The organism is Pseudomonas sp. NPDC089534 (genome assembly GCF_044749305.1).
GTDB lineage: Bacteria > Pseudomonadota > Gammaproteobacteria > Pseudomonadales > Pseudomonadaceae > Aquipseudomonas > Aquipseudomonas ekonensis.
Map to the genome: position 1 here is coordinate 1 of NZ_JBIVHR010000023.1, position 55,059 is coordinate 55,059.

Sequence of the window (55,059 nt, forward strand, 5' to 3'; positions counted from 1 at the left end):
GCCGGCGAGCCGCAAGGCATGCTGAAGATCCTGTTCCACCGCGAGACGCTGGAAGTGCTGGGCGTTCACTGCTTCGGCTATCAGGCGTCGGAGATCGTGCACATCGGCCAGGCGATCATGAACCAGCCGGGCGAACTGAACACCCTGAAGTACTTCGTCAACACCACGTTCAACTACCCGACCATGGCCGAAGCCTATCGGGTAGCGGCGTACGACGGCCTCAACCGGCTTTTTTGAGCGGCTCCGGCCGGTGGCCTGAGCCGGCCGGGGAGACCGATTTCAGCAATTCTCGAGGGTGGCAGTGGCCAAACCGGGAAAGTCTGTAATCAGGCTGTCAACGCCGAAGTCGGCGAGCCTGCGCATCAGCGCAGGTTCGTTGACGGTCCACACCGATACGTGCAGCCCCTGACGCTGCGCCTTCTGCAGACGCTCCGGCGTGCACAGCGTCCAGTTCAGGGCCAGAATCGCGCAACCGTAGTTCTGCGCGACCTTCAGCGGGTCGAGCCAGGCGTACTCGGCCACCAGGCCGCGGGACACGTCCGGCACCAGGTCCTGCGCCGCCTTCAGCACTTCCCTTGAGCTCGAGGTGATCGTCACCTTGTCGAGCAGGCCATGCCTGACCGCCATTTCGCGGATCGCCAGCACCGTCGTCGCGGCGCGGGTGCGGGATGCGCTCTTGACCTCCAGTTGCCAGTGCTCGAAGTCGCATTTCTCGAACAACTCTTCCAGCGTCGGGATCGGGCAGGGCTTGATCCAGCCCGGACCGCCCTTGCGCGCATCGTAGGTCACCAGTTCGGCGGCGGTGTGCTCGACCACCTTGCCGCGCCGCTCGGTGGTGCGCTTGAGGGTCGGGTCGTGGATGACCATCAGCTCGCCGTCCTTGGACAGGTGCAGGTCCAGTTCGCAGCGGCGCACGCCGTGCTTGAGGCATTCCTGAAAGCTGGTCAGGGTGTTTTCCGGTGCTTCGCCCTTGGCGCCGCGGTGGCCGTAGATGAGGGTCACGGTTTTTCCTTAATTCAAATGCCGGGTTCGTTCTGTTCACGGGCCAGGCGTCGTTCCTGGGCCTGCTTCTGCAGGATGTAGCGGGCGAGCAACTGGCGCTGGGCGTCGGTCAGGTGCTCGAACTCGGTGCCGACGTCGTAGCCGTCGCCCTTGCGGTCGCAATGGGTCACGCGGGCGCGCAGCAGCAGGCCCAGGGCCTGGGGCATCAGCACCAGCTTGACCGACAGGCGCGCGCCGACGGCCACAGGCGTCGGGTGCTGGAAGTCGATGCCGCCTTCGGAAATGATCACCGGCTGCGGCTCGCCGATGTGGCCGAGCACGGTCAGGGCGACCACCTGGCTGAGCAGGTCGATGCGTTTGTTCTGGGTCTTCAGGAACGCGGCGATGGCGCGGTCGCGCTCGCTGATCTGGCGCAGCAGGTGCTGCGACTCGAATTCGCTCAGGTGCAGTTCGCTGAGCAGGTTGAAGAGGGGGGAAGCATCCTGCAACACTTCCTCGCCCGCCGCTTCGGGAGCGGACAGGGGCCTAATTTCCAGTGCGATCATGTCCTCGATACGGTAGTATTCGCGGCGATCTTCTTCATCTAATGTCGACATGGCGAACCCATGGTAGCGGCGGTGGTCTGAGTGTAAAGCTGGTTATCGACCCCCGCCACAAGGACGTTCCTTTTCCCTCCGAACAAGCCCCGACATGTTCAGACCTCTCTTCGTATTCATCGGCACGCGTTACACCCGTGCAAAGCGTCGCAATCATTTTGTGTCATTCATTTCCCTGACTTCGATGATCGGGCTCGCCCTTGGCGTGGTCGTGATGATCGTGGTGCTGTCGGTGATGAACGGCTTCGACCATGAGATGCGCACCCGCGTGCTGGGCATGGTGCCCCACGCGACCGTCGAGTCCGGCGAAGCCATCAGCGACTGGCAGGGCCTGGCCGACAAGGTCAGGCAGAATCCCCAGGTGACGGCCGTCGCGCCGTTCACCCAGATGCAGGGGCTGCTGACCAACAACGGTCAGGTGTCCAAGGTGCTGCTCAACGCCATCGACCCGGCGCTGGAGCGCAACGTGTCGATCATCGACAACTTCATGAAGCAGGGCAAGCTCGACGACCTGACCCCGGGCAGCTTCGGCATCGTCATCGGCGACAAGGCCGCGGCCAAGCTCGGCGTGGGCCTCGGCGACAAGGTCACGTTCGTGGCGCCGGAGGTCAGCGTGACCCCGGCCGGCATGTTCCCGCGCATGAAGCGCTTCACGGTGGTCGGCATCTTCCATGTCGGCGCCGGCGAGATCGACGGCTACCTGGGCGTCACCAACCTGCAGGACCTGGCGAAGCTGCACCGCTGGAAGCCGGATCAGGTGCAGGGCCTGCGCCTGAAGTTCGACGACCTGTTCCAGGCCCCGCGCGAGGCGTGGAACATCGCCCGGCAACTCGGCGAAGACCGTTACTACGCCCGCGACTGGACCCGCACCCACGGCAACCTGTACCAGGCGATCCGCATGGAGAAGGCCATGATCGGCCTGCTGTTGCTGCTGATCGTCGCCGTGGCGGCCTTCAACATCATTTCCACGCTGGTGATGGTGGTCAACGACAAGAAGGGCGACATCGCGATTCTGCGCACCCTGGGCGCCACGCCGGGCACGATCATGCGCATCTTCATGGTGCAGGGCACCGTGATCGGTGTGGTCGGCACCGCCATCGGCGCGGTGGTCGGGATCTTCGCCGCGCTCAACGTCAGCGCTGCCATCTCGGCCCTCGAAGGCCTGATCGGGCACAAGTTCCTCAACGCGGACGTGTACTTCATCGATTACCTGCCGTCGCAGGTGCAGAGCCAGGATGTCGTGATGGTCTGCTCCGCCGCGTTGGTCCTGAGTTTCCTCGCCACCCTGTATCCCGCCTGGCGTGCCGCGCGCACCCAGCCGGCGGAGGCGCTACGTTATGAGTGAGTCGGGCATGAGTCAAAAAGCGATCTTGAGCTGCCGCAGCCTGGGCAAATCCTACGAGGAAGGCCCGGAGTCGGTGGAAGTGTTGGCCAATCTGCAGTTGGAGCTGTTCCCCGGCGAGCGGGTGGCCATCGTCGGTACGTCGGGTTCGGGCAAGAGTACCTTGCTCAACCTGCTGGGCGGCCTCGACACGCCGACCAAGGGCAGCGTCTGGCTCGCCGGCGAAGAGCTCTCGGCGCTGAGCGAAAAGGGCCGCGGCCAGCTGCGCAACCGCGCGCTGGGTTTCGTGTACCAGTTCCACCATCTGCTGCCGGAGTTCACCGCGCTGGAGAACGTCTGCATGCCGCTGCTGATCGGCAAGACGCCGATCCCGGAGGCCCGTCAGCGGGCCACGGCGCTGCTGGAGCGGGTCGGATTGGCCCACCGTCTGGAGCACAAGCCGGCCGAGCTGTCCGGCGGCGAGCGCCAGCGCGTGGCCATTGCCCGTGCGCTGGTGAACAAGCCGGGGCTGGTGATGCTCGACGAGCCGACCGGCAACCTCGACTCGCACACGGCCCAAGGCATTCAGGACCTGATGCTTGAGCTCAGCACCTCGATGCGCACGGCGTTCCTGGTGGTGACCCACGACATGAACCTGGCCCGCCAGATGGACCGCGTCCTGCATCTGCAGGAAGGCTGCCTGACCCCCATCTGACGCCCGCAGCCCGATGCCTGCGAAGGCGTCGGGCCTTTTATTTCCAAACGGTGCCCCAGCGAATGTTCAGACCGTTATCGATCTTCATCGGCGCGCGCTACACCCGCGCCAAGCGCCGAAACCGCTTCGTTTCGTTCATCTCGATGACCTCGATGATCGGGCTCGCCCTCGGCGTGCTGGCGATGATCGTGGTGCTGTCGGTGATGAACGGCTTCCAGCGCGAAATGAGCTCGCGCATCCTCGGCATGGTGCCGCACGCGACCATCGTCGGCGTCAACCCGATCGACGACTGGCAACCGGTGGCCGCCGCCGCGCTGAAGAACCCCGAAGTCACCGCCGCCGTGCCGTTCACCGAAATGGAAGGCATGCTTTCCTACAAGGGGATGATGCAGCCGATCCAGATCAGCGGCGTCGATCCGGCGCAGGAAGGCAAGGTGTCGATCGTCGCGCAGCACATCGTGCAGGGCCGGCTCGATGCCTTGAAGCCGGGCGAGTTCGGCGTGGTGCTCGGTGAGATCACCGCGCGGCGCTTCCGCCTGAACGTCGGCGACAAGATCACCCTGATCGTGCCGGAAGTCAGCACCGCGCCCGGCGGCATCACCCCGCGCATGCAACGCCTGAACGTGGTGGGGGTGTTCAAGGTCGGCGCCGAGCTGGACGGCTCCATGGGCCTGATCCACGTGGCCGACGCCGCGCAGATGCAGCACTGGGAACCGAACCAGGTGCAGAGCGTGCGCCTGGCGGTGAAGGACCTGTACGCCGCGCCGAAGGTCTCCTCCGACATCGCGACGGGCCTGGGCGCCGGCTACAAGGCCGACGACTGGACCCACACCCAGGGCAGCCTGTTCAGCGCGATGAAAATGGAAAAGACCATGATCGGCCTGCTGTTGCTGATGATCGTCGCGGTGGCGGCGTTCAACATCATCGCGACCCTGATCATGGTGGTGAACGACAAGGGCGCGGACATCGCGATCCTGCGCACCATCGGCGCCACGCCCCGGCAGATCATGGCGATCTTCATGGTGCAGGGCACGGTGATCGGCATCGTCGGCACGCTGATCGGCGGCGTGCTCGGCGTGATCGCCGCGCTGAACGTCAGCGAGATGGTGGGCTGGATCGAACGGGTCACCGGGCAGCACATCTTCAGTTCGGACGTGTACTTCGTCAGCAACCTGCCGTCGGAGCTGCAAGGCGGCGACGTGCTGCTGATCTGCTCGGCGGGCTTCATCATGAGCTTCCTGGCCACCGTGTATCCGGCGTGGCGGGCGGCGAAGGTCGAGCCGGCGCAGGCGTTGAGATACTCCTGAGCCTCAGGAATGTGGCTCCCACATTGGATCTGTGTCATCCATTCCCTGTGGGAGCCAGCCTGCTGGCGATGAGGCCATGACGGCCGGCCTCAATCCTCCCTTGGCAACTCGATCACAAACCGCGTCCAGCCCTCGGCCGATTCGCAATGAATCTGCCCGCCATGGGCCCGGACGATGGATTGGGTGATCGCCAACCCCAGCCCGGCGTGTTCGTGGCTGCCTTCCTGGCGGGCCGGATCGGCCCGGTAGAAACGGTCGAACAGGCGCGGCAGCAGCTGCGCCGAAATCCCTTCGCCGGTGTTTTCCACGCTCACCCTCAATGACTTCGGCAACTCGGCGATCCGCAGTCGCACCTGTCCGTCGACCGGGGTGAAGCGCAGCGCGTTGTCCAGCAGGTTCGACAGGGCCCGGCGCAGCATGCCGCGGTCGCCGTCGATGCGGGCGTGGCCTTCGCGGCTGAGCGTCACGCCGGCGTCTTCGGCCAGCGGGGCGAAGAACTCCAGCAGCGTGTCGGTCTCTTCGGCCAGCTCCAGCGGCTCGCGCTTGGGGATCAGCAAACCGTGATCGGCCTTGGCCAGGTACAGCATGTCGTTGACCAACTGCGCCATCCATTGCAGCTCTTCGAGGTTGCTGTGCAGGGCTTCGCGGTAGTCCTCCATGGAACGGGGGCGGGTGAGGGTGACCTGGGTGTGGGTCAGCAGGTTCGACAGCGGCGTGCGCAGTTCATGGGCGATGTCGGCGGAGAACGCCGACAGCCGCTGAAAGGAGTCGTCCAGGCGCCCCAGCATGGCGTTGAAACTCTGGGCCAGTTCCGCCAGCTCCGGCGGCATCTGTTCTTGCGGCAGGCGCGCGTTGAGCGATTGCGCCGAGACGCCGCGCGCCACCGCGCTCATGCGCCGCAAGGGGCGCAGGCCGCTGCGCGCCGCCCAGGCGCCGAGCAGCGCGGTGGCCAGCGCCGACAGGCCGACGGTCAGCCAGATCAGGTGCTGCATGCGTTGCAGGAAGTGCTGGTGATGGGTGATGTCCAGCAGCAGGGTCAACTGCGGCGAATCGGCCTTGTCCGGATAGAGCGCCGCGTTCAGCACCCGGTAATCGGTGCCGTTGTCGCTGACGGTGGCCAGGCCGTTCGCCCGCGGCAGTTCCCCGGGCAGCCGGTCCGAGCTGTCGTACCAGCGCTGGCCGTCGCTGCCGCTGATGCGCAGCGACAGGTCGGCCTGGCGGCTCAGTTCGTCGGCCAAGCGCGCCTGGCGTTGGTGGTCCGGCACGTCTTGCAGGGCCCGGCGCAGGCCGATGAGTTTGCTGTCGAGCAACTGCTGGTCCAGCTCAATGAAATGCGCCTCGCTGGCGCGGCTGAACAGCACACCGGCCACCAGCGACACGGCGGCGGTGCAGGCGGCGAACAGCAAGGCCAGGCGCCCGCTCAAGGAAAGCCTGCGCATCAGTCGGCCCGCTCTTCGAGGACGTAACCCATGCCGCGCACGGTGTGGATCAGTTTGTTGGGGAAATCGTCGTCGATCTTCAGGCGCAGGCGCCGGATCGCCACTTCGATCACATTGGTGTCGCTGTCGAAGTTCATGTCCCAGACCTGCGAGGCGATCAAGGATTTGGGCAGCACCTCGCCCTGACGACGCAGGAGCATTTCCAGCAGGGAGAATTCCTTGGCCGTGAGGTCGATGCGCTGGCCGCTGCGCTCGACCCGGCGGCGGATCAGGTCCAGGCGCAGGTCCGCCAGTTGCAGGCTGGTCTCCTGGGGCGTGGCGCTGCCGCGCCGCAGCAGGCTGCGCACCCGGGCCAGCAGTTCGGAGAAGGCGAAGGGCTTGACCAGGTAGTCGTCGGCGCCCAGCTCCAGGCCGTGCACCCGGTCCTCCACCGCGTCCTTGGCGGTCAGGAACAGCACCGGCGTATCCAGGCCGGCGCCGCGCACCGCCTGCAGGATCTGCCAGCCGTCGCGGCCGGGCAGCATCACGTCGAGGATCAGCAAGGCATAGTCGCCGCTCAGCGCCAGTTGCTGGCCGCTGTTGCCGTCGGCCGCAAGCTCAGTGTTGAACCCCGCTTCGGTCAGGCCCTGGCGCAGGTAATGACCGGTTTTCGGTTGGTCTTCGACGATCAGCAGTTTCATGGGGCGGCTCGGGTGGAAGGTACGGGGCGTTATACCGTGGACGGTCGCCATGCAGGCCAACCTGACAAAGTTGTAATCTGCCTGTCAGGTTCGCGCCAGCGCAGGCGGGCTAGAGTTTCCCACAGGCTGAACCTTTCCTTGTTGGAGTACGACTATGTTTTTGCGCAACCGTCTGGCCGTCGCCGCGTGTCTGCTGGCGCTGAGTTCGCCTTTGTGGGCGGCTGGGGCGCACACTTACGATTTCGGCCAGCCGGCCCCGGCGGCCAAGGCCACCCGCAGCATTGAGGTGGTGATGGGGGACATGTCGTTCGATCCGAAGGCCATCGAGGTCAAGGCCGGTGAGACCGTTCGTTTCGTGCTGGTGAACAAGGGACAGCTGTTGCACGAATTCAACCTGGGCGATGCGGCGATGCACGCCAGCCATCAGCAGGAAATGCTCAAGATGCAGCAAAGCGGCATGCTCACGCCTACTGGCATGAAGGAAATGTCCCACGACATGGCCGGCATGGACCACAGCGCGATGGGCCACGATCCAATGGCGATGGGCGCGATGAAGCAGGGCATGAAGCACGACGACCCCAACAGCGTGTTGGTTGAGCCGGGCAAGACCGCCGAACTGACCTGGACGTTCAGCAAGGCCGTCAATCTCGAGTTCGCCTGCAACATTCCCGGCCACTATCAGGCCGGCATGGTCGGCAAACTGACTGTCAGTCAGTAAGCACTCAAAGGCGGGGGCAAAGGCTGGTAGAATCCGCTGATTCTTCAGTCAGGTTTCCGCCATGCATCCCGCAGCCGAACATTCGCCGCTGGGCAAGTCCAGCGAATACATCGCCACCTACACGCCGTCTCTGCTGTTTCCGATCCCGCGTACCGCCAAATGGGCGGAGCTGGGGCTGACCGCAGACACCCTGCCGTACAAGGGCGTGGACTTCTGGAACTGCTTCGAGCTGTCGTGGCTGCTGCCGTCGGGCAAGCCGGTGGTGGCGATCGGCGAGTTCAGCATCCCGGCGGACTCGCCGAACATCATCGAATCCAAGTCGTTCAAGCTGTACCTGAACTCGCTGAACCAGACGCCGTTCGCCGACACCGCGAGCCTGGAGGCGACGCTGGCCAAGGATCTGTCCGCCGCCGCCGGCAAGCCGGTGGGCGTGCGGATCCGCAGCCTGAAGGACGTCGAGGCCGAGGGCGTCACCGCGCTGCCGGGCGTGTGCATCGACGACCTGGACATCCGTGTCAGCAACTATGAGCATCCGCGCCCGGAACTGCTGCGCTGCGACGCTTCGCGGGTGGTGGAGGAGAGCGTGCACAGCCACCTGCTCAAGTCCAACTGCCCGGTGACCAGCCAGCCGGACTGGGGCAGCGTGGTGGTGGAGTACCGGGGGGCGGCGCTGGATCATGCGAGCCTGCTGGAGTACATCGTCAGCTTCCGCCAGCATTCGGACTTCCACGAGCAATGCGTGGAGCGGATCTTCCTCGACCTGCAACGGTTGCTCAAGCCGGAGAAACTGACCGTCTATGCGCGCTACGTGCGCCGCGGCGGCCTGGACATCAACCCGTACCGCAGCACGGAAAGCGCGCAGTTGCCGAACCTGCGCCTGGTTCGCCAGTAAGAGCTTGCGCGGCGGTCAGTGTCCTCACCGGCCTCATCGCCAGCGGGCTGGCTCCCACAGGGTTTTGGGGTGAATCCAGAATCTGTGTTCACCGCCAAACAGGGTGGGAGCCAGCCTGCTGGCGATGGCGCCCGTGAAGGCCCCGGACATGAAAAAGCCCTGCCGGCGACGGCAGGGCTTTTGCGTTTGCAGGGGCTCAGATGCCCATGCTGACCAGGGAGTTCATGATGTTGCGCAAGGTGCCGGCGATGGCGGGGTGTTCGACCTCGAAGCGTTCCACCGCCAGGTTCACGCCGTCGGCGATGTTGGTGTCCTGGGTGGACTGCTCCAGTTTGAGCTCGGATTCGATCTGCGCCATGAGTTGGTGCAGGTGATCGCGCTCGGCGTCGGACAGCGGCGGATTCTGTTCCAGTTGCTCGCGCAGGGTGTTGAGCTGTTCTTGCAGTTCGCGGGCGGGCATGGCGGTTTCCTTTTGTCGAGAGGCACTGGCATAGACCGCAGCCAGGTGCCAAAGGTCTATGGCTCCCCTTAAGACTAATCCACTCTCGCCCGGCCTGCATGATCCCGGTCAGGGCTTCTCGCCTTTGAGGCGCCGCAGGCTGATGTCGGCCAGGCAGGTGTCGAGTTCGCCCAGATGGTCGATCACCGAATGCACGCCCAGGCCGTACAGCTGCAGCGTCGCCTTGCCGCGCAACTGCTCGCGCTCCTTTTGCTCCAGGGCCTGCCATTGCTCCGGCGACAAGCCGCAGAGCGGGCCACAGGAGGCCAGCCCGATGGTCCAGAGCCCGGCGTTCAGGCCCGATTGCAGCAGGCGCGGTTCGCCGCTGACCAGCACGCAGCCGTCGAGCCGGCCGACGTTCAGGGCCATCAGCGCTTGCCAGCAGGCGCCGGGGGCCGGCCAAGGATTGATTGTTGCCGAATATTGCGAAGGTTTGATCCACGGCGGCAGGGAGACCGCCAGGGGCTGGGCGAGGGCGGGGGGCAGTTCATCGAGCCAGGCACAGGGGATCTGCTGGCGTTGCAGGCTGTGCAGGCTGTCGAGGGCGCCGGGGGTGGCTTCGGCGTGCTCCTGCAGGATCTCGCCGTGACGGGCGCGGGCGCCGAAGTCCACCAGGCAGCCGCTGAGCCCGAACAGCACGGCGGTCAGGCTGGACGCAGAGTGGGGCAAGGTTTCGGCGTGCGGCATGGAAACGTCCCTGAAATAGGGAAAGGCTAGGGGAGGCCGGTGACAGTTGGATGACAGGATCATGAAAGCGGTTGTAGGAGATATCTCACGTTGTCTCGGCGACGGCCTGCCCAAAGCGGCTTTTGCGCTTATACTAGCGCCCATATCGCCGGGGCGGGTTTGCCCTGCGCCAGTACCCATCCAAGGAGTTTCTCTCTATGCGCTGGAGCAATCCTCTCGCTCAGATCTGTGTATGTGCCGGTGTGTTGCTGGCCCCGTTCGCCGCCCAGGCCGCGACGGAAGAAGACCCTTGGGAAAGCGTCAACCGTCCGATCTTCCAGTTCAACGACTTCGTCGACACCTACGCGCTGAAGCCGTTGGCGCAAGGCTATGAATATGTAACGCCGCAATTCCTCGAAGACGGCATCCACAACATGTTCCGCAACGTCGGCGACGTCACCAACTTCGCCAACAACATCCTGCAGGCCAAGCCGGCCGCCGCCGGCGTCGATGCGGCACGCCTGATCTTCAACACCACCTTCGGCCTGCTCGGCTTCTTCGACGTGGGCACCAAGATGGGCCTGCAGCGCAGCGACGAAGACTTCGGCCAGACCCTCGGCTACTGGGGCGTGGGCAGCGGCCCATACGTGATGCTGCCGCTGCTGGGCCCGAGCACCCTGCGCGATGCGCCGTCGAAGTACGTCGACAGCTACACCGGCCCTTACCGCTACATCAACGACGTGCCGGTGCGTAACTCGATCTTCGGCCTGAACATCGTCGACACCCGCGCCAGCCTGCTCTCCAGCGAGAAGCTGATCAGCGGCGACAAGTACACCTTCATCCGCAACGCCTACCTGCAGAACCGCGAGTTCAAGGTCAAGGACGGGCAGGTCGAAGACGACTTCTGATCGTCTGCGGCAACCCACGTGCACGAAAGGCGGCCGCAAGGCCGCCTTTTTTCATGGCGGCGTCCTTACATCGGGTTACGGATTGACGGGTTCTTATAACTCTCTGTGATTTGACAAACAAAGTCGTCAGGTGGCGATCGGCGCATGCTTGAAACGCCCCGCGGATGGGAGTACCGTCTGCGCCTTAGAAGGGCACCTCTGGTGTGATCGCGTTCGGGACCGTTGTCCGAAAGCGGTGCAACAGGGAGGCTAGAAAGCGAATCCAGTAGTCTGCGCCGGGCCTGTCGCCCCGCCTGCTACGCCAACCCAATTCTGGCGCCGTTTGCCCACATGCCAAAAACCAGTGCCACGCTGCTGATAATCGATGATGACGAAGTAGTGCGCGCGAGCCTCGCGGCCTATTTGGAAGACAGTGGTTTCAGCGTCCTGCAGGCCGGCAACGGCCAGCAAGGTCTTCAGGTATTCGAGCAAGACAAGCCCGATCTGGTCATCTGCGATCTACGCATGCCGCAGATGGGCGGTCTCGAACTCATCCGTCAGGTCACCGAGCGCTCGCCGCAGACGCCGGTGATCGTGGTGTCGGGCGCCGGCGTGATGAACGATGCGGTGGAAGCCCTGCGCCTCGGCGCCGCCGATTACCTGATCAAGCCCCTCGAAGACCTGGCCGTGCTCGAGCACTCCGTGCGCCGGGCCCTGGACCGTGCGCGCCTGCTGCTGGAAAACCAGCGCTACCGCGAGAAGCTCGAGAAGGCCAACCGCGAGCTCGAAGCCAGCCTGAACCTGCTTCAGGAGGATCAGAACGCCGGGCGCCAGGTGCAGATGAACATGCTCCCGGTCAGCCCCTGGAGCATCGATGAGTTCCGGTTCGAGCACCAGATCATCCCGTCCCTGTACCTGTCCGGCGACTTCGTCGACTATTTCCGGGTCGATGACCATCGGGTGGCGTTCTATCTGGCGGACGTCTCGGGCCACGGCGCCTCTTCCGCGTTCGTGACCGTGCTGCTGAAGTTCATGACCACGCGTCTGCTGTTCGAGTCCAAGCGCAACGGCACGTTGCCGGCGTTCAAGCCTTCCGAGGTCCTGGGGCATATCAACCGGGGACTGATCAGCTGTAAGCTGGGCAAGCATGTCACGATGGTCGGTGGCGTCATCGACGAGGAGACCGGTTTGTTGACCTATAGCATCGGCGGACACCTGCCGTTGCCTGTGCTGTACACGCCCGACGGCGTGAGTTATCTCGAAGGGCGCGGTCTGCCCGTGGGGCTCTTCAACGAGGCCACCTACGAAGACCACGTGTTGGAGCTGCCGCCGGCGTTCAGCCTGACGCTGATGTCTGATGGCATTCTGGATCTTTTGCCGGAGCCCACACTCAAAGAAAAAGAAGCCGCCTTGCCCCAACGGGTCAAGTCGGCGGGCGGCAGCCTGGATGGTCTGCGCCAGGTGTTTGGATTGGCCACGCTCGGGGAGATGCCGGATGATATCGCCCTGTTGGTGTTGAGCAGGAACCTTCAATGAGTACCGGTAGAATCCAGTTCGCCGAGCAGGACGGCACCTTCGTCCTGAAGTTCGTCGGTGAAGTTCGCCTGACCCTGTGTTCGGCGTTGGATGCGACTATTGAGAAAATCTTCACCGCGTTGAATTTCAACGCGATCGTGATCGATTTGACCGAAACCCGCAGCATCGACAGCACCACACTGGGGCTGTTGGCCAAGCTGTCGATCCTGTCGCGGCAGAAGGTCGGCCTGTTGCCGACCGTCGTCACCACCCACGATGACATCACCCGTCTGCTGCAGTCGATGGGCTTCGAGCAGGTGTTCAACATCGTGAACCACCCTGTGCCGTGTCCGGAGTGTCTCGACGACCTGCCGGACCAGGACCAGTCGGAGGAGGTGGTGCGGGTCAAGGTGCTTGAGGCGCACAAGATCCTCATGGGGCTGAACGAGTCCAACCGTGAGGCCTTCCATGACCTGGTGAACGCGCTCGAACGGCATTGACCGGCCCGGCGGGAGCAAGCTCCCTCGCCACACGAATGAAAAAGGGCGAACCCGCGAGGGTTCGCCCTTTTTGCGTTGGCCGTCAGCCGATCACAGCTTGGCCTTGAGCAGCGCTTCGAGCTTTTCCTGGTCGCGGGCGAACTGACGGATGCCTTCGGCCAGTTTCTCGGTGGCCATCGCGTCTTCGTTGGACAGCCAGCGGAACTGCGCTTCGTTCAGCGGCAGACGGGCTTCGCCGGTGTGGCCCGGCGCCAGTTTGCGCTCCAGCTTGCCGGTGTCCGCCGCCAGCTTGTCGATCAGGTCAGGGCTGATGGTCAGGCGGTCGCAGCCGGCCAGCTGTTCGATCTGGCTCAGGTTGCGGAAGCTGGCGCCCATGACCACGGTCTTGTAGCCGTTGGCCTTGTAGTAGTTGTAGATGCGGGTCACCGACTGCACGCCCGGATCGTCGGCGCCGGTGTACTCGTTGCCGTTGGCCTTCTTGTACCAGTCGTAGATGCGGCCCACGAACGGCGAAATCAGGAACACGCCGGCATCGGCGCAAGCGGCGGCCTGGGCGAAGGAGAACAGCAGGGTCAGGTTGGTCTGGATGCCTTCCTTTTCCAGGATCTCGGCGGCACGGATGCCTTCCCAGGTGGAAGCGATCTTGATCAGCACGCGGTCACGGCCGATGCCGGCCTTGTCGTACAGCTCGATCAGGCGGTGCGCACGCTTGAGCATGGCGTCCTGGTCGAACGACAGGCGCGCATCCACTTCGGTGGAGATGCGTCCCGGAATCACTTTCAGGATTTCCTGGCCCACCGCGACGCCGAAACGGTCGCTGGCCAGGCCCACGTCGCCCTTGCAGTCGCCGACGCTGGCGTTCAGCAGCTCGGCATAGGCCGGGATGGCGGCCGCCTTGAGCAGCAGGGAAGGGTTGGTGGTCGCATCGACCGGCTTGACCCGGGCGATGGCTTCGAAGTCGCCGGTGTCGGCGACGACGGTGGTGAATTGTTTCAGTTGTTCCAGCTTGGAAGTCATGAGCGTGCTCTGTCCTAGGGGTCTGATGACATTACCCGAGCGCTGACGGCCGCTCAAGGGCGTGAACGCGGATCGGCGGCCCCCGGGGCAACAACCTGAAAACGGCTGTTTGAAAGGCGGGGGCGCGGTGTCGAGGGATTCGATGGCGAAACCGGCCGCAGGTTCAAAGCGGCGGATGGGTGGAGGGCGGCTATCGGGCGTTCAGTTGCGTGCGGGCCGTCAGTTGCGCCGGTTTCGGCTGGCCGTCGGACGTCAGCAGGCCGAAGTTGCGTTCCCGGTCGTTGCTGCCCGTATCGCTGTTTTTCCATTCATAGATCGAGGTCAACGGGATGTTGAGCCGTTTGACGTCGGCGATGAAGGCGCCGATCTTGCTGGCCTGGCCTTCCGGCCCGCCGTTGGAGCCGAGCGCCGAGATGCCCCATTCGCTGATGACCCCCGGCAGGCGGTAGTTCTGCTGGATGAACGCCTGGGCATTGCCGATCTGCGCGGCGGTCATGCCGTAGGGGTGATAGGACACCGCGTCCAGGCAGTCGGGGTAGGCATTGACGATGCTGTTCAGCGCGACGGCCGAGGCGGAGCCTGCGTTCGGCGGCCGGGCGAAGCCGAAGCCGATCAGGGGCGTGGATGAGGCTTTGCCTTGCAGCGATTGACACATGGCTTTCATGAACGGCGCGAACGTCGCATCGAAGTTGCCGGTCGGCCAGTACGTGGCCAGGTCCGGTTCATTCCAGATTTCGATCGCGACCAATTGCGTGCGGTAGGCCGCCTCCAGGCCTGTCACCGCGCCGGCGAACGCTTCGCCCGCCGCTGCCGGCCCTGTGCCCAGGGGCCGGGTGGCGCGCACGGTCATCAGCACCGGCAAGCCGGCTGCGCGGGCGACGGCGAAGGCGTCGCTGATCTGCCGCTGATAGGCCGGGTCACTCAGGCTGTCGCTCCAGACGCCCAGGCGCACGAAACTGAAGCCTGCCGCCTTGATCTGTTCGGCGTCGCTGGATGAGAAGTTCTGGATCTTGACCTGCACGCCGATGGTTCTGTCGGCGGCCAGGGCCGGAAACAGTTCGCTGGCGTGAACCTGGCCGGCCGCGCCGAACAGAAGAAGGGCCAGGGCGCCGAGCCGTTTGAGGGGTGCTGAATTCATGCCTGCTCTCCTGATGAGAAATGACAACTAGCAAACTTCCTTGCCTCATCCGTTTCGATGGCCAGAAAGGCGCGAAGTGCACGAATGTTATTTTTTGTCAGGAAATAACTTGTGAAGATCACAGTTATTTTTGGTCCGGCAATTCTGGTTGGGGGACTTTCCGGCGGCGTGGTACTTAATGCACTCAACTAACAGGGCGAATCTATTTCTGATTGCCGCAATGTCTCGTGGGTTCATTAATTTCATGAGCGATGTTGGCAGATTGATATTACACAGGAAAGTAAACTTTGTTCAAAAAGATCCTCGTCGTCTGCGTGGGCAACATCTGCCGAAGTCCGACAGCCGAACTGCTGTTGCGCGATGCGCTGACCCCGTCGGGTGTCGCGGTGGCTTCCGCGGGCCTGGCCGCGCGGGTCGGCGAATCCATGGAGGCGTCCGCGCGCCAGGTGGTGGAAGACCGTGGCCACAGCGCCGAAGGGTTCAGGGCGCGGCAGATCACGTCGGACATCGTCAATGAATCCGATCTGATCCTGGTCATGGAAAAAGAGCATGTAAAACAAGTGTTGAAGATCGCCTCCCACGCCAGGGGCAAAGTGTTTCTGCTCGGCAAGTGGCAGAACGAGCGAGAAATACCGGATCCGTATCGTCAGGGAAAGGCCGCTTTTATTCATGCGCATGCATTGATTGAAGATGCTGTTTGCTCTTGGGCGCAACGCCTCGGGCGTTGATGAATATTCTTCAGTTCAGTGAATGGTAAGAACAGACTTATGCAGTTACCGTCAGTAGTCGGCACCCGGGACAATGATCAAGACAGCATTGATATCCTCGGCATCTTTGGCTCGTTGATCGACCGCAAATGGTTGATCGGCGCCTTCACCGGCGCCTTCATGATGACCGGCGTGGCCTATGCCGTGCTGTCGACGCCGGTGTACCTGGCGAACGCGCTGGTCCAGGTCGAACCGAAAAAGAACGACATGCTCGGGTTCTCCGACCTGAGCAGCATGCTGGGCGGGCAGTCGCCGTCGGTGACCGAGATCGGCATCATCAAGTCGCGGGCGGTGATCGGCCGCACCGTCGATGACCTGCGCCTCGACATCGACGTCACGCCCAACACCTTTCCGGTGATCGGCGGCTTCCTGGCCCGGCGTTATCGGGGCGACAGCGAAGACAGCGTCTCGCGCCCGCGTTTCGGCCTCAACAGCTATGCTTGGGGCGGCGAGCGCCTGGACATCGAGCGCCTCGACCTGCCCAAGGAACTGCTGGGCAAGAAGCTCACCCTGGTCGCGGCGGACCAGCACCGGTTCCAGCTCTTCGACGACAACGACAACCTGCTGGCCGAAGGCGTGGCCGGCAGCGCCTTCGACCAGGACGGCGTCGCCGGGCTGGTCGGACGGCTGCAGGCCAACCCCGGCACCCGCTTCGAGGTGGTGCGCAACCCGCGGATCGTCACGATCCAGAGCTACCAGGATGCGCTGGACATCGCCGAGCAGGGCAAGGAGTCGGGCATCATCCGCCTGGCCCTGGCCAGCAGCGATGCGCCCGAGGCGGTGAGGATCCTCAACAAGATCTCGTCGCTGTACGTGCAGCAGAACGTGCAGCGCACCTCGGCCGAAGCGGCCCAGAGCCTGAATTTCCTCCAGGGCCAACTGCCCCAGGTCAAGCGTGACCTGGCCAAGGCCAGCGAAGCGCTCAACGCCTACCAGACCCGCGGCAAGACCGTGAACATCTCCCTGGAGACCCAGTCGATGCTGGGCCAGGTCGTCGGCCTGGACACCAAGATCTCCGAGCTGAAAATGCAGCAGGCGGAGATGGACCGCAAGTTCACCAAGCAGCACCCGGCCTACCGCGCCCTGATGACCCAGATCGGCGAGCTGACCCAGCAGCAGCGCTCGCTGGAGGGCAAGGTGCAGGACCTGCCGGCCACCCAGCAGGAGTTGCTTAACCTGACCCGCGACGTGGAAGTGGCCTCGCAGATCTACACGCAATTGCTGAACAAGGCCCAGGAGCTGGACATCGTCCGCGCCGGTGCGGTGGGCAACGTGCGGCTGGTGGATCCGGCGGATGTGGACATGACCAGCCCGATCAAGCCGCGCAAGGCCTTGATCGTGCTGATCGCGACGTTCTTCGGCGCCTTTGTCGGCGTGGCGCTGGTGCTGGTGCGCAAATCCATGAGCCGCGGTCTGGAAGGCCCGGAGGCCATCGAGCAGCTCGGCCTGCCGGTGTACGCGTCGATTCCCTACAGCGCCCTGCAGAAGGAAGAAGACAGCAAGAAGGTCCGGGCCAAGGCGGCCGAGACCCAGCCGGCCTACCTGCTGGCCCTGCGCAACCCGACGGACCTGTCCATCGAGTCGATCCGCAGCCTGCGCACCTGCCTGCACTTCGCCGGGCTGGACTCGACCAACAACCGGATCATGATTTCCGGCCCCAGCCCGCAGGTCGGCAAGACGTTCGTGTCTTCGAACCTGGCGGCGGTCATGGCGCAAAGCGGCCAGCGGGTGGTGCTGATCGACGCGGACATGCGCAAGGGGCATTTGCACAAGACGCTCAACACGCCCATCGCCAACGGCCTGTCGGACCTCTTGGTCAAGCGCTGCAGCCTCGAACAGGCGATCCACAAGATCGAGGTCGACAACCTGCACTTCATCAGCCGCGGCCAGGTGCCGCCCAATCCGTCGGAACTGCTGATGCACGCCAACTTCCGCGATCTGCTGGCCGAGCTCAGCGAGCGCTACGACGTGGTGATCATCGATACGCCGCCGTTGCTGGCGGTGACGGACGCGGCCATCGTCGGCCGCGAAGCGGGGATCAGCCTGATCGTCACCCGGTTCGCGGTGAACCCGGCCAAGGAGATCGAATTGACGATCCGCCGGTTCGCCCAGAACGGCATCGAACTCAAAGGCGCGGTGTTCAACGGCGTCGAGAAGCGCGCGGCCAGTTACTACGGCAACGGCGGTTACGGTTACTACAGCTACGAATACGCGTCCGACAAGTCCTGAGTCGAGCGACGGTTCCAATTGGCAAGGAAGTGGGTGGGTTGTGAAAAAAATTCTGCACGTGGCTGAAACGATAAAAGGCGGCGTCGCGACGGTGATCCGCACGATATCGGCGTCGCCCGACGACGAAACCTCGAACTACGAACTGATCTATCTGGTGCCCAAGGACCAGAAGCAGGAACTGCACGGCATCGACGGGGGGCAGATCCGCACCTTCGAAAGGAGCGGGCGCAATGCGCTGTCGATGCTGCGCTTCGCCTGGCAGCTGATCCGGGTGATGCTCAAGGAAAAGCCCGATGTGGTGCACCTGCACAGCACCTTTTCCGGGGTGATCGGCCGTTGCGTGTGCCTGGTCCTGCGGCCTTGGCGGTCGCCGAAGATCATCTATTGCCCCCATGCCTTTTCGTTCCTGATGGAAGGCTCGCCGGCCAAGCGCAAGCTCTATTCGCTGATCGAGCGGCTGCTGCAGAACGTCACGGACGTGATCATCTGCGTCAGCCGCTACGAGCTGGACAAGGCCGCCGCGTTCGGCATCGACCGCAAGCGCATGACCCTGATCTACAACGGCATTCCGACCAAGGATGAGGCCCGCAAGGCTGAGGGGACGGAGCCGATCCAGCTGCTGTTCGTCGGCCGTCTCGACTATCAGAAAGGCTTCGACGTGCTGCTCAAGGCCTTTGCCGAAGTGCGGCGCACCGACCTCAAGCTCACGGTGGTGGGCAGCGCGGTCAACGAAGACGCGGTCGCGCCTGCGCCGATGGACGGGGTCGAGTACCTGCCGTGGGTGACTCCGGCCGAGGTCAACGCGCTGTACCGCCAGGCCGATGCGCTGATCGTCCCCAGCCGCTGGGAAGGGTTTGCGATGGTGCCGCTTGAGGGCATGGCCATGGGCCTGCCGGTGATCGCCAGCGACTGCACGTCCTTGCCGGAACTGGTCACCCACGGGGTGTCCGGCTACATCTTTCCCGCCGGCGACCATCAGGCGCTGGCCGACCGCCTGATGCGGATCCACAAGCCGGGGCTGACCGCCCTGGGCCTTGAAAGCCGCCGGATCGTGCGCGAGCGCTTCAGCGCCGCCCTGATGATCCGCCAGACCTATGACGTGTATTGCGCCCCCACTTGTTAAGTAGAAATCAGCTTATGAACGTAACGATCTTGCATGGCTACAGTGCGTCCAACTCCGGTGACGGCCTCTTGGTGGACCTGGCCATCGCCCTGGTGCAGCGAAACTTCGGTGCCGACACGTCGATCAATGTCGTGGCGTCCGACCCGCAGTCCTTCAGCTACCTGCCGCACAAGCGCTTCGACGCGCCGGTGATGGCGGCCAAGGGTTTGGGGCGGGTCAAGCAGGCGGTGTTCCTCAACCGCTCCTACGCCGCCCTGGCGGATCTTTTGAAGAAGACGGATCTGATCGTCGGCGTCGGCGGCGGCTACATGCGTTCCAAGAGTGCCTTCGAACACATCAAGCTGAAGCTGGGGCACGCCAAGCAACTGGAGACGGCGATCCTCAGCAAGGTGCCGTCGGTGTACCTGCCGCAGAGCATCGGGCCGTTCCACGGCGAAAGCCGCAAGATCGTCGAGCACTACGCCAGCGCCGACGCGGTGTTTGTGCGCGACAACCGCTCCTCGGCGATGTTCGAGGCCTGCGAGAACGTCTACCGGGCGCCGGACCTGGCGGTGCAGGCCCTGGCCGGCAAGATCCTCATGCAGCCCAAGTTCACCCGTTGCGCGTCGACGCCGGCCACGGTGTGCGTGGTGCTGCGCAAGCCGCCGGCGTGGAGCCAGGAGAAGAAAGTCGCCTACGTCGCCAACCTCAAGGTGCTGCTGCAGCGCCTGAAGGAAAGGAGCAAGGTGGTCTGCGCGGTGCAGAGCGCCGTGCGCGGCAACGACGACGGCGCGTTCTACCGCGAGCTGGGCATCACCGAAGACCTGCTGCCGCTGAAGGCGACCCTGGCCAAGCACCAGCCGGACCTGGTGATTTCCGTGCGCCTGCACGGCGCCATCGAGTCGCTGCTGTCGGGCGTGCCGGCCTACCACATCAGCTATGAGCGCAAGGGCTTCGGCGCCTACCAGGACATGGGCGTGGAGGACTGGGTGATCAACGGCGGCGACATCGATGTCGACACCGTCATCGACACGGTCTACGCGCCGGACGCCCTGAGCCGCTTCGGCAAGCGCCTGACCGACACCTGCCGCGAGATCGAAGCCAAGACCGTGATGATGGACGAGATCATCAAGGGCGTCGTTCGATGATCTTCAGGCTCCTGCTGCGGGGCGGTGCGCTGGGCGCCAAGTTCCTGCTGGTGCTGGCCGTCACCCATTACCTGGGCTACGAGGCGCTGGGCTTCTACGGGGTGGTGGTCGCGGCTTCGCTGATCGCGTCGAAGTTCTACAGTGTCGGCTTCAGTTCCGAGATCAACCGTTTGATCAGCGTCGGCGGCAGCTCGCGCCGGGTCGTCGACAAGGTGCTGTGGCTGTACCTGGCCGTGGGCCTGGCGCTGTCGCTGGCGACGGTGGGGGTCTACTCGCTGTTCCAGTCGGTGCCGGCGACGCCCGCGCTGATCGCCTGCGTGACCCTGGTGCTGCTCACCGAGCACCTGTCCTTCGAGATCAACTCCTTTGTGTTTTCCGCCCAGAAAGCCACCTTGGGCGCGCTGCTGTTCTTCATCAAGACCGGCCTCTGGGCGCTGCTGGCGGTGGCCGGGCTGATGCTCGGCCAGGTCGCGGACATCGCGAGCGTCCTGTGGCTGTGGGTGGTGGCCAACGTCGTGGTGATCGTCGCCGGGTACGCCATCGTGGCCAAGGTGCACCGCGGGCGGGCGGAAGGGACGCTGGCGGCCGCGACCGTGTGGAAGGCCGGTTTGCCGTTCTACCTGGGCACCGGGCTGATCGCGTTGAGTCAGTACGCCGAGCGCTTTCTGATCGCCGACCTTGAGCCCTACGCCAACCTGGGCGTCTACGTGTACGCCTGGTCGGCGGCCAACACCTTGCAGGCGCTGTCCTACGCGGTGGTGGCGGTGGTGGGCATTCCGGTGCTGGCCAAGCGGTTTCAGGCCGAGGGGCAGCCGTTCACGGTCGGGCAACTGTTCGTGAACAAATGGGTGATGCGTTCGCTGGCGGTGTCGGCCGCGGTGGCGGTGCTGATCTACCTGTTCTTCAACGTCGTGCTCGACTACGTCGGCGCGCCGGTGCCGCGCCCGGACAACGGGATCCTCGGCGTGCTGATCGTGTCCTTTGCCTTGCGCGGGGTCGGCGACATCGTCTGGGGCGGCTTGATCGCCTCGAAGAACAGCCGGGTATCGCTGGCCAGCGCGGCCCTTTGCCTGCTGGTGTCGGTGCCGGTCAGCTACGTGCTGATCCGGCACTATTCGATCGAGGGCGCCGCCTGGGGCAACGTCTTCGCGATTGTCGTGCAGCTCGGCGCGATTGCGCTGCTGACCCGCACGACACAGGCGAAAAGGGCACTGGCATGGGGCTGAAGCTGCCGCGCATCGAGTTTCGCGGGGTGAAGCTCGATTCGTCGCTGTCGTTCCTGATCCTGTTCAGCGGCCTGTTCCTGTCGGTGGCCATGCCGCTGCTGGTGCCCCGGGCGCCGGGGCCGGACGCCATGACGCTGTGGATGTCCTACGCCCGCGCCGACAACTGCAACTTCTGGAACCCGTTCTCGCCGGACCGTTCGTCCTACGAGTGCTCGGCGTTCCTGCTGCGGCCCACCGGCATCGACCTGACCAATGCCTGGGCCTACGGGATGTTCTGCAATTTCTTCCTGACGGCGATCCCGGTGGTCGTCTTCCGGCGCATGCCGCTGGCGATCTTCGGCACCCTGTGCCTGTGGGGCATCGTCCGTTCGTTTTTCCTGGAGAACCTGACCAAGGAAATCATTGTGTCGGTGGCGGTGCTGAGCATTCTCCTGAGCTCGCTGACGCGCAAATACCGCGGCGGATTCTTTCTGTCGGCGGTGATCTACGGCGTGCTGATCCGGCCCTACTGGATTCTGTTTTCGCTGTCGTGGATCGGCGTCTGCGTGATGAAGAAGTACGTGTCGCGCGTCACGTTCTTCCTGATGCTGTTCTTGTTCTACCTGGCGGTCGCCATGGCGATCCAGGTGGCGCTCGGTTTTCCGGTGTCGTCGATCCGCGCCAGCAACAACGAGCTGCGCACGGCGGGGGAGGAGGGCTCCAAGTCGCTGATCGTGTCGTGGCTCAGCGGCAGCGACTTCGTTTCCCAGGCGCTGGACTCGATGATCATTTTCTTCCGGCTGTCGTTCCCCGCGGAGCTGATCCTGCTGTCCGGGCCGGGCCAGGTGATCTTCGTGGCGTTGATGATCATGACCGCGCTGCTGCTGTTCAAGGTCATCACGTCGACGGACTACAAAGGCATCCCCATCCAGACCAAGGCCAAGGAACTGATCGCGATCCCCCTCGCGTTCCTGCTGGTGCAAGGGCTGTTCGAGCCGGACTTCGGCTCCTTCGCCCGGCATTTCTCCATGGTGGTGCCGGTGCTGTTCGTGGGGCTGGGCCTGATGCTGCAGGGCAAGAAGCCCGTGCAGGTCGAATCAACCAATCGCGAGATGAGGCGGGTGCCGTAATGTCGAGCAAGAAAAAGTCCCTGGAGATCGAGACCCTGCGCGGTCTGGCCTGCCTGCTGCTGGTGCTGTATCACGTCATCGGCCCGCTGGGCGGTGGCCTGAAGATCGACGTGGGTTCGCCGTTCCGGATCCTCGCCGACTCCATGGTGTATGTGCGCATGCCGCTGTTCACCTTCATTTCGGGCTACATCTATTCGCTCTACAAGATCCGCGGGAATGACTTCGGGGCGTTCTTCAGCGGCAAGGTTCGGCGCCTGATCGTGCCGCTGTTCTGCGTGGGCGTGCCGTTTTCCGTGCTGCAGGCGGTGGGCCCCGGCGTGAACAAGGACGTGGGCGTGATCGATGCGCTGCTGTCGTTCTACATTCCGGTGAACCACTTCTGGTTCCTGCAGGCGGTGTTCATCATTTTCATGTTCGTCGGCCTGCTGGAATGGCGTGGCCTGCTGCGCACGGCGCCGCGCCTGTACCTGCTGTTTGCGTTCGCGGCGGCGGTGTTTCTGCTGCCGACCTTCAAGGTCGATGCGTTCGGCATCAACGGCGCGACCTATCTGCTGCCGTTCTTCGTGGCGGGGATGATCGGCCAGGAAAAGGTCGGGATCATCCGGCACGTGTTCAAGGTGATCGGGCCGTGGCTGTTCGTGATGATTTCGCTGGCGCTGCTGTACGTGGCCGCGATGGACCGCGACCTGATCATCGACCGCCGCAGCCTGATCGGGCTGACGGTGGGCTGCGTGTCGTGCTTCGCGCTGCTGTCGAGCGAGATGCGTTCGAAGTGGCTGACCTGGCTGGGCGGCTATTCCTACGCGATCTTCCTGTTCCATGTGCTGTTCGCCGCCACGTCGCGGGCGCTGCTGGGGCGCTTGGGCGTGAAGGACGAAAGCGTTCTGGTGCTCTGCGGCCTGACCCTCGGCCTGCTTGGGCCGGTGCTGCTGTCGACGGTGTTCAGCCGCTTCAACTTCACCTCCGTGCTGTTCCTGGGGGAGCGGGCCAAGGTCAAGAAGCCTGTCGGGCAGGTGGCCTCGGTGCCGCAGGCCTGATGGTGTCGCTCAAGGAGGTGCGCCATGTTCGCGGCCGATGATGTCGCCCCGGTCGCGGCCTCGGTGGTTCAGGCCGGCGATGCCCGCGAGCGTTTCGGCCAGTGGCGCGAGGGGAAGGCGGGGCCGGTGCTGTCCATCTCGGTGATCGGCGACAGCTACAGCGCCGGGCAGGATTTCTACCTCAACCGCTTGGTGCAGCGTCTGGCCGCCGAGGCCGGGTTCGCAGGCCCCGGCTACATCGGCTTCAACCACGGCGCGGCCCTCGGCGGCACGCATTTCAAGTACACCCGCAGCAGCGAAAAACACTTCGGCGGCTGGCAGGTGTCCGGCCTCGGCCAGGCCAGCCCCGACAGCCGCACCGTCACCGGACGCCCGGGCGCATGGCTGGAGATCGATGCCCATCCCTCGGCGGCCATCGATACGACGGTCACCGAGGCGAAACTGCTTTACCTCGGCAACGGAGAGCCCAGCGACGTGCGCTACCGCTGGGCACCTTCACTGGCCTGGCGCCCGCTGAGGCTCGACGGCGAAGGTGTCCGGGAAACGCCGTTGGCGGATCCGCCGGCGGCGCCGGACTGGGCGTTGCGGCTGGAGGTGGCGAGCGGCTCGCCGACGCTGTTCGGTGTGTGGATGAGCAATGGCCGGGGCGGCGTGCGGGTGTCGAAACTGGCGGCGTCCGGCGCGGCCTCGGCGGACTTCTACCACGCCGATGCCGGCTGGCAGGCGCAATGGAAAGCGGCGGTGGCGAAGATCCCGGCGGACATCTACCTGATCATGCTCGGCGGCAACGATCAGGGCTTCGGGGTCAAGCCCGAGCAATACCTGAAGAACCTCCAAGGCCTGGTGGGGATGCTGCGCGAGATCCAGCCGGCGGCGAGCATCAACCTGATCCTGCGCCAGGACACATCACGTTCTAGCGCCTACCCGATGTCGGCCTACGCGCAGGTGCTGGAGCCTTGGGCCCGTGAGGCCCGCCTGGGCTACGCCAACATGCAGTGCGCGTTCGGCGCCGACGTCAGGCGCTATGCCGCCGGCGGGCCGATGCCGATGATCGGGCCGGACAGGATTCATCCGGATCCGGCCACGGGAGGGAAGGTGATCGCCGGGTTTTTCCATCGCCTGATGGTCGGCGGCCGTGAGGCGGTGTCGCCGCAGGACAGCTGCGGCGACACCCGGCGCTAGGCGTTCAGCCAGGGGCGCGCTCGAAGGCGTCCAGATGGCCGAGCAGTTCGGCGGTCCTGCGCGGCATCCCGTGCGTGTCGCAACGGGTTTCCACCGTGACGATGACCGCCGGCTCGTTGCAGCACAGGCGCACCCGGAACCGCCAGTCGCTGAAGATCACCTTCAGGCCGTCGCGGTCGTCGATCTCCAGCGCCTGTTCGGCATACAGCCGCTTCAGGTGGGCGAGCAGGGGATAGGGATCGGCCAGCGGCCGGCGGATGTCGCCGGACGAGGGAAACATGCCGATGCGTTCCACCAGCAGGATCGTGCCGAGCCAAGACTCGTTGGCGCTGGGCAGCGGCTGATGGCGGGACAGCCAACTCATCACGCCGAGGTTGTCCACCGACCGTTCAAGGTCCGCCGCGTGTTGTGCAATGTTCATAGGGGTTTGCCTGAATGAGGGATGGACGTTACGGGTGCGCCGGCGCGGGGCTCAGCGGCCCTTCAGGTAGACGTTCTCGTAGCAGAAGTTGGTCGCCTGGAGATAACCCTCGGCGTCGCCGCAGTCGAAGCGCAGGCCCTTGAACTTGTAGGCCAGCACGCAGCCGTTCTGCGCCTGCTTCATCAGCGCGTCGGTGATCTGGATTTCCCCGCCCTTGCCCGGCTGGGTGTCGGCGATCAGGTCGAAAATGTCGGGGGTCAGGATGTAGCGGCCGATGATCGCAAGGTTGGACGGGGCGTCCTGCGGGGCGGGTTTCTCCACCATGTTGTCGACCCGGTAGAGGCCGTCGCTGATCGGCTCGCCGGCGATCACGCCGTACTTGTGGGTCTGGTCGCGGGGCACTTCCTGGATGGCCACGATGGAGCAGCGGAAGCGCTTGTACAGCTGGATCATCTGCGCCAGCACGCCGTCGCCTTCCAGGTTCAGGCACAAGTCGTCGGCCAGCACCACGGCGAAAGGCTCGTCGCCGATCAGCGGACGGCCGCTGAGGATCGCGTGGCCCAGGCCCTTCATCTCCACCTGGCGGGTGTAGGAGAAGGTGCAGGTGTCGATCAGCTCGCGGGTGCCGGCCAGGAACTTCTCCTTGTCGGTGCCGCGGATCTGGTGTTCGAGCTCGTAGCTGATGTCGAAATGGTCTTCCAGCGCGCGCTTGCCCCGTCCGGTGACGATCGCCATGTGTTGCAGGCCGGCGTCACGGGCTTCTTCGACGGCGTATTCGATCAACGGTTTGTTGACGATCGGCAGCATTTCCTTGGGCATGGCTTTGGTGGCCGGCAAGAAACGCGTGCCATAGCCGGCCGCGGGGAACAAGCATTTACGAATCATAGAAATATCCTGGGCATTCATGGCGCACAGCCAATCGGCGTGCAATAACGAAAGGTTGCAAGTTTCAATGTTGATTGAACGCTTACTTTAATACCTGAGTCAGGTAATTGATGGCAAATGGCAATGTGTGCGGAAGTCGATAATGTTATTAGATGTCGACTTTATTGTTGTTGGTTATTTTTAGTCGGTATCTGCCGATAGTGGCAAGAGTGCGGTGATGTTAATAAGTAGCAGGCAATACAGTTTGGGTTGGAAAAATATTTTTCGCCAGTCGTTGAACTTGTTTTGTTTAAGGTTGTTGTCGGCCTAGTTTGTGTGAATTGCGACACATATTCAACAGGCCAGGCTTGACGCGCTACTGGGAAGTTTCCCGACTAAGGACCGCGCTATGAAGATTCTGGTAACCGGTGGCGCCGGCTATATCGGCTCGCACACCACACTTGCGCTGCTTGAGGCAGGCTATGAAGTTGTTGTCCTGGACAATCTCTGCAACAGCAGCGATGCGGCCTTGCAGGCGGTGGAGGCCATCTGCGGAAGACGTGCGCAGATGATCCGCGGGGACGTGTGCGACAGGCCTCTGCTGGATCGGATCTTCCGGGAACACGCGATTGATGCGGTGCTGCACTTCGCCGGGCTCAAGGCCGTGGGCGAGAGCGTGCGCAAGCCGCTGGAATACTACGAGAACAACGTCGGCGGCAGTGTGACGCTGTGCCAGGCGATGGCGGCGGCCGGGGTGTTCCGCCTGGTGTTCAGCTCGTCGGCCACGGTGTACGGCGCGCCGGAGCGGATGCCGATCCGCGAGGACTTCCCCACCGGTCAGCCCACCAGCCCCTACGGCCAGTCCAAGCTGATCGTGGAGAACGTGCTGCGCGACCTGTGCCAGGCCGAGCCGCGCTGGAGCATCGCCCTGCTGCGCTACTTCAACCCGATCGGCGCGCACCACAGCGGCCGGATGGGCGAAGACCCCAACGGCATCCCCAACAACCTGGTGCCGTACATCAGCCAGGTGGCGGTCGGCAGCCTGCAGGAACTGTCGATCTTCGGCAACGACTACCCCACGGCCGACGGCACGGGCGTGCGCGACTACATCCACGTCGTCGACCTGGCGGACGGGCACCTGAAGGCCCTGGAGACCATCACCGGCCGAACCGGCATCCACACCTGGAACCTGGGCACCGGCGACGGCTACAGCGTGATGCAGGTGCTTCAGGCGTTCGAGCAGGCCTGCGGGCAGCCGGTGCCGTACAAGGTGATGCCGCGCCGTTCCGGGGACGTGGCCGAGAGCTGGGCCGACCCCTCCAAGGCCGCCGCGGAGCTGGGCTGGAAAGCCACGCGCAGCCTGCAGGACATGGTGACCGACACCTGGCGCTGGCAATCGAGCCACCCGCAGGGTTACCGCGGATGATGTCAATTTGGACCGATGTTAGTTTCGGTCAGACTGTTAGATAACGTCGGGAAATTACGCTGGAATTGCCCGGTTCAAGTCCGTAGATATAAACGTGCCGTTCGACATTTATAAGTCAGGATTGATTGTGAATGAACGACGGCTCATGTTCGCGCAGTTTGCGACGTGATCCCTAACATCCAGCGGACGGCCTGATGTTATTAAAGTCGAATGCCGGAAAGGAGTGGGTATGAAAAAAGTGATGGCGATCGCCTTGTTGTCGTTGTTCGGCAACTTGGCCATTGCAGCCGAAGCGCCGCTCACGGCGGTGACCAATGTGTCGGGCAACGTGGCGGCTTCTCAAGCGCCCGCCGCCAGTACCGCAATGGTTGCCAGTGCCGTAGCGGCATCCAACAGCGGTGGAAGTGCGAACGGCGGTACAACCGGTACCACAGGTACAACGGGTACTACCGGCACGCACAACTAACGGTAACAACTGTTGGTGCAGTACAAGGTCGCCCGACGCAAGTCGGGTGACTTTGTTTTTGGATTCGCCCTTGAATAGCGTAGTGCCATTATGACTCGTAGTGTTTATCTTTTAATGTTGGCAAGTCTCGCTCTGCAAGGTTGCATGTTTTCCCCCGGCCAGCACCTGAACACCTTCGGCATCACACGCCAGGGCGCCAGCGAAAGCAGCCGGGTCGAACTGATCCCGATCACCCCCAAGCTGATCTCCATGAACCGGGCGACCCAGAAGCGCGAAACGCTGCCGCCCGAGTTGCTGGAGGCGCCGGCCGAGTACCGCATCGGCCGCAACGACGTGCTCTACATCACCGTCTGGGACCACCCCGAATTGACGGCCCCGTCCGGCGCGCAGCAACAGATCGACGCCAACGGCCGACTGGTGCGCTCCGACGGCACGCTCTATTACCCGTTCATCAAGGAAGTGCAGGCGGCCGGCCGCACCATCCAGCAACTGCGCTCGGACATCGAGCAGCGGCTGTCGGCCTTCATCGCCGAGCCCCAGGTGGATGTCGCCGTGCTGCGTTTCGCCAGCCAGAAGGTCGTGGTGTCCGGCGCCGTCGCCAAGGCCGGCCCGCAGGCCATTTCCACCAACCCGCTGAGCGTGGTCGAAGCGCTGGGCTCGGCCGGCATCGACACCAACAACGCGGACCTGTCCGGCCTGCTGCTGACGCGCAACGGGCGGGCGTACCCGCTGAACCTCGACACCCTCAACCAGCAGGACTCCGAGCTGCAGAACGTCTACCTCCGGGGCGGCGACCAGCTGTACCTGCCGTACAACGACAACAAGCGCATCTACGTCATGGGCGAGGTCAACCAGCCCCGTGCGCTGAGCTTCAAGACCGCCACCATGAACCTCTCCGACGTGCTCGGCTCGGTCGGCGGGCTGAGCCAGACCACCGCCAACGGCAACGCCGTGTATGTCATCCGCGGGGTCGAGAACCTCGATGTCGAGCCGGCGAAGATCTATCAGCTCGAAGCCGAATCGCCCACCGCCATGGTGCTGGCCACGCACTTCGAGGTGCGTCCCCAGGACGTCGTCTATGTCGGGCCTGCCAACGTGACTCGCTGGAACCGCCTCATCAGTCAATTGGTGCCGTCGGCGTCGATTGTCGGTACGGGCGCTTCCGCTGCGAAGAACTGGAGCGAATTCAGTAACAACAGCAAATAAGGCCGGGCCCGACAGTGAAAACGTTGAAGACAGGCATCGGCCTGAGCGCGGTCCTGTGGCTGTGCGGCTGCAACCCGTTGATGGTCGCCTCCCTGACCAACCTCAAGTCGGCGGCCGTCGGCCCGGATGAGCTGGAGGTGACGGCGGCCCAGGTGGCCGAGGTGCGCTATCCGCAACTCAAGCTGACCACGCCTTCCGGCTCCGGTGTGCTGGCGCTGGTGCGCGAGCGCGGGGACCTGCAGTTCTGGGTCGCCTCCGGCAAGCAGGTGCTGCTGATGCGCGACGGCCTGGCGGTGCGCAGCATCGGCCTGGGCCTGGAAGGGGATCTGGACGGCACGCGGCTGTCCGACGCCGCGCCCTTTAAACAAGGCCTTCAGCACGTCGCCGACGGCTACACCAGCCAACGCTGGATCGACCTCTACAAGGGCCAGGAGGTCGGGTTGCAGGTCAACAGCCGCTTCACGCGCAAATCCATGGAAACCCTCGACATCCTCGACAAGGAATACGCCGTGCTGCGCATCGACGAGCGGATCGACGTCCCGGCCATCGGCCTGCGGGCGACCAACCGCTACTGGGTCGATCCGAAGGACGGTTTCATCGTGCAGAGCGAGCAGCAACTGACCTCTCAACTGCGGGTGAAGATCGTGCACCTGACCCCTGACCGCAGGCATGTGCCATGAAGCGGCTGAGGATGTGGTCGGCGGGCCTGCTGCTGGTGGCCGGGGCAGGGCAGGCGGCGGTGGTCGTGTCCGGCGATGTGGCCAATCCGGGCCCGGTGGAGTTGCCGGCGGGCGGGCGTTTGACCGACGTGATCAGCGTCGCGGTGCCCAACGCCGAAGGCTACTGGCTGGCGGGGGTGCTGCTGCGCCAGTCCTTGCTGGAGCAGCAGACCCGGCTCAAGGCCGGGGTGCTGTTCGACCTGGACGTGCTGCGGCGCGTGGCCGTGCTGTTCGACCGTCCGAGCCGCGAAACCCTCGCGGTGCGCACGGCCGAGGAGGTGCGGCAGATGCCGGTCACCGGGCGTCAGGTCGCGAACCTGGATCCGGTGGCGCTGGAGGTCGGCTTCGCCCGCAACATTCGCCTGGACGACGGCGACCGGCTGATCTACCCGGCGCGCGTCGATGAGGTCGAGGTGCTGGGCGCCGTCGCCGAGCCGTGCCGCTTGCCCTATCAGCCGTTGCAGGAGGCCCGCGACTACCTGCAAGGCTGCGCGCTGCTCGAGGACGACGCAGACGCCGATTACCTGTGGCTGATCCAGCCGGACGGCGCGGTCCGGCGGATCGGCATCGCGCACTGGAACCGCGAGAGCGGGCACTTGCCGGTCGCGGGCAGCCGGATCCTGGTGCCGTTGAAGAACGACGACCTGGATCCGCCCATTCCTGAACTGAATCAGCAGTTGGCCGAGTTCATTGCCACGCAGTTGGCTGAGGTGGTTCGTTGAAGTTACGTTTTGCAGCCGTGTTGCTATTGCCGTGCGGGTTGGCCCATGCCGAGCCGCGCATCACCCAGAACGATTTCGGCGGTGCGGGCCTGTTGCAGACCCCGACCGCGCGGATGTCGCCCGCCGGCGAGTTGAGCGTGAACGCCAACCGCACCAGCCCCTACAGCCGCTACAGCGTTTCATTGCAGCCGCTGGACTGGCTGGAAGGTTCGTTCCGCTACACCGCCATCACTAACCGGCCCTACGGCCCGTCGTCGATGAGCGGTGACCAGAGTTACAAGGACAAGGCGGTCGACGTGAAGGCCCGCCTGTGGGAGGAGACCCACTGGGCGCCCGAAGTGGCCCTGGGCTTCCGGGACATCGGCGGTACGGGCCTGTTCGCCAGTGAATTCGTGGTGGCCAACAAGCGTTTCGACAACCTGGATTTCAGCGCCGGCCTCGCCTGGGGCTACATCGGCAACCGCGGCGACATCGACAACCCGTTCAGCGTGCTCGGCGACCGGTTCAAGACCCGGCCGGCCATGGAAGGCACCGGCGACGTCAACGCCGGCTCGTACTTTCGCGGCAGCCCTTCGTTCTTCGGCGGCGTCAGCTACCAGACGCCCTGGGACCGGCTGAGCCTGAAGCTCGAATACGAAGGCAACGACTACAAGCACGAACCCAAGGACAACGTGATCAAGCAGGACTCGCCGATCAACCTCGGCGCGGTGTTCAAGGTCACGGACTCGGTCGATGTCAGCGCCGCGTGGGAGCGGGGCAACACGGCGATGTTCGGCATCACCTTCCACACCAACTTCGTCAGCCGCAAGGCGCCGGCCAAGACTTTCGACCCGCCGGCCGAGCCGCTGCCGGCCAAGGCGCCGGTCAAGCCGATGGATGAGGTCGACTGGGCCGACGTGTCGCAGCGCCTGCAACAGAACGCCGGCTACAAGGTCGAGCGCATCAGCCAGCGCGGTTCCGAACTGCTGGTGTACGGCGAGCAGCAGCGCTACTTCCATTCGGCCAAGGCGGTCGGGCGGGCGAGCCGGATCCTGGACAACAGCGTCAATGACGACATCGACTGGTTCACCGTGGTCAACAAGCGCTACGACCTGGCGCTGGAAGAGACCAGCGTGCCCCGGCAGACCTTCCGCGAAGTGATCAACAACGAAGAGCCGCTGCAGTCGCTGCACCGCACCACCGAGGTCAACCCGGCGATGCCGCACAACGAGAAGACCCTCTACACCCAGCCGCTGCAGCGGTTCAGCTACGGCATGGGCCTGGGATTCAAGCAGAACGTCGGCGGCCCGGACGGCTTGCTCTACCAGTTCAGCGCGGACGCGGACGCGGAGTTCCGCTTCACCCGCAACACCTGGTGGAGCGGCATGCTCAGCGAAAACCTGGTGAACAACTTCGACAAGTTCACCTACGACGCGCCCAGCGGCCTGCCGCGGGTGCGCACGGACCTGCGCCAGTACCTGACCACCTCCGACACCACCATGCCGCTGTTCCAGCTCAGCCACGCCGAGCAGTTGGACAAGGATCTGTACGGCATGGTCTACGGCGGCTACCTGGAATCGATGTTCGCCGGGGTCGGGGCCGAGGTGCTGTTCCGGCCGACCGGCGAGCGCTGGTCGGTCGGCGCGGACCTGAACTACGTGCGTCAGCGCGAATTCGACCAGGGCTTCGACCTGCGCGACTACTCGGTGCTGACCGGCCACATCACCGGCTACACCGACTTGCCCTACGAAACCCTCGCCGCCATCAGCGTCGGCCGCTACCTGGCCGGCGACTGGGGCGTGACCTTCGACATCTCGCGGGAATTCTCCAACGGCGTGCGCTTCGGCGGCTGGGCGACGATGACCACCGCCAGCGGGGCGGAGTACGGCGAGGGTAGCTTCGACAAGGGCATCTACCTGTCCATCCCGTTCGACGAGATGATGAGCATGTCGACGATGCGCCGCGCCAACCTCGTCTGGGCGCCCCTGACCCGCGACGGCGGCGCGCGGCTCAACCGCAGCTTCCAGCTGCACTCGATGACCGACAGCCGCGACGACGACATGTTCTACCGCAACTTCGAGAAGATCACCGAGTGACCTGAAACCTTGTGGGAGCGGGCTTGCCCGCGATGGAGCCACCACAGGCGACATCTTGGTTGGCTGACCGGCCGCTATCGCTGGCAAGTCGAATCGTCGCGCCGCAGTTCCCACAGGTATCCCAGATGTTCATAAGGCTCATGTGCACCATCAAAAACTGTGGGAGCTGGCTTGCCAGCGATGAGGCCGGCACAGCCGACATCTCTATTGCCTGACCCGCAGCCATCGCCAGCAGGCTGGCTCCCACAGTTATTGCGGTGCACATGAATCCTGCGGACACCCAAGATTCCTTGTGGGAGCCAGCCTGCTGGCGATGGCTGCGGATCAGGCACCGCAGCTCAAAGCAGCCTCCACACAAAAACACCACCCACAAAAAAGGGGACTTTCGTCCCCTTGCGCTGCCTGTTGCCTTGCCCTCAATAGATATCCTTCGACAACAACGTGAACGGCGTCTTCACCAGGATCTTCACATCCAGCCACAACGACCAGTTGTTGATGTACTGAAGATCGATCTCCACGCGCTTCTGCATCTTGTCGAGGGTGTCGGTCTCGCCCCGGCAGCCGCTGATCTGCGCAAGGCCGGTGATGCCCGGTTTGATTCGGTGACGCGCCATGTACGCGAGAATCTTGCCCGAGTAGTAGTTGTTGTGCGCCACCGCATGCGGACGCGGGCCCACCAGCGCCATGTGCCCTTGCAGCACGTTGAAGAGCTGCGGCAGCTCATCCAGCGAGGTGCGGCGGATGAAGCGGCCGACCGCCGTGATGCGCGAATCGTTGCGGCTGGCCTGCTTGACCTCGCGGTCGTCGTGCACGCGCATCGAACGGAATTTCCACACCTGGATCACCTTGCCGTTCCAGCCGTGGCGGTCCTGCTTGAAGAACACCGGGCCCGGCGAGCTGAGCTTCACGGCCAGCGCGATCAGCAGCAGCACCGGGCTCAGCAGGAGGATGGCCACTAGCGCCACGGCCTTCTCCACCAGGCTTTTGCTCAGCGCGGCGGTCGGTCGGCTGGTCAGCGGGCTTTCGTTCAGGTAGATCGCCGGCAGGCCGTCCACGACTTTCACCGAGTGGTTGAGCAGCGTCAGGCTGTTCAGGTCCGGCACCCACACCACGTCGACGTTGGCGTCCAGCAGATCGACATACATGGCTTCGATCTTCGCCGCTTCGCTCAGGGGCAGGGTGATGTAGAGGCGACGGATGCCGTGGCGGCGGATCAGCTCCAGCAGCTCCTCCTGGGCGCCGACGACGCGCGGTGCGCCCGCCTCCAGTGCGGGAACGGTGCCGTTGCTGACCAGCCCGACCAGCGGCAGGTTTTCGCTCTGGTTCAGCTTCTTCGCCAGGCCCAGGGCCAGTTCGCCGGTGCCGACGATCAGGGTCTTGTGCTCGCTTTTGCGGGTGCGCTGGTAGTACTTGGAAAACGCGTGCAGCGGCGCGTACAGCAGCGCCTGGCCGAGGAAGCCGTACACGGCCCAGTCGAGGATCACCGGCGGCGAAAACAGCTCATCAGCCTTGCAGACGAACGCGATGAACGCCAGGGCGCCCATGGTCATGGACCAGCCCGCCAGCAGGCGACCGAGCCCGGTCAGGTAATTGTCCCGCTTTCGGTATGCGCCGCTGAACGTATAGGCCGGAACCGAGGCCAGCACCGCCAGCATGGTGCACATCCGATAATAGAACTCCACCTTGCCGGTGTGCTGCTCGGCCAATATGAACAGCAGTGAAACAATAAAGCACTGCGCCAATGCCCATTGGCCCCAGAAGGTAAGTCCCTTGAGGCCGGTGTTTCTGTTGATACGAAGAGTAAGATCCATACGATATCCCCAAAAGACGTCCATTCAGGTTTCGACAGTTGAAAACCGAGTTGTTAATAGACTTGTTGTTTTTGTTGGAGCCAGTGTCCTGAGGTAACAGCGTCGATATGCCGAACTGTCGTCATTGAATAGACTAAGTTATTGCCGGGGATGGTGTCTGACGAGTTCTAACAAGATGGCATAGTGCCAACTATTGAATAAAGAGAAGTCTGCAACGTTAGAAAAGGTCAAAGGCGGAGGGGTGAATAAATGATGTTGTGTTTGATACTGTAGGGGCGTGGGAGGCGGGATCGGTTAAAACAGGGAGGAGGTCAAACAGGAGTGCTTTTTTATTTTTGTTTTTGCACTGTTTCTGTTTGTTTTATACGTGGGCGGTCGGTGTGTTTACGCGACGACTTCCTGAATCAGACAATAGCCGCGATTCCTGACGGCGCGGAACAGTCGCTCACCGTTGCTGGCGCTCTTGAACTTGTCTTGCAGTCGGCTCAGGCACATCTCCAGCCCGCGGTAGTGCTCAGGCTCCCGGCCGATGCTGAGGATCAGCTCGTCGCGGCTGACGACGCGCTCCTCATGGTGCAGCATCTTCCTGACCAGGGCCGTCTCCAGGCCGGTGAGGCTGATTTCCACACCTTGCTTGCCCAGCACGCCCTGATCGTCATCCAGGTGCCAGGCTTCGGCGGCGGCCGGCTCGGCCTCGACCGAACGGGGCATGCCGCCGGTTTCCCCTGTCGTGGCCGGAACGCTCTGGAACGGATTGGCCGACTGGGCGGCCAGCCACTCGGATTCGAGGGTGGCCAGTATCTTTTGCGTGTCATGTTCGATGCTGCGCGCGACATTCTTCCTTGTGACGCTCGGGTAGGTGAACTCCATCAGCATGGGGGCGGAAGAGGGCGAAGCAACACCTTCGATGAACATTTGTGCCTGGGACGTGCCGAACGAATTGAAACGCTCACTGGACAGGATCGATTCAAGTTCACGTTGCGACGAAGTGCTGTGAGTCACGACAACAAAATATTTTCGGTGGAGGGTGGTACTGGTTTCCATGTCTCTCTCCTAAAACTGCGTGCCAAAGTTTGGCTAAAAGATATTCGGCAGGCGAGTAATCACCACCTCGGCAATAACCATAAGGCAGGGTCTGGGCTCGAAAGTGGCCCTCGAATAGACTTCACTCGATCTGCTGCTTGAAACAGGGCTTTATTGTTATGGTTCGGTGTTGCCACCGCGCTCATGCAATCGACAACTTATTATTGAATTTGAAACATGAATTAAACGGCGGGATCCAGGATCTTTATATGGTTGCATCAGACGCTCCTTCGTATGCATGCAAAAAAACGGCATATCCTTGGTTCAGGCGGTTGAGATCAACCCCCTCATCAGACGGTATCCGTATCCACGGATACTCTGAATGGCGTTTGTACCATACATGTCTTTGATTTTTCCACGTAGACGGCTGATCGACTTCTCCAGCGCCCGGGGATCATAGAAATTCGTGTTGAGCCCCATGATGTTGGCGATTTCATCATGGCTGAGTATGTGATTGCCGGTGTGCGCAAAGGCTTCCAGGATCTTCATTTCCGCGAAGGAGATGTCCAGTTTCCTGTGGGCGTCGGACAGGCAGATGCGCGTGGGATCCAGCACGAGGTCGATGTCCCGTTGCCATTCTTCGCTGTTGAAGAACTCGGCGAGCAGTTCACCGCCTTCGTCGGCGAGCGTATTGAGCTTGATACAGAAGTCGGCGCCCGCCAGATAGTATTTGATCTTGTTGAAGGCGCCCCGGCCGGTGATGACGGCGCAAATGATCGGCTTCAGATGGTCGGTGCGCAGCGATTCCACCAGCGTCAGGCTTTCTTCGAGCGCCTGGGGGCTGTCGATGACGATGAAGATGGCGCGATACGAACCGGAATGTTCATTCTGTTTAAGTGAACGACTGTACGAGTTGGCCTCGATCGTCATATCGGCCCGCACATGCCTGGCGACCAGCGCACTGAAATGTTCAGCCACGCCGCAGGTACGACCCAGTGTGAGGACACCTGGTTCGTCGTTTGTCCGGCGCTGGCTTCTAGTGGTCGCCAAGTTCCCTGTAAGCATCATGCATTGACTCGAAAAAGTGCTGACATCGGGATGTTAAAGCACAGTTTCTCATCTGTGACTGACAATTGGTAACATTTGCGCGGATTTTAGACGTGGCTCCCGAGTTTTCTAACAATAACTAAGCTTTTCAAGCTTTTAGTTGATTTTCTCGGAGGGGTGAACTAGTGGAAGAGGGGGCGTTAGATGATGGCGATGTGGAATTGTGCCATCATTTTGTATCTGTGGCGATTTGTTTTTTATGCCCTTTTGCCACTATCTGCCTGCGCATCGGTCATTCTTTACGTGAATGGATAATGTGAGGCGGGTCACATTTTATTGGGCTTGGGCTGATTTTGCCACTGGGGCCCTAAATTTATTTTGATGAATTCGTATCCGGACGATTAATAACATGGCTTGAGTGCGTCTTTTGATAAGGCCTATTCTCCGTCGCCGAGTGGAACAGTCGGGTATGGATACACGAACTGTTTAACATCATAGACGCAATTTCTGAATGCAATGGACGAAGTGCTCTTCAAGAGCGGTCTGACGGAGGATTAATGGATTTCTGGACCTTATTCCAGGTGTTGATATTAGGTGCGGTAGAAGGTCTGACCGAGTTCTTGCCCATTTCCAGCACAGGCCACCAGATCATTGTCGCGGATCTGCTGGAGTTCGGCGGCGAACGCGCCATGGCGTTCAACATCATCATTCAACTGGGCGCGATCCTGGCCGTGGTCTGGGCGTTCCGGCCCAAGATCTTCGAAGTCGTCAAAGGCCTGCCGACCCAGCGCAATGCCCAGCGTTTCACCGCGAACCTGCTGATCGCCTTTCTGCCGGCGGTGGTGCTGGGCGTGCTGTTCGCTGACCAAATCCATCATTACTTGTTTAACCCGATCACCGTCGCCGTCGCCTTGGTTGTGGGCGGGGTGGTGATGCTGTGGGCGGAACGGCGGGAACACGTGGTGAGCGTCGATCATGTCGACGACATGCGTTGGTCTGACGCGCTGAAGGTCGGTTTCGTACAGTGCCTGGCGATGATTCCGGGCACTTCCCGCTCCGGCTCGACCATCATCGGCGGTCTGCTGTTCGGCCTGTCGCGCAAGGCCGCCACCGAGTTCTCCTTCTTTCTGGCGATGCCCACCATGGTCGGTGCGGCGGTGTACTCGGGCTACAAGTACCGCGAACTGTTCCAAGCCGGCGACCTGCCGGTGTTCGGCCTGGGCTTCGTGATCGCCTTCATCTTCGCGATGATCGCCGTGCGCGGCCTGCTGAAGTTCATTGCGAACCACAGCTACGCGGCATTCGCCTGGTATCGGATCGCCTTCGGTCTGCTGATCCTGGCGACCTGGCTGTTCGGCTGGGTGAACTGGACCGCTGCGGCGGCCTGACGCCTGTTCGGCCAGGCGGAGCGATCCGCCTGGCCAAACAGTTTTCAACGTCCTTCGAGCAGCCCGGCGGCCTGATCCAGCAGCGCCAGCGGATCCTTGGCCTTGTGGATGTCCACCGACAGCAACTGACGAAACTTGCGCGCCCCCGGAAACCCGGTGCCCAGCCCCAGCACATGGCGGGTGATGTGGTGCATCGCGCCGCCGGCCAGCAGATGCTCGGCGATGTAAGGCCGCAGCTGCGCCAGTGCCTCGGCCCGGCTGATCACCGGCGCCTGGCTGCCGAACAGTTGTTGGTCCACTTCGGCCAGCAGGTAAGGGTTGTGGTACGCCTCGCGGCCCAGCATCACGCCGTCGAAGGTCTGCAGATGCTCGTGGCAGGCCTCCATCGTCTTGATCCCGCCGTTGAGGATGATCTCCAGCTCCGGAAAATCCGCCTTCAACCGCGCCGCCACGTCATAGCGCAGCGGGGGAATGTCACGGTTCTCCTTCGGCGACAGCCCCTCCAGGATCGCAATCCGCGCATGCACCGTGAAACTGGTGCAGCCGGCGTCGCGCACCGTGCCGACGAACTCGCACAGCTCTTCATAACTGTCCCGCCCGTTGATCCCGATCCGGTGCTTCACCGTCACCGGAATCGACACCGCATCGCGCATCGCCTTCACGCAATCGGCCACCAACTGCGGATGCCCCATCAGGCACGCGCCGATCATGTTGTTCTGCACCCGGTCGCTCGGGCAACCGACGTTCAGGTTCACCTCGTCATACCCATGCGCCTGCGCCATGCGCGCACACGCCGCCAGATCCAGCGGCACACTGCCGCCCAACTGCAACGCCAGCGGATGCTCCGCCTCGTTGTGCCGCAGGAAACGCTCGTGATCGCCGTTGAGCAACGCACCGGTGGTGACCATTTCGGTGTAGAGCAGGGCGTTCTTCGACAGCAGGCGTAGGAAGAACCGGCAGTGGCGGTCGGTCCAGTCCATCATCGGTGCAACGCTGAACCGGCGGGATGGCTCCGTACGGGCTTGGCTAGTGTTTTCGGGCGCTTTAGGGTTTTCGGATTTCATTGATACTGATCTTTTATACAGCGGTTTTTACCCATTTTCCCTTGTTTTCGAAGGCTGGTTGCTACAATGCAGCAATCGAATCGGGCAATGCAGCAACCGGAAATGGGCACGATCACATCACGCAAGCGCAAGGACAACTCTACGGCCTACACGGCGCAGATACGGATCAATCGGGACGGGCGCACAGTCTATCAGGAAAGCCAAACCTTCGACCGCAAGTAGGTAGCCCAGGCCTGGATCAAACAGCGTGAGTCGGAGCTGGCCCTGCCCGGCGCCATCGAGCGTGCCAACCGCAAGGGCGTGACGGTCAGGAATATGATCGAGCAGCACCTGTTTGAGTACGAGCAGATCCGGCCGCAGGGGAAAACCAAGAACTCGACGCTAAGCGCGATCAAGGAAGCTTGGCTGGGCGATCTCGACGACTCGGCGCTGACCAGTCGGCAGAAAGAGATTATTCGGATCCGCCGGGGTGATCTTGATGAGTCGCGGCAGGTTGTCCTGTTGCGTGACATGAAGAACCCCGGGCAGAAGATCGGCTACGAAGTCTGGTGCCATCTACCGAATGAAGCCTGGGCGATCCTCCACAGGATGCCCAGGATCAAAAGGGAGATCCTTCCCTCCAATGCCAGTTCAGTGTCAGCCGCATTCTCGCAAGCGTACCCGGGTTCGACATTGAGGATTTGCATTTCCATGACCTTCGGCATGAAGAGGTGAGTCGTTTGTTCGAGATGGACGGGGACATCCCGAGGGCTTCGAGCGTTTCTGGGCATCGTGACTGGACCTCTCTTAGGAGGTACGCCCGTCTACGAGGTCGAGGAGACAAATGTCAGAATGCGACCTTTCTCGATAAGGTGTACAAGAAAACGCTTTGATTTTCGACTTTGATATGACGCTTCAAAACGCATCTGTTTGTCTTCATATTGGTGTCGCAGGGATTTTTTGAAAGGATCAAGATATGTCGTTTCTGATTTGGAAAACTCGAATCGAGTCTGCTACTGGAAACATTGTTGCAGTCAGGGCTTGTGCCGACGGAGCTGAGCCATGGTTTTGGGTAGAGGCAGGTTTCATTGTGCAGATGATCAAGCAGGGCATAACCTTCAACACGTACAGGGAGGTAGGTAAAGACGACTGGAGAAAGGGTGCTCGTGTTGAGGTTTATAACGATAAATTCTTGAGGACTGTCGCCAACAGCACGGAGAAAGACAACCTCGAAAGTTTGCCCACAGAGAAAGTCTAAAGCGGTACCCTGGCGTAGACCTGTACGCCAGGATCATCCCATAACTGTTTTATGCTGCTCTGCCCATCAGTTGATTGTGTTCCCTCGTCGCTTTTTCACGCTGTCGATCAATGTAATTCGCTAGATCCTTGAAATGGACGCCTAAAGCAGTTTTTTGGGTGTTCGCACCCAAGCGCACCAGCGGAATATCAATCTCCCCGTCGAGCTGCTTTCGCTTGAGTTTTTCTAACGTCAAATGCATGTAATCGGCGCACACTCGATCAAGTGGGATGACTGCTTGACCATCATGCCGAGCCATAAGTAAGAACAAGGAGTTCATGCCGCCTCCGTCATGTTGTGTGGCCCCCATCTGCTATCACAGAGTCCGTATGCGCTTGAGCATTCGCTCTCATCTGTTGCGATCAATAGTCGTGCTGGATGCCGCCGCGAGCGGACTTTGACCATGCCGTGGGCTTTCGCGATCTGAGCGACGACATGGATGCCCTGGTGCTGGATGGGCTGGGTGAAATGGGAACGGCCGGCGGCCGTGAGATCGCCGGATTCCTTTCCGGGCCAGGACGGCAGCCGTGCATGGGGAGGATCAGCACCGGGCTCCGTGAGCCGCGTTTCGAGAAGCGCGTCTGCTATGCGGGCGGGGTCGAGGAGGGATAGCGGGTGGGCATCGACCTGCAGCCGCAGGACGGTGGCGGCCAGTATGACCTGGTGAAGCTCGTACCTGACGGCAACGGATCGGTGTCAGCCGCCACCGGCGGGGTGGTTCATGGCCCCGCAAGAGCCGAACGGCGCATGTTCAACGAATTATCGGCATCACCGATGATGGCGACCGGGGGCTGAGCGCCCTCGCGGACTCTCAGGCATACGTCAGAGAAGTCTCAACATCGAAGTGAAAAGGAGCGGTCGATCCGGATGCGTCAACATCCGGATCGACTGCCGTACCCGCGGATGATCCCTGGAAGTCCAGCCAAGGCGGGTACGAGGGGGGAGGGAGATGCACTTTTACTGTGATTTTTTGGAATGCGATCGACTTAAGTGTGATAATGACCGACCCATGCGACTTCGATGATTTAATCAGCAGCACTCGGCGGCACTCGTTAATCACCACAATGGAATCTAAGTAAATGCAGAAAGACTATTTGGGCGGGATACAGGCTCTACGGTTGCTTGCTTGTTTTTTTGTTCTTTTTCAGCATGTGACATTCTATACCTGTTACTTTAAGGGTATAGACTATCAGCCATTTCTGATGATTAACTTTGGTCGTATGGGTGTTAGTTTGTTTTTCGTGATATCTGGCTATGTCATGGGAATGTGTCTGGATCAAGGTAAGATGTTTCTTTGGAATCGTATTGCGCGAGTATATCCACCCTACTGGTTGGCTATAGTGGTTAGTTGGTTGGTTTTGGTTCCGCTCGGTATTGATTGGAGTTTTGACTTTAGGTCTGCATTGCTGCTGCCTACACAGCTAGTAAATAATAGCTATAGAATTCCTTACTGGACGCTCTGCTATGAGATGGCGTTTTATGTGCTTGTATTTGCGCTGATGCTAATGAGGGTATCTCGCAAGAACATGTTGTGGTTCTGCGCTGCTTGGCTGTCTTTGATCATCGTTGTTGATGCCTATAGGGTTATTGGTGACATCGACACTGCACAGGCTTTTGCACCGGTTGCTCAGCCGGGGTGGGGGATTCTAATAACGCCTTATCCGATCTTTTTTATCGCTGGATTGGTTGCTTCGATTGGCGGGCTTTCAAGATTTGAACGAATCTCACCTGTTTACCTGGTTTTGATTGCGGTTTGCACTTGGGCAGTTAGCAATAATATGAAGCTTCCCTCGCCAGGTCCGATGTTTATCATGCAGTCGTTTAGCTTTGTCTGTTTGATTGCTGCTTCGAAGAAGATAAATTTTCCTTCGATCGTTACTCGCTTGGGAGATTATTCGTACGGTATTTATCTTGTTCATGTGATAATCATTGGTGCTTTGATTGCCCTGTTTAAAGCCCATAATGTGGAAATGCGATTCTCTGGGGTTTTTGCGATTTTTATGCTGTGCTCATTTGTTGGTGGCTGCGCCTTTGGTTGGTTTGAACACAAGCTTCATACCCGTTTTATTAAACGGGTATTTAGGGGCAAGCCTGTAAAGCCTGTTGCTCAATCGTTGAATGCGCAGTAGCACTGCCATTTTCTCGCCTGCCGTTCACCGGCAGGCTGTGAGTCTTAGATTTGGGTTTACAACTGGATTAGTTCGGCGGGAACGCTGACGGTGTTGCCGATCTTCGCTGCGACAATGGCGCGGCATGCGGCGATTGCTCGGGTTTCGCCGGGTTGGCGTTCAAATGGATCGCGCCTCGTGTCGGCCAGCCATGCAACATAGGCACCGGGCACAACCCAGACGGCATACTTCTCGATCAGCCGTTCGAAATCGAGCCGTTGGACGAAGGGCAGTTGCAGCCGGCCGGCGACTGGCTTGCCCTGACAAACAGATGGCGTTGCTGCTGTCACTGGAGCTGTCGCTCAACAGCAGTGCACTGCCGCCGTGGGCGTGGACATCATTCGCATGCCCGACGTCTCAATGCCCGATGATTGCAAGGAGGGCGTGCTGATCGAAGGGATGGTGCTGTTCACGATGTTTTCTTGACGCTGCACGACATTTGAGACCGACATTCCAGAATAGATGGCGTCTGCGATGGCGATCGTGAATAGGGGGGGCGTCTGGCAAATATATCCGCAACTCAGGAGGCAGTCGCGGTCGGTAAGCCAATCGACTCCTCCTGATCCTGCCCGACCGACTCCAATGATCTGTTATGGCCTCTGGTCTACGGTTGTGCAGGGTGGACGATCGCCCCCGACCCTAGGCCGAGGCCTATCTATTTGCATTCGGCCTGCTCTTCTACATCGGATTATCGTCTGGCAAGGTCTATGGAGCGCAACAGCACGTCAATTACTTCGTTCTGCTCGTTATGTGTCAATCCCACCCATAACGGCAGGCGGATAAGTCGCGCAGATAGCGTTTCGGTGACATGCAGCGCGCCGTGTGCACGCCCCAAAGTGCGCCCCGCCGGCGCCGTGTGCAGCGGCACATAATGAAATACCGCCCCGATACCATACTGCTTCATGCGTTGGAGCACTGCGTCGCGATCCACATCCGCGGCGAGCAGCACGTAGTACATATGCCCGTTATGCATGCAAGTGTCGGGCACGATCGGGCGGCGCAGGATGCCGGCCGCCTCGGCGGCCTCTAGGCACTCATGATAATAGCGCCACGACGAGAGGCGCTCTCCCCCGATGCGGTCGGACTGTTCCAGTTGCGCCCACAAAAAAGCCGCTGTCAGTTCGCCAGGCAGAAACGACGAGCCGACCTCCTGCCATGTGTATTTGTCGACTTCGCCGCGGAAAAAGCGGCTCCGATCCGTACCTTTCTCACGGATGATTTCGGCGCGCAGTACGCTCTCGGGCTCTTTGACGAGCAGCGCGCCACCCTCGCCGGAGATCACATTTTTGGTTTCGTGAAAGCTATACGCGCCAAAATCGCCGATACTGCCGAGTTCCTTTCCTCGATATGTAGACGTTACGCCTTGCGCCGCGTCCTCTATCACGAGGATGTTGTGACGCCGCGCGATTGCGAGGATCGAGTCCATCTCGCAACCAACACCCGCGTAGTGCACCGGCACGATCGCGCGCGTGCGCGGCGTGATCGCGGCCTCAATGAGGCGCTCGTCGAGGTTTAGCGTATCCGCACGAATATCGACAAACACCGGCACACCGCCACGCAATACGAACGCATTTGCGGTCGATACGAATGTATAGGACGGCATGATGATTTCGTCGCCGGGCCTGATTCCTGCGAGTATGGCGCTCATCTCTAGCGCCGCCGTACATGAATGCGTAAGCAGCGCTCGCGCGGCGCCCGTGCGTGCTTCGAGCCATGCATGGCAGCGCTTTGTATATGCTCCATCGCCTGCAAATTGTAGATTTGCGTGCGCGTCGGAGATGTAGGTAAGTTCTTGCCCTGTCATATACGGCTTATTGAACGGGATGTGGATCATATTTTCCTTGCAATGAGAAAACGCGAGCCGCCCAACGGGAAATCGACTCCAGCGCGGATCATTCGCGCTTCGGCCGCCATTGTCGCACCGAGCAGGCGGTTCAACCACGGCGCGACACTGAGTTCTGCTCCAGTGACTTCAGCATCGACGCCGCGACGGCTGAACCTCGACAGCATCATCAGAGGCAACAGCATTGCGACGAAAGATGTGCTACGGACGATCGAGAATCCCGCGGCACGCACCTTCGACTGCAGCGAGCTCGGCAAAGTGGCTTGCCTTGAAGCCAGGGCTTTCCGCACTCAGTGCCGGCTGCCAGCGGCAAGCCGGGCAGGCCATATCGCTGACCGGGTATAACGTGTCGCAACTGAGGCACCGCTTCACGGGTTGCTCCTGGCGATCGGATCGGGACGAGGAAACACAAGAAACTTGAATGTGACGAACAAGAAGCCTGCTACCACTAGTATCGCCACCGCCTGAACGACGCGATATGGAAAGTGCAGATGGTCGGCGAAGATCGCGAGAATCACGTAGTTCAGCAGGTATCCGCAAACATGAGCGCCGAAGTACTTGAATGCCGGCCTGGCGATGCCGCCGCGGTGGCCGAACGTCCAGTTGCGGTTGCTCCAGAATCCAGCACTCGCGCCCGCAACATAAAGTACCGTCATTGCTGCCTTCGGCTCCATACCGAGCCCGGTGATCAATATGAACAGGAGATAGCCGCCCAAATTCATGGCCCCACCGATGAGGCCATAACGAAGCAGCTGGACGAGCAACGTGCGCGATGGTGATGTCATCACGTCCTCACACCTGATCGCTGACGGTTACGGCCGTTGCCGGATCGAGAGTGCGTAGCCGCCGCGCCGGCGCACCAACATAGACGCAGAGGTCTTGCGTGTCGCGATTGACCATCGACTGGGCGCCGATCAGGGTGTCGCCACCGATGCGCCTGCCTTGCATCACCACGGCCGAGAAACCGATGAAGTTGCGAGCACCGATCGTGACATTGCCGCCGAGCGTCGCATTGGCGGCGATGAAATTGTGATCGCCGATTTTGCTGTCGTGGCACAGGGTGGCATTCGACCAGATTACGTTATTCGAGCCGAGCGTCACGCCTGTCTCGATGACAGCGCCGGGCATGACAATCACGTTATCCCCGATAACCGCATCGGCGGCGATCCACGCGGTCGGATGCAATAGATTGGCAAGTGGGTAGCCGCATTGTTTAATCGAGCGATACACGCTTTCCCTTGCCAGCATGCTTCGATAGCCAACTGCGACGAACACCATCACGTCAGTGGGTGCGAAGCGATTGCACACTGTTTGCCAGCCGAGCAATGGTATGCCGTCGAGCTCTGAAACTCCGTCGGGCAGATACGATTCGTCGACGGCAAATGCGTGAACCTGCATGCCGAGATCGTTTGTCGCGTAGCGGTACACCAGTTGTGCAAACGGTCCCGCGCCGAAGATGATCAATCCTGCCATTCGCGCTCCCTGTACGATTCGTCACTCGCTGGTGGGGCGTGAACGCGGTTGTCATGATAGATGGCTCTGACCAGCGAAGTCGGTCGCCTCTTCACCTCGAGGAAAATCTTGGAGATGTAGATTCCGACCACTCCAACCGAAAAGATAATGACGCCGCCGATTAGGAACAGCGCGGCCATCAGCGACGTCCACCCGAGAAACACGTGCCCCCAGAACAGCTTTCGCACGAGGAGGTAGAGAATTACTGTCGTCGCGATGCCTGACGACAGTAGGCCCAGGTAGAAGATCCCGGTAAGCGGCTTGCTGCTGAACGACGTGATCGCGTCGACTGCCATCGTTAACTTCTTGCGAAAGGTGTACGACGAGTTGCCATCGAATATTTTTGTCGCAACGATGCGCTTTTGTCTGAATCCCGCATCTTTCCAGACTGCGGGAAGAAACAGTTCCGTTTCACCGTACTGCAGTAGAGCGCTCACGTAGCTGCGTTTCATGAGCCGCGAGACGATATCGCGATCTGATACCTGCACCGGCGAGAGCGCGTTGAACACTTTGTAAAAGAGGTCGCTGGTGAGGGCTTTCGTGAGCGGAAGTGTCTTCTTCTCGAGTTGGCCTACCACTACGTCGGTTTCCGGATCCTCGTCCATCTCGTGCCAGAAGTGGCCAAGATTCTCCGGTTCTTCCTCGAGATCGACGTCGATTACGAAAACGCGCTCGCCGCTTGCGTAGCGCATGCCGGTGATTAGTGCGCGGTGCTGACCGACGTTGCGAGCGAGATCGATCACCCTGACACGGGGATCAGACGCGCACAGCCGGCGCGCCAATTCGAGCGAGTCGTCGGGAGACGCATCGTTGACAAACACAATCTCAAAAGACGATGTGAGTTTTTGCGCATCAGCCACAATGCGGCGATAAAACTCGTCGATGTAGCGTGCCGATCGATAAAGGCTGGTCACCACGGAGAGCTTTAACATCATCGAACCCTCATGAAGGCCGCATGCTCGGGGCCGGCGTTGAAAAGCAGATCTAGTATGCTCACGCCATGCGCGAACGGCGGAAAGAGCTGCGGATATTCCGGGTAGCCGTCATATTGCATCCATTCGACGCTTACGCCAGCACTGGTAAAGAGAGTTTCGTCGAGATAGTCGCTGGCGGCTGGGCCTGACAAATAAACATCTGCACCCGCCTGCCGGCAGATGCCAACCAGCCGTTCGACTCGGTCGCCTTCGAGCTCATAGTCTCTAGATGAACTAATGTGGGTGGTGATGCCGAGAATCGCGCAGACCTCGCGTATGAAAAACGCATTAATGTCCGACAGTAGTTCGCATGCGCCGGCCTCGCTGTACCACGCTTCGACCATCGCAGCATATTTTTCGAAGTGGGGCGCACGCGCATAATTGTTAGCGACAGTTCTCCAGTGTCGTGCTGCCCAGCGCGAATCGACTACTCGCGTCTCGCTGATCTTCTGTCCTAGCCGGTCCTGGCGGACGGGAATCGTCAGCCATTGCACGCCGGTTTGGGTTTTGATGCGATTACGATTGCGCCAGTCATTCTTTGTGTACTGCACCTCGTCGTACAGGATGAACTCGTCAACTGAGCGAATCAGATCGAAGTAACCCTTCCATGGTACGTAGTTCGACTGGAGAACGGCGACTTTCCTGGTCATTGTCGGTCTGCCACTGCTGGCACGACTGGCGCACGTCGGCGCTTCCATCGAGCGAACGCGCTACGGACGAGCACAATAAAGTAGATCGCGTACACAACACGCAGGAAGTAGAAGTAGCGGTTCTCGATGTGGGCAATTGCCATGCTGAGTGATACCGAGCCAAACGCGGTGATCACCAATACCGCGAGCCACGGCTGCCTAGACGCGATAGAGGCAAAAGACAGGATCGCAACCAGTAGAAATGCGATCATGATGCCGGTGATCTCGGCGCCTGTGTAGTCGATTATCGGCGTCAATCCGTCGGCCGGCGGCCGTCCCGCATACACCGCCCAGTAGAATTTGGATAGGCCTATCCAGAATTTTGTAGCGAAATATTGAATCTCCGGAACCTGCGCTGCCAGCTTCGAGAAATACACACCTGCTGTCGGCTCCATGTACACGGCCAGTTCGACATAGGGCTGACGATTGGCTGGATCGAATACGGCCATCGCACGCAAGTCGTATAGCCAAGGCACACCTGAATGCAGATAAACCCACAAGATTTGCACGAATCCCAGCGATGTACCGCAACAAAAGCAGATGAGTGGTGGAAGTGCGGATTTAATATCGCGCCTGCTAATCAGGGCTAGCCACAGTGGCACGATCAATACCGCGCTTACCGCGAAATTTTGCTTCATCAGGATCGAGGCTCCAAGCAGTATCCCTGCCAGGAATGCCTTGCCTTTCGTTGGATTAAGTCCATCGGCGCTTAGAAAACAGAATGACAGCAGGAATAGCGTCAGACTTTGAAGGTCGGACAGGCGCACTGAGATGTAGCCGATTGAGAACAGTGTGATCAGAATCACAAGCGAAACATCGCCGATAAGTGGCCGTCTCTGTACGCCGGGCGGCAAAGCGCCGTTCTCGACGCCAGAGAATCGTCGCAGAAGCGTGAGGCCAGCATAGATCAGCAACACAAAGAACAGCAGATTCTGGAACAGAGTGATATAGCTCACCAGAATTGGATCATCCGTGAACAGCAACGGGATGGCGTAGTAAAGCACAATGCCGATGGGGCGATAGTCGTGATAACAGGTAGCGCCCGGGTCATTGCTGCCTAGGAGGGAATGCGCACATGCGTTAGCCACTTCAAGATACTGGGGCGCATCCCCGATCGAAGGAAAATCCATGCTCTGCTCTAATACGGGGCGAATCCGCGATTTTAGTCTAATCTGCAATAAATGCCAACGGCGTCTTGGGGCGGCCACGGAGCTGATCAGGGACAGAGCATCAAAATCAGAAAGGTGGTTTGAGCTGGCGTAAGTCGAATAGGTAATCGGAAGTCCATCCGCTGATCGCCATCGTTCGGGATGTGGGTGTAGATCTTGATACAAGTGACTTTCACAGCCCATCATCGATGGTTTCGGTCTGTTTTGGACTCCACCTGTCTCGGCTCAAGTAGTTCAGGGCGTGTCGAATCGTATCGTCCCCCCGGTATGCCATGCGGGAGTTTCAGGGATTGCTAGAGCTTCACGTCATCAGCTGTCTGTCGTCACTGACAGCAATTTGGCAGTGGTTGCCACTTGGGCTGCCACAAGGCGAAGAGATTTCAGCAGGTCAGCCCTTCAGACTGGGGTGTTGGCGGAGACCCGCGCCCAATCCATCATCGGCGCGACGGGAAACGGCGGGAGAGCGGGGCGGGTGGAGCGGTAATCGGGGACATGGGCGATTCACTTTCCGCACGTCTCATTGCGAAGTGGCACTCGACCATTTCGGAAGATTCAGAACACGCCTGGTAGCTTCGTCGAGGTCACCCGTAACTGGTAGCCCTTTTTGTTGCTGCAGACGCTCAAGTGCCGCTTTGGTGGCTGGACCGAAATGACCATCCGTTGCTCCATCGTAGACTCCGGCAGCCTTGAGCCGATCCTGAAGCATTGAAAATTCTAGGGTTTGCCCTAATTGACCAACTGTTTGGCTGGTCGTTCTGGCTTCCTCTTGGGCTTGTGAAGCGGTTGATTCCGCACGTTTCGCTACCGTCTCCACTTGTTCCAACTTGGCACGAACGCCCTTTGCGTCAAAGGCGACATCTATCGTCGTCCAAACAGACATCCCAACCAATACCACACCGAATCCTGACAGGCAGGCTCCCCCCAGGCCGAATGTCTGGCGGCTGACATACACGTAGCAAACGCTCGCGAGCATGAGTGCGCCTAATGCAAGGGCAATAATGAAGGCTGGATTGTTGGTCATGGGCATCCTGAGGCCTGATTTTGTTAGGCGGTCTGCTTATATAGACGTAGCGCACTAAAAATCTGCATTAAGCAGTTTGCTACCTGTAAATCCTTGTTGATTTTAGAATTGGCATCAGTAAACGCAATACGATACTGACGGTTTCGTTAGTGAACCTGTGATTGCTTAGGGAAGGCTTTTTCTGGGTGCTTCACGGCCAGCCCTAAACCGCATTTTCAGCTTCGGGCTGCGGTTGATCTTTAGCGTCAAAGGGGCGGTACGTTTGTGCTGGTACATCGCCCAAAAGTGGGGAGGTCTGCTCGGCTCCGCACTTTGTTACCTGAACGCTGTGGCTATTGATGGGTAGGTTAAACGGATGAACCGTTTCCGCTAAAGAGTAGATGGAACGAGGCTGGGAAGGTGAATCATGCCCAATCCATCATCGGCACGATTTGAAAACGGTGAGTGTGGCGGAAGTTGAGGGACACAATGGTAATGGAAAGATTTCTTTTCTTATCCGTGCTGTCGTTGTAGAGCGCTGCTATGGAAGCAAGGGAACCAATCTATAATCAGCACAACTTATGTCAAAGGTTCGAAATTTCAACATCAGTAACCAGTTCCGTTTAATGAATCATCAAGCAGTAATCCCACCCCTACACCACCTTGCACCACCCCCTACACCTAAGCCAGAATCCGCCGACTTGTGCGTCTAGAACAAGGGTTTTATCGTTCCAGGGTCACTGAAAACCAGTGATCGGGTTTGGTAGCCCGTTTCGTTTCTAGATGTGCAGTGTCCCCATGTGCAGCCGCTTTTTCAGGGCTTCGGTTTCATGGTGGTCATGCGTGGGGCCCATCCGTGGGCGCCGGGTTCTAGTGCGACCGGTCTACCAACCCGCGTATGGCCGCCACCCTCGTTTGGTAGCGAGGTTGATGGCTTCCCTAATGTTCGCGCTAGAGGTTCCATCCATGATCAAACCAACACCCAACCCACCCCTCACCGACCCCGCATCCCCCTACGAATCCATCGATTCCAGAAAGCTCAACGAAGCCGCCGAACGCGCCCTCGACCATTACCTCAACCCCGCCGCGCAGATCATGGGCACTCCCCATGAGTCCGAACCCATGTACCTGGCCAATCCGGTGTACGACACCGAGTCCCTGCTGGCCAACGCCAGCGAGAACCTCGGTTCGGCGTCGGAGATGCTCAATAACTTCGCCGCCGTGCTGGGCGCCGGGCAGCGGCGGATGGCGTTGGGCATTGCGCAGTTGGTGATGTTGAGCGAGGTGGCGGTGAATCAGGCGCTGGATAACGTCGAGCCGAAGACGTAAGCCACGGCCCGGCGAGTGGCCTGTCGCCGATAGGGCAGGACAGGGCGGCAATGCTGAACTCCGGCTGTCGAGCCGTGAAGTTTCATGTTGCCGCCCGCCCCGGGCGCCTAGGATGGGAGCGACAAGACCGCATCCCAAGGGAGCCCAGCCATGCATGCCCGACTTATTCACGCGTTGTTGATCGTCGCCGCCGTTTCAGCCCTGAGCGCCTGTTCGGGCGGCGGCATGACCACCACCACGTGCTTCTCCGCCGACTGCCAGTCGCTGGACGGCCGTAACGCCAACACCTTGAAGTTCGGCGGGAGCAGCATCGGCAACAACTTCAACCAGTACAGCTCGGGCCTGTTGCACGACGATTGAGGTCACGGCGCCGTGGGCGCGGCGATCCATTCGCCCAGCACTTTCTGGTACTTGCCGGTCACCTTGCTCAGGTGCAGCCACTGGTCGACGTAGAGTTTCCAGCTGATGTCGTCGCGGGGCAGCAGGTAGGCCTTTTCGCCGTACTGCATGTACTTGTCCGGGTTGACGGCGCACAGGCCCGGTTTGAGTTTCTGCTGGTAACGCGCTTCGGATGCGTCGGTGATCATCACGTCGGCCTTGTTGTCGAGCAGTTGCTGGAAGATCGTCACGTTGTCGTGCAGCGCCAGTTGCGCCTTGGGCAGGAAGGCGTGGACGAAGGCTTCGTTGGTGCCGCCGGCGGGTTCCACCAGGCGCACGCCGGGCTGGTTGATCTGTTCGACGGTCTGGTACTTGGCCTGGTCGGCGCAGCGCACGAGCGGGATCTTGCCGTCGACGTCGAGGGTGTTGCTGAAGAAGGCCTTTTTCTGCCGCTCCAACGTCACCGAGATGCCGCCCATGGCGATGTCGCATTTGCCCGCCAGCATGTCCGGCATCAGGGTTTTCCAGGTGGTCGGCACCCATTCGGCCTTGACCCCGAGGCTGTCGGCCAGGGTGCGGGCCATGGCGATGTCGATGCCTTCGTAGTCGCCGTCTTCGCGCTTGAAGGTGTAGGGCTTGTAGTCGCCGGTGGTGCAGACGCGCAGCCGGCCCTGTTGCTGGACGCTGTCCAGGTGCGAGGGGGTTGGCTCTGCTTGGGCGACGCCGGCCAGGGTCAGCAGGCCGCAGAAGATCATCCGGGATGTTGGGGTGTTCATGGGTGAGGGGCTTCTGTGGGGAGTGGAAGTGGACGCAGTGTAGTGCGAGGGTGGTCTGGAAGGGGCGGGTATCCATGAAAAAGGGCGATCTTATGGATCGCCCTTTTGGTTTTGTGGCCGGAGGATTAGAACGTGTTGCTTGATGTCATGTGTTGGACGACAAAGGCCTGGAAGTCTTCTTCGGAAAACTGCGGCGCCAGTTGGGCGTCCGGGAAGTTGTGCCAGTTGGAGCCTTCCTTGCGGGCGAACGTGCGGTGCCATTTCTGGATGTTCGTGCCTTCGCGCACGGAGCGCGAGGACGAGTTCTCGGAGTTGTCGCGGTTCTTGATCTGCAGGATTTTCCAGTCGCCCGAGCCGTCGTCCGCACGCTTGATGAAGTCGGCCTTTTTGGTGGTGTAGCCGGAGCACTGCACCCAGCCGGTGGGTTCGGCCTTGCTGGCGATGTAGTCTTCGAGCAGGTCGCCGGTGAGGTTTTCGGCGGCCATGGCGATGGCATGGGCGGTCTGCATCGCTTGCAGTTGCTCCGGCGCGAAGTTGCCGTGCGTGCCCATGATCACCGGGATGATCGGGTCTTGAACGGTCTTCGGCAGTTTCAGCTGTTTGGTGGCGCGACCGTCAGAGAACTTTTGCGCCAGCCGGCCGATGTAGGCGTCGCTGCCCAGCGGCGCCGCTTTGGTGGCCTTGGGGGCGAACTCGGGGTTGGCGCTGAGGAACTCGACGACCATGGCGAACGGGTCGACCAGGTCCGGGTTGACGTCTTCCATGGCCGCACGTGCGGTGGCTTGGGCATTGGCTGGGAACGGCATGCGGTGTCCATACATCGTGGAGGGTGCGGGGTTGATATCACTTTGATGCCGCTTTGTACAACACCTGGATCCAATCACTGTCCCTCTATTTCGGGGCTCAGCGTCCCCAACCACGCCACCAGCCCCACGATCACCAGCGCAATCCCCAACTCCACCGCCACGCTGCGGCGCAGCGCGTTCGCCGCCACCCGGTGCTGACCGTCGCGCAACGACCGCTCCAGCAACGGCCCGAGGTGGAAGCGGTTCAGCGCCGCCAGCACCAGCATCCCGGCAAACAGGAACACCTTGACCGCCAGCAGGAGCCCGTAGGCGCCGAGCAGGATGTCGCCCAGCGTCGGGCCGACGATGAACAGGTAGTTCGTCACGCCGGTGACCGTGAGCGTCACGACAATCACCGCGCCCACCCATTCGAAGCGTTTGACGGCAAAGGCCAGAAGCCGAAGCCGCGCTTCGTCGAACCGGGCGTCGGTCCGCGCCATCAGCACCAGGGCGAGCAGGGCGCCCAGCCATGCGCCGGCGGCGAGCAGGTGCAGGATGTCGCTGAGCAGGTGCCAGACGCGGCGCGACCCTTCGTCCATCGCGCCGTGCCCGCTCCAGGCCAGCGAGGCGAGGGCGACGGCGCCGGCCAGCGAGGCGATCCACAGGCTCAGGCCGGGCCTGCTCGAATGGATCGTTAGTGCCAGGCCCACCAGCCCCAAGGCGCCGACCCGCGCCGCCCACGCCATTCCCACGTCGGTTTCGCGCAGCATCATTTGCAGGTGCGGCCACAGGGCGGCGAGGTCGGTCTCGCCGCTCATGCGGCGGGTCATCATCACCAGGCCGGCCACCGACAACAGAACGCCCGATGCGGCCAAAAAAGCCAGCATCGGGCGCAGCGCCAGCACCGCGCCGGAGCGCCGCTGTTCGCCGCGAAGGCTGTACACGCCGAACGACGCCACGCCGAACACCAGCAGCAGGTCCCCATACAACGCCAGACGCAGCAGGCCGTTGATCAGCTCATCCATCGGTCACTTCACCTTGAACGTGACGTTGCCGGTGATCGGGTGAGTGTCCGACGACACGGCGCGCCACTGCACCTGATAGGTGCCGGCCGGCAGCGGCGCCAGCGGGGTGACGAGCATGGTCTTCGGGTCGCTGCCGGCGCTGATCCGGGCCTTCATCGGCATGGGCGAGTGGGCCATGCCGGGCATTTCGGTCATCACCAGTTTGGCGCCGGAGAACTGGGTCGTCAGCGGCTCGGAGAAACGCAGTTCGATCTTCTCGGGGGCGGCGCCGTCCGCGCCTTCGGCGGGGGTGGACGAAAGCAGTTTCGGGTGGGCCAGGACCTGGGCGCTCAGCAGCAGTCCGGTGGCGAGTACGACGGCGGTTTTGATGGTGCGCATGCAAGGCCTCTTTCCGCTCGGGGCGGTGTTTTTATGGATGGTTGAAGGGGGTCAGAACCACAGCCGCACGCCGAGCACCAGGCGCGTTTCGCTGCGGTCTTCGCCTTCCTCCCGTGCGAAATCGGCGGTGTTGCCGTAGGTGCGGTTCCAGGTGACGCCGATGTACGGCGCGAATTCGCGGCGGATCTCATAGCGCAGCCGCAGGCCGGCCTCGGTGTTGGCGAGCCCGGCGCCGAGACCGCGCTGCGGGTCGTTCTGCCCGTAGACGTTGAGTTCGGCGGTCGGCTGCAGGATCAGGCGGTTGGTCAGCAGGATGTCGTAGTCGCCCTCCAGCCGGATGGCGCTCTGGCCGCCCTCGCCGAGGAACGCCGTGGCTTCGGCCTCGAAGTTGTACAGGGCCATGCCTTGCAGGCCGAACGCGGCCCAGGTCTGCGGGGCGCCGGGCTTGAAGTCCTGGCGCACACCGCTGACCACGTCCCACCACGGCGAGATCGCGTGGCCCCAGAGGGCCTGGAGTTCGGCGTCTTCGGTGCGGCCGTTGCTGCGTTCGCCCTCGGAGCGCAGCCACAGGCGATCGGTGTCGCCGCCGATCCAGCCGGACAGGTCCCAGGCCAGCACGCTGGCGTCGTCGGCGTCCTGCCATTCGAGCTTGTCGGCGAGGAAATAGGTGTGGACGGCGCTGTCATGCACCTTGTGCCCGCCGGGGCTGTCGAACACGGCGGCGCGGTCGGCGTCGGTCAGGGCCGGGATCGGCGTGCGGCTTTCGGTCGGCGCGGCGGGCTGCATGCCGCCGTCGTCCATCGTCTGCAGGGCGGAATGATCCATGCCGGGCA

General features: G+C 61.6%; 57 protein-coding genes and 2 pseudogenes (1 of these 59 only partly in view). 30 read left to right on the forward strand and 29 right to left on the reverse strand.

Annotation, left to right across the window (positions count from 1 at the left end):
- Nucleotides 1-237: pseudogene (locus tag ACIP0B_RS09590) on the forward strand (NAD(P)(+) transhydrogenase); the annotation flags it as partial.
- 42 nt (nt 238-279) lie between these two features.
- On the opposite strand, the gene ACIP0B_RS09595 reads toward ACIP0B_RS09590, so the two are convergent.
- Together ACIP0B_RS09595 and ACIP0B_RS09600 are read right to left on the reverse strand one after the other, a co-directional pair.
- Complete coding sequence (locus ACIP0B_RS09595; protein WP_217891260.1) at nt 280-1,002, reverse strand: glycerophosphodiester phosphodiesterase; 723 nt, start codon at nt 1,000-1,002, stop codon at nt 280-282.
- A gap of 14 nt (nt 1,003-1,016) precedes the next feature.
- A complete protein-coding gene (locus tag ACIP0B_RS09600; protein ID WP_400831468.1) occupies nt 1,017-1,598 on the reverse strand; it encodes a PilZ domain-containing protein in 582 nt (193 codons plus the stop codon).
- 94 nt (nt 1,599-1,692) lie between these two features.
- On the opposite strand from ACIP0B_RS09600, the gene ACIP0B_RS09605 reads away from it, so the two are divergent.
- The 3 genes from ACIP0B_RS09605 (at nt 1,693) to ACIP0B_RS09615 (ending at nt 4,941) form a co-directional block, all read left to right on the forward strand.
- Nucleotides 1,693-2,943: a lipoprotein-releasing ABC transporter permease subunit gene (locus ACIP0B_RS09605; protein ID WP_400831470.1), complete on the forward strand. Its 1,251-nt coding sequence runs from the start codon at nt 1,693-1,695 to the stop codon at nt 2,941-2,943.
- 7 nt (nt 2,944-2,950) lie between these two features.
- Entirely contained in the window at nt 2,951-3,634 is a 684-nt protein-coding gene (gene lolD / locus ACIP0B_RS09610; protein WP_170930074.1) for a lipoprotein-releasing ABC transporter ATP-binding protein LolD, read from the forward strand.
- A gap of 62 nt (nt 3,635-3,696) precedes the next feature.
- Nucleotides 3,697-4,941: a lipoprotein-releasing ABC transporter permease subunit gene (locus ACIP0B_RS09615; protein ID WP_400831471.1), complete on the forward strand. Its 1,245-nt coding sequence runs from the start codon at nt 3,697-3,699 to the stop codon at nt 4,939-4,941.
- Nucleotides 4,942-5,030: 89 nt separating this feature from the next.
- Here ACIP0B_RS09615 and ACIP0B_RS09620 read toward each other — a convergent pair whose 3' ends face one another.
- Nucleotides 5,031-6,380, reverse strand: coding sequence for a heavy metal sensor histidine kinase (locus ACIP0B_RS09620; protein WP_400831472.1), 1,350 nt, complete (start codon nt 6,378-6,380; stop codon nt 5,031-5,033).
- The gene (locus ACIP0B_RS09625; RefSeq protein WP_400831473.1) at nt 6,380-7,060 is read right to left on the reverse strand and encodes a heavy metal response regulator transcription factor; all 681 of its coding nucleotides are present in this window, start codon (nt 7,058-7,060) and stop codon (nt 6,380-6,382) included. Before ACIP0B_RS09625 ends, ACIP0B_RS09620 begins: the two co-directional genes overlap by 1 nt.
- Before the next feature lie 154 nt (nt 7,061-7,214).
- Here ACIP0B_RS09625 and ACIP0B_RS09630 point away from each other — a divergent pair, with 154 nt between their 5' ends.
- Nucleotides 7,215-7,778 carry a plastocyanin/azurin family copper-binding protein gene (locus ACIP0B_RS09630; protein ID WP_400831475.1) on the forward strand — a complete coding sequence of 188 codons (564 nt, stop codon included), beginning with the start codon at nt 7,215-7,217 and terminating at the stop codon, nt 7,776-7,778.
- 61 nt (nt 7,779-7,839) lie between these two features.
- Nucleotides 7,840-8,670, forward strand: a complete 831-nt coding sequence (gene queF / locus ACIP0B_RS09635; protein ID WP_400831477.1) for an NADPH-dependent 7-cyano-7-deazaguanine reductase QueF — start codon at nt 7,840-7,842, stop codon at nt 8,668-8,670.
- 196 nt (nt 8,671-8,866) lie between these two features.
- Here the strand turns inward: queF and ACIP0B_RS09640 are convergent, their stop codons facing one another.
- Complete coding sequence (locus tag ACIP0B_RS09640) at nt 8,867-9,130, reverse strand: DUF4404 family protein (RefSeq protein ID WP_400831478.1); 264 nt, start codon at nt 9,128-9,130, stop codon at nt 8,867-8,869.
- 108 nt (nt 9,131-9,238) lie between these two features.
- Complete coding sequence (locus ACIP0B_RS09645; RefSeq protein ID WP_400831480.1) at nt 9,239-9,856, reverse strand: HAD family phosphatase; 618 nt, start codon at nt 9,854-9,856, stop codon at nt 9,239-9,241.
- Between the two features lie 197 nt (nt 9,857-10,053).
- Here ACIP0B_RS09645 and ACIP0B_RS09650 point away from each other — a divergent pair, with 197 nt between their 5' ends.
- The 3 genes from ACIP0B_RS09650 (at nt 10,054) to rssC (ending at nt 12,737) form a co-directional block, all read left to right on the forward strand.
- Nucleotides 10,054-10,743, forward strand: coding sequence for a VacJ family lipoprotein (locus ACIP0B_RS09650; RefSeq protein ID WP_400831482.1), 690 nt, complete (start codon nt 10,054-10,056; stop codon nt 10,741-10,743).
- A 330-nt stretch (nt 10,744-11,073) separates the two neighbouring features.
- The gene (gene rssB / locus ACIP0B_RS09655) at nt 11,074-12,258 is read left to right on the forward strand and encodes a two-component system response regulator RssB (RefSeq protein ID WP_400831563.1); all 1,185 of its coding nucleotides are present in this window, start codon (nt 11,074-11,076) and stop codon (nt 12,256-12,258) included.
- Nucleotides 12,255-12,737, forward strand: a complete 483-nt coding sequence (gene rssC / locus ACIP0B_RS09660; RefSeq protein ID WP_400831484.1) for an anti-sigma factor antagonist RssC — start codon at nt 12,255-12,257, stop codon at nt 12,735-12,737. Before rssB ends, rssC begins: the two co-directional genes overlap by 4 nt.
- A 90-nt stretch (nt 12,738-12,827) precedes the next feature.
- On the opposite strand, the gene tal is transcribed toward rssC, so the two are convergent.
- Nucleotides 12,828-13,754, reverse strand: coding sequence for a transaldolase (gene tal, locus ACIP0B_RS09665; RefSeq protein ID WP_400831486.1), 927 nt, complete (start codon nt 13,752-13,754; stop codon nt 12,828-12,830).
- A gap of 190 nt (nt 13,755-13,944) precedes the next feature.
- Complete coding sequence (locus ACIP0B_RS09670) at nt 13,945-14,892, reverse strand: glycosyl hydrolase family 5 (protein WP_400831487.1); 948 nt, start codon at nt 14,890-14,892, stop codon at nt 13,945-13,947.
- A 287-nt stretch (nt 14,893-15,179) separates the two neighbouring features.
- Here ACIP0B_RS09670 and ACIP0B_RS09675 point away from each other — a divergent pair, with 287 nt between their 5' ends.
- Genes ACIP0B_RS09675 through ACIP0B_RS09710 form a run of 8 tightly spaced genes read left to right on the forward strand, consistent with a single transcriptional unit; the run spans nt 15,180 to nt 24,692 of the window.
- Nucleotides 15,180-15,620 carry a low molecular weight protein-tyrosine-phosphatase gene (locus tag ACIP0B_RS09675; protein ID WP_400831488.1) on the forward strand — a complete coding sequence of 147 codons (441 nt, stop codon included), beginning with the start codon at nt 15,180-15,182 and terminating at the stop codon, nt 15,618-15,620.
- A gap of 39 nt (nt 15,621-15,659) precedes the next feature.
- Complete coding sequence (locus ACIP0B_RS09680) at nt 15,660-17,888, forward strand: polysaccharide biosynthesis tyrosine autokinase (RefSeq protein ID WP_400831490.1); 2,229 nt, start codon at nt 15,660-15,662, stop codon at nt 17,886-17,888.
- A gap of 40 nt (nt 17,889-17,928) precedes the next feature.
- Complete coding sequence (locus ACIP0B_RS09685; protein WP_400831492.1) at nt 17,929-19,011, forward strand: glycosyltransferase; 1,083 nt, start codon at nt 17,929-17,931, stop codon at nt 19,009-19,011.
- Between the two features lie 14 nt (nt 19,012-19,025).
- On the forward strand, nt 19,026-20,138 hold the full coding sequence (locus ACIP0B_RS09690; protein ID WP_400831493.1) for a polysaccharide pyruvyl transferase family protein: 1,113 nt from the start codon (nt 19,026-19,028) through the stop codon (nt 20,136-20,138).
- Nucleotides 20,135-21,364, forward strand: coding sequence for a phosphoribosylaminoimidazole carboxylase (locus ACIP0B_RS09695; protein ID WP_400831495.1), 1,230 nt, complete (start codon nt 20,135-20,137; stop codon nt 21,362-21,364). Before ACIP0B_RS09690 ends, ACIP0B_RS09695 begins: the two co-directional genes overlap by 4 nt.
- Complete coding sequence (locus ACIP0B_RS09700) at nt 21,355-22,473, forward strand: hypothetical protein (RefSeq protein WP_400831496.1); 1,119 nt, start codon at nt 21,355-21,357, stop codon at nt 22,471-22,473. The genes ACIP0B_RS09695 and ACIP0B_RS09700 overlap by 10 nt, the downstream gene beginning before the upstream one ends.
- Entirely contained in the window at nt 22,473-23,510 is a 1,038-nt protein-coding gene (locus ACIP0B_RS09705; protein WP_400831498.1) for an acyltransferase family protein, read from the forward strand. The genes ACIP0B_RS09700 and ACIP0B_RS09705 overlap by 1 nt, the downstream gene beginning before the upstream one ends.
- A 24-nt stretch (nt 23,511-23,534) precedes the next feature.
- Complete coding sequence (locus ACIP0B_RS09710; protein ID WP_400831500.1) at nt 23,535-24,692, forward strand: SGNH/GDSL hydrolase family protein; 1,158 nt, start codon at nt 23,535-23,537, stop codon at nt 24,690-24,692.
- 4 nt (nt 24,693-24,696) lie between these two features.
- Here ACIP0B_RS09710 and ACIP0B_RS09715 read toward each other — a convergent pair whose 3' ends face one another.
- Both ACIP0B_RS09715 and galU read right to left on the reverse strand, forming a co-directional pair.
- Entirely contained in the window at nt 24,697-25,113 is a 417-nt protein-coding gene (locus ACIP0B_RS09715; protein WP_085640702.1) for a mannose-1-phosphate guanylyltransferase, read from the reverse strand.
- A 51-nt stretch (nt 25,114-25,164) separates the two neighbouring features.
- Nucleotides 25,165-25,998: a UTP--glucose-1-phosphate uridylyltransferase GalU gene (gene galU, locus ACIP0B_RS09720; RefSeq protein ID WP_085584483.1), complete on the reverse strand. Its 834-nt coding sequence runs from the start codon at nt 25,996-25,998 to the stop codon at nt 25,165-25,167.
- A 388-nt stretch (nt 25,999-26,386) separates the two neighbouring features.
- On the opposite strand from galU, the gene galE reads away from it, so the two are divergent.
- The 6 genes from galE (at nt 26,387) to ACIP0B_RS09750 (ending at nt 32,591) form a co-directional block, all read left to right on the forward strand.
- Nucleotides 26,387-27,403: a UDP-glucose 4-epimerase GalE gene (gene galE, locus ACIP0B_RS09725; RefSeq protein ID WP_400831501.1), complete on the forward strand. Its 1,017-nt coding sequence runs from the start codon at nt 26,387-26,389 to the stop codon at nt 27,401-27,403.
- A 229-nt stretch (nt 27,404-27,632) separates the two neighbouring features.
- Nucleotides 27,633-27,869, forward strand: coding sequence for a hypothetical protein (locus tag ACIP0B_RS09730; protein ID WP_085584478.1), 237 nt, complete (start codon nt 27,633-27,635; stop codon nt 27,867-27,869).
- A gap of 144 nt (nt 27,870-28,013) precedes the next feature.
- Entirely contained in the window at nt 28,014-29,075 is a 1,062-nt protein-coding gene (locus ACIP0B_RS09735; RefSeq protein ID WP_400831502.1) for a polysaccharide biosynthesis/export family protein, read from the forward strand.
- A gap of 14 nt (nt 29,076-29,089) precedes the next feature.
- Complete coding sequence (locus ACIP0B_RS09740; protein WP_400831504.1) at nt 29,090-29,755, forward strand: YjbF family lipoprotein; 666 nt, start codon at nt 29,090-29,092, stop codon at nt 29,753-29,755.
- Nucleotides 29,752-30,516 carry a capsule biosynthesis GfcC family protein gene (locus ACIP0B_RS09745; protein WP_400831505.1) on the forward strand — a complete coding sequence of 255 codons (765 nt, stop codon included), beginning with the start codon at nt 29,752-29,754 and terminating at the stop codon, nt 30,514-30,516. The genes ACIP0B_RS09740 and ACIP0B_RS09745 overlap by 4 nt, the downstream gene beginning before the upstream one ends.
- A complete protein-coding gene (locus ACIP0B_RS09750) occupies nt 30,513-32,591 on the forward strand; it encodes a YjbH domain-containing protein (protein ID WP_400831507.1) in 2,079 nt (692 codons plus the stop codon). The genes ACIP0B_RS09745 and ACIP0B_RS09750 overlap by 4 nt, the downstream gene beginning before the upstream one ends.
- Before the next feature lie 416 nt (nt 32,592-33,007).
- Here the strand turns inward: ACIP0B_RS09750 and ACIP0B_RS09755 are convergent, their stop codons facing one another.
- The 3 genes from ACIP0B_RS09755 to ACIP0B_RS09765 all read right to left on the reverse strand — a co-directional run bounded on the left by ACIP0B_RS09755 (nt 33,008) and on the right by ACIP0B_RS09765 (nt 36,493).
- Nucleotides 33,008-34,402, reverse strand: a complete 1,395-nt coding sequence (locus ACIP0B_RS09755) for an undecaprenyl-phosphate glucose phosphotransferase (protein WP_085584467.1) — start codon at nt 34,400-34,402, stop codon at nt 33,008-33,010.
- Nucleotides 34,403-34,786: 384 nt separating this feature from the next.
- On the reverse strand, nt 34,787-35,446 hold the full coding sequence (locus tag ACIP0B_RS09760; protein WP_400831509.1) for a transcriptional regulator: 660 nt from the start codon (nt 35,444-35,446) through the stop codon (nt 34,787-34,789).
- Nucleotides 35,447-35,749: 303 nt separating this feature from the next.
- Nucleotides 35,750-36,493, reverse strand: a complete 744-nt coding sequence (locus tag ACIP0B_RS09765; protein ID WP_400831510.1) for a winged helix-turn-helix domain-containing protein — start codon at nt 36,491-36,493, stop codon at nt 35,750-35,752.
- A 536-nt stretch (nt 36,494-37,029) separates the two neighbouring features.
- Between ACIP0B_RS09765 and ACIP0B_RS09770 the strand changes: the two genes are divergently transcribed.
- Nucleotides 37,030-37,860: an undecaprenyl-diphosphate phosphatase gene (locus ACIP0B_RS09770; protein WP_400831512.1), complete on the forward strand. Its 831-nt coding sequence runs from the start codon at nt 37,030-37,032 to the stop codon at nt 37,858-37,860.
- 44 nt (nt 37,861-37,904) lie between these two features.
- On the opposite strand, the gene dusA is transcribed toward ACIP0B_RS09770, so the two are convergent.
- Nucleotides 37,905-38,924: a tRNA dihydrouridine(20/20a) synthase DusA gene (gene dusA / locus ACIP0B_RS09775; RefSeq protein ID WP_400831513.1), complete on the reverse strand. Its 1,020-nt coding sequence runs from the start codon at nt 38,922-38,924 to the stop codon at nt 37,905-37,907.
- 102 nt (nt 38,925-39,026) lie between these two features.
- Between dusA and ACIP0B_RS09780 the strand changes: the two are divergent.
- Nucleotides 39,027-39,796, forward strand: a pseudogene (locus tag ACIP0B_RS09780) (tyrosine-type recombinase/integrase).
- Nucleotides 39,797-39,879: 83 nt separating this feature from the next.
- The gene (locus tag ACIP0B_RS09785; protein WP_400831514.1) at nt 39,880-40,161 is read left to right on the forward strand and encodes a DUF3892 domain-containing protein; all 282 of its coding nucleotides are present in this window, start codon (nt 39,880-39,882) and stop codon (nt 40,159-40,161) included.
- A 49-nt stretch (nt 40,162-40,210) separates the two neighbouring features.
- On the opposite strand, the gene ACIP0B_RS09790 is transcribed toward ACIP0B_RS09785, so the two are convergent.
- Nucleotides 40,211-40,480 carry a pyocin activator PrtN family protein gene (locus ACIP0B_RS09790; protein ID WP_400831516.1) on the reverse strand — a complete coding sequence of 90 codons (270 nt, stop codon included), beginning with the start codon at nt 40,478-40,480 and terminating at the stop codon, nt 40,211-40,213.
- Between the two features lie 335 nt (nt 40,481-40,815).
- Here ACIP0B_RS09790 and ACIP0B_RS09795 point away from each other — a divergent pair, with 335 nt between their 5' ends.
- Together ACIP0B_RS09795 and ACIP0B_RS09800 are read left to right on the forward strand one after the other, a co-directional pair.
- Nucleotides 40,816-40,995, forward strand: a complete 180-nt coding sequence (locus tag ACIP0B_RS09795) for a hypothetical protein (RefSeq protein WP_400831517.1) — start codon at nt 40,816-40,818, stop codon at nt 40,993-40,995.
- Nucleotides 40,996-41,279: 284 nt separating this feature from the next.
- A complete protein-coding gene (locus ACIP0B_RS09800) occupies nt 41,280-42,329 on the forward strand; it encodes an acyltransferase family protein (protein ID WP_400831519.1) in 1,050 nt (349 codons plus the stop codon).
- Between the two features lie 56 nt (nt 42,330-42,385).
- On the opposite strand, the gene ACIP0B_RS09805 is transcribed toward ACIP0B_RS09800, so the two are convergent.
- The 9 genes from ACIP0B_RS09805 to ACIP0B_RS09845 form a co-directional block, all read right to left on the reverse strand.
- Entirely contained in the window at nt 42,386-42,658 is a 273-nt protein-coding gene (locus tag ACIP0B_RS09805) for a hypothetical protein (protein ID WP_400831521.1), read from the reverse strand.
- Between the two features lie 398 nt (nt 42,659-43,056).
- Nucleotides 43,057-44,202, reverse strand: coding sequence for a dTDP-4-amino-4,6-dideoxygalactose transaminase (gene rffA / locus ACIP0B_RS09810; protein ID WP_400831523.1), 1,146 nt, complete (start codon nt 44,200-44,202; stop codon nt 43,057-43,059).
- Nucleotides 44,199-44,468, reverse strand: coding sequence for a hypothetical protein (locus ACIP0B_RS09815; protein WP_400831525.1), 270 nt, complete (start codon nt 44,466-44,468; stop codon nt 44,199-44,201). Before ACIP0B_RS09815 ends, rffA begins: the two co-directional genes overlap by 4 nt.
- A 111-nt stretch (nt 44,469-44,579) precedes the next feature.
- Nucleotides 44,580-44,996 (reverse strand): GtrA family protein, encoded by a 417-nt coding sequence (locus tag ACIP0B_RS09820; protein ID WP_400831565.1) that lies wholly within the window; start codon nt 44,994-44,996, stop codon nt 44,580-44,582.
- Between the two features lie 7 nt (nt 44,997-45,003).
- Nucleotides 45,004-45,684 carry an acetyltransferase gene (locus ACIP0B_RS09825; RefSeq protein ID WP_400831526.1) on the reverse strand — a complete coding sequence of 227 codons (681 nt, stop codon included), beginning with the start codon at nt 45,682-45,684 and terminating at the stop codon, nt 45,004-45,006.
- Complete coding sequence (locus ACIP0B_RS09830) at nt 45,672-46,658, reverse strand: glycosyltransferase family 2 protein (RefSeq protein WP_400831528.1); 987 nt, start codon at nt 46,656-46,658, stop codon at nt 45,672-45,674. The genes ACIP0B_RS09825 and ACIP0B_RS09830 overlap by 13 nt, the downstream gene beginning before the upstream one ends.
- Nucleotides 46,655-47,347, reverse strand: coding sequence for a WbqC family protein (locus ACIP0B_RS09835; protein ID WP_400831530.1), 693 nt, complete (start codon nt 47,345-47,347; stop codon nt 46,655-46,657). Before ACIP0B_RS09835 ends, ACIP0B_RS09830 begins: the two co-directional genes overlap by 4 nt.
- A complete protein-coding gene (locus ACIP0B_RS09840) occupies nt 47,344-48,516 on the reverse strand; it encodes a hypothetical protein (RefSeq protein ID WP_400831532.1) in 1,173 nt (390 codons plus the stop codon). Before ACIP0B_RS09840 ends, ACIP0B_RS09835 begins: the two co-directional genes overlap by 4 nt.
- A gap of 556 nt (nt 48,517-49,072) precedes the next feature.
- On the reverse strand, nt 49,073-49,576 hold the full coding sequence (locus tag ACIP0B_RS09845) for a peptidoglycan-binding domain-containing protein (RefSeq protein WP_400831534.1): 504 nt from the start codon (nt 49,574-49,576) through the stop codon (nt 49,073-49,075).
- 945 nt (nt 49,577-50,521) lie between these two features.
- Between ACIP0B_RS09845 and ACIP0B_RS09850 the strand changes: the two genes are divergently transcribed.
- Together ACIP0B_RS09850 and ACIP0B_RS09855 are read left to right on the forward strand one after the other, a co-directional pair.
- Nucleotides 50,522-50,884, forward strand: a complete 363-nt coding sequence (locus ACIP0B_RS09850; protein WP_085630696.1) for a DUF6124 family protein — start codon at nt 50,522-50,524, stop codon at nt 50,882-50,884.
- 150 nt (nt 50,885-51,034) lie between these two features.
- Nucleotides 51,035-51,244, forward strand: coding sequence for a hypothetical protein (locus ACIP0B_RS09855; protein ID WP_085584364.1), 210 nt, complete (start codon nt 51,035-51,037; stop codon nt 51,242-51,244).
- Between the two features lie 2 nt (nt 51,245-51,246).
- Here the strand turns inward: ACIP0B_RS09855 and ACIP0B_RS09860 are convergent, their stop codons facing one another.
- From ACIP0B_RS09860 to ACIP0B_RS09880, 5 genes are all read right to left on the reverse strand, one after another.
- A complete protein-coding gene (locus ACIP0B_RS09860) occupies nt 51,247-52,038 on the reverse strand; it encodes a transporter substrate-binding domain-containing protein (RefSeq protein ID WP_400831536.1) in 792 nt (263 codons plus the stop codon).
- 125 nt (nt 52,039-52,163) lie between these two features.
- Nucleotides 52,164-52,844, reverse strand: coding sequence for a SinI family restriction endonuclease (locus ACIP0B_RS09865; RefSeq protein WP_400831538.1), 681 nt, complete (start codon nt 52,842-52,844; stop codon nt 52,164-52,166).
- A 74-nt stretch (nt 52,845-52,918) separates the two neighbouring features.
- Complete coding sequence (gene copD, locus ACIP0B_RS09870; protein WP_400831540.1) at nt 52,919-53,848, reverse strand: copper homeostasis membrane protein CopD; 930 nt, start codon at nt 53,846-53,848, stop codon at nt 52,919-52,921.
- A 3-nt stretch (nt 53,849-53,851) separates the two neighbouring features.
- Entirely contained in the window at nt 53,852-54,226 is a 375-nt protein-coding gene (gene copC / locus ACIP0B_RS09875; RefSeq protein ID WP_085584356.1) for a copper homeostasis periplasmic binding protein CopC, read from the reverse strand.
- A gap of 51 nt (nt 54,227-54,277) precedes the next feature.
- Nucleotides 54,278-55,059 carry the 3' portion of a copper resistance protein B gene (locus ACIP0B_RS09880; protein WP_400831541.1) on the reverse strand. 94 nt of this gene lie beyond the right edge of the window, so the window shows 782 of its 876 coding nt (coding positions 95-876); its start codon lies beyond the right edge, outside the window; its stop codon occupies nt 54,278-54,280.

Coding starts and splice junctions, on each gene's coding strand:
- ACIP0B_RS09600 (WP_400831468.1), bottom strand. CDS start 1,598: ATGTCGACATTAGATGAAGAAGATCGCCGCGAATACTACCGTATCGAG.
- ACIP0B_RS09605 (WP_400831470.1), top strand. CDS start 1,693: ATGTTCAGACCTCTCTTCGTATTCATCGGCACGCGTTACACCCGTGCA.
- lolD (WP_170930074.1), top strand. CDS start 2,951: ATGAGTCAAAAAGCGATCTTGAGCTGCCGCAGCCTGGGCAAATCCTAC.
- ACIP0B_RS09615 (WP_400831471.1), top strand. CDS start 3,697: ATGTTCAGACCGTTATCGATCTTCATCGGCGCGCGCTACACCCGCGCC.
- ACIP0B_RS09620 (WP_400831472.1), bottom strand. CDS start 6,380: ATGCGCAGGCTTTCCTTGAGCGGGCGCCTGGCCTTGCTGTTCGCCGCC.
- ACIP0B_RS09625 (WP_400831473.1), bottom strand. CDS start 7,060: ATGAAACTGCTGATCGTCGAAGACCAACCGAAAACCGGTCATTACCTG.
- ACIP0B_RS09630 (WP_400831475.1), top strand. CDS start 7,215: ATGTTTTTGCGCAACCGTCTGGCCGTCGCCGCGTGTCTGCTGGCGCTG.
- queF (WP_400831477.1), top strand. CDS start 7,840: ATGCATCCCGCAGCCGAACATTCGCCGCTGGGCAAGTCCAGCGAATAC.
- ACIP0B_RS09640 (WP_400831478.1), bottom strand. CDS start 9,130: ATGCCCGCCCGCGAACTGCAAGAACAGCTCAACACCCTGCGCGAGCAA.
- ACIP0B_RS09645 (WP_400831480.1), bottom strand. CDS start 9,856: ATGCCGCACGCCGAAACCTTGCCCCACTCTGCGTCCAGCCTGACCGCC.
- ACIP0B_RS09650 (WP_400831482.1), top strand. CDS start 10,054: ATGCGCTGGAGCAATCCTCTCGCTCAGATCTGTGTATGTGCCGGTGTG.
- rssB (WP_400831563.1), top strand. CDS start 11,074: ATGCCAAAAACCAGTGCCACGCTGCTGATAATCGATGATGACGAAGTA.
- rssC (WP_400831484.1), top strand. CDS start 12,255: ATGAGTACCGGTAGAATCCAGTTCGCCGAGCAGGACGGCACCTTCGTC.
- tal (WP_400831486.1), bottom strand. CDS start 13,754: ATGACTTCCAAGCTGGAACAACTGAAACAATTCACCACCGTCGTCGCC.
- ACIP0B_RS09670 (WP_400831487.1), bottom strand. CDS start 14,892: ATGAATTCAGCACCCCTCAAACGGCTCGGCGCCCTGGCCCTTCTTCTG.
- ACIP0B_RS09680 (WP_400831490.1), top strand. CDS start 15,660: ATGCAGTTACCGTCAGTAGTCGGCACCCGGGACAATGATCAAGACAGC.
- ACIP0B_RS09690 (WP_400831493.1), top strand. CDS start 19,026: ATGAACGTAACGATCTTGCATGGCTACAGTGCGTCCAACTCCGGTGAC.
- ACIP0B_RS09695 (WP_400831495.1), top strand. CDS start 20,135: ATGATCTTCAGGCTCCTGCTGCGGGGCGGTGCGCTGGGCGCCAAGTTC.
- ACIP0B_RS09700 (WP_400831496.1), top strand. CDS start 21,355: ATGGGGCTGAAGCTGCCGCGCATCGAGTTTCGCGGGGTGAAGCTCGAT.
- ACIP0B_RS09705 (WP_400831498.1), top strand. CDS start 22,473: ATGTCGAGCAAGAAAAAGTCCCTGGAGATCGAGACCCTGCGCGGTCTG.
- ACIP0B_RS09710 (WP_400831500.1), top strand. CDS start 23,535: ATGTTCGCGGCCGATGATGTCGCCCCGGTCGCGGCCTCGGTGGTTCAG.
- ACIP0B_RS09715 (WP_085640702.1), bottom strand. CDS start 25,113: ATGAACATTGCACAACACGCGGCGGACCTTGAACGGTCGGTGGACAAC.
- galU (WP_085584483.1), bottom strand. CDS start 25,998: ATGATTCGTAAATGCTTGTTCCCCGCGGCCGGCTATGGCACGCGTTTC.
- galE (WP_400831501.1), top strand. CDS start 26,387: ATGAAGATTCTGGTAACCGGTGGCGCCGGCTATATCGGCTCGCACACC.
- ACIP0B_RS09730 (WP_085584478.1), top strand. CDS start 27,633: ATGAAAAAAGTGATGGCGATCGCCTTGTTGTCGTTGTTCGGCAACTTG.
- ACIP0B_RS09735 (WP_400831502.1), top strand. CDS start 28,014: ATGTTTTCCCCCGGCCAGCACCTGAACACCTTCGGCATCACACGCCAG.
- ACIP0B_RS09745 (WP_400831505.1), top strand. CDS start 29,752: ATGAAGCGGCTGAGGATGTGGTCGGCGGGCCTGCTGCTGGTGGCCGGG.
- ACIP0B_RS09755 (WP_085584467.1), bottom strand. CDS start 34,402: ATGGATCTTACTCTTCGTATCAACAGAAACACCGGCCTCAAGGGACTT.
- ACIP0B_RS09760 (WP_400831509.1), bottom strand. CDS start 35,446: ATGGAAACCAGTACCACCCTCCACCGAAAATATTTTGTTGTCGTGACT.
- ACIP0B_RS09765 (WP_400831510.1), bottom strand. CDS start 36,493: ATGATGCTTACAGGGAACTTGGCGACCACTAGAAGCCAGCGCCGGACA.
- ACIP0B_RS09770 (WP_400831512.1), top strand. CDS start 37,030: ATGGATTTCTGGACCTTATTCCAGGTGTTGATATTAGGTGCGGTAGAA.
- dusA (WP_400831513.1), bottom strand. CDS start 38,924: ATGAAATCCGAAAACCCTAAAGCGCCCGAAAACACTAGCCAAGCCCGT.
- ACIP0B_RS09785 (WP_400831514.1), top strand. CDS start 39,880: ATGTCGTTTCTGATTTGGAAAACTCGAATCGAGTCTGCTACTGGAAAC.
- ACIP0B_RS09790 (WP_400831516.1), bottom strand. CDS start 40,480: ATGAACTCCTTGTTCTTACTTATGGCTCGGCATGATGGTCAAGCAGTC.
- ACIP0B_RS09800 (WP_400831519.1), top strand. CDS start 41,280: ATGCAGAAAGACTATTTGGGCGGGATACAGGCTCTACGGTTGCTTGCT.
- rffA (WP_400831523.1), bottom strand. CDS start 44,202: ATGATCCACATCCCGTTCAATAAGCCGTATATGACAGGGCAAGAACTT.
- ACIP0B_RS09820 (WP_400831565.1), bottom strand. CDS start 44,996: ATGACATCACCATCGCGCACGTTGCTCGTCCAGCTGCTTCGTTATGGC.
- ACIP0B_RS09825 (WP_400831526.1), bottom strand. CDS start 45,684: ATGGCAGGATTGATCATCTTCGGCGCGGGACCGTTTGCACAACTGGTG.
- ACIP0B_RS09830 (WP_400831528.1), bottom strand. CDS start 46,658: ATGATGTTAAAGCTCTCCGTGGTGACCAGCCTTTATCGATCGGCACGC.
- ACIP0B_RS09835 (WP_400831530.1), bottom strand. CDS start 47,347: ATGACCAGGAAAGTCGCCGTTCTCCAGTCGAACTACGTACCATGGAAG.
- ACIP0B_RS09840 (WP_400831532.1), bottom strand. CDS start 48,516: ATGGATTTTCCTTCGATCGGGGATGCGCCCCAGTATCTTGAAGTGGCT.
- ACIP0B_RS09845 (WP_400831534.1), bottom strand. CDS start 49,576: ATGACCAACAATCCAGCCTTCATTATTGCCCTTGCATTAGGCGCACTC.
- ACIP0B_RS09850 (WP_085630696.1), top strand. CDS start 50,522: ATGATCAAACCAACACCCAACCCACCCCTCACCGACCCCGCATCCCCC.
- ACIP0B_RS09855 (WP_085584364.1), top strand. CDS start 51,035: ATGCATGCCCGACTTATTCACGCGTTGTTGATCGTCGCCGCCGTTTCA.
- ACIP0B_RS09860 (WP_400831536.1), bottom strand. CDS start 52,038: ATGAACACCCCAACATCCCGGATGATCTTCTGCGGCCTGCTGACCCTG.
- ACIP0B_RS09865 (WP_400831538.1), bottom strand. CDS start 52,844: ATGCCGTTCCCAGCCAATGCCCAAGCCACCGCACGTGCGGCCATGGAA.
- copD (WP_400831540.1), bottom strand. CDS start 53,848: ATGGATGAGCTGATCAACGGCCTGCTGCGTCTGGCGTTGTATGGGGAC.
- copC (WP_085584356.1), bottom strand. CDS start 54,226: ATGCGCACCATCAAAACCGCCGTCGTACTCGCCACCGGACTGCTGCTG.